The sequence below is a fragment of the Ruegeria sp. AN11 genome, from assembly GCF_056536005.1.
In genome coordinates, this window is record NZ_JBQFJD010000001.1 from 1,240,367 (window position 1) to 1,294,091 (window position 53,725).

The following is a 53,725-nucleotide window of genomic DNA, read 5'->3' on the forward strand; positions in this document are numbered from 1 at the left end:
CTGAACTGTCGAAAACCCGGTTTACGACGTTACCACCAGAAGGGCGATTGCGGTTATTCTTGGCCCGCGAGCGGGATTTTGAAGATCTCATCTTATTTTACGTCAGCCTTGTCATTCGCTGTCGATCAACCCGTACCTTACGCTGCTCAGAGGCTTGTCCCGTACCGTGTCATCGACTTTTTTGGGCTTGGCGTCAGGGGTGCGCTGCAAAAGCGCCAGCCTCGCTGACTACTCTGAGTAAGCATGTCCTGCCCGCGCAGACAAGGGGTTTATCGGATATTTCGCAGCTTTTTTACTTTCGCAGGCGCATTTCAGCCTCAGTTTTCGGGCCTAACCGGGCATTCTTGCGACAATTACCCGATCCCGCCCGTCCAGATCGGAAATGACACGAATTTCCGCCAGTCCGGCGGCATCAAACAACGCGGACACATAGTTGGCCTGCGTCGGTCCGATTTCGACCAGAAGACGTCCGCCCCGCGACAGAAAATCCGGGGCCGATGACGCGATCCGGCGATACGCATCTAGCCCGTCGCCCTCATCTGTCAACGCTAGTCGCGGTTCATGTTCGCGTACTTCGGGGGAAAGTTCCTCCATTTCGGAAAGCGAGATATAGGGCGGGTTCGAAACGATCAGGTCAAACATGCCATCAACTGCCCCAAACCAGTCGGAATGCCAGACATTGATGCGGGCCTGCACCTGATGTTGCACCGCATTGGCGCTGGCCTGCAAACAGGCGGCTTCGCTGAGGTCGACACCAACCCCGGTTGCGCTGCGCCGCTCGGCCAGCAGTGTGATCAGAATACACCCGGACCCGACCCCCAGATCCAACACCCGGTCAAAAGGTTCGCTCAGGGCCGCTTCGATCAATACTTCCGTTTCGGGGCGCGGGTCCAGAACATCACGGCTGACGCGAAACCGACGGCCGTAAAACTCGCGCTCGCCCAACAGGTGCGAGACCGGAATCCGTATGGCCCGAAGCGAGATCAGCTGGTCGTAGCGCTCGGCGATATCCGGCGACAGCTCCTCGGGCGCGATCAGAGTGACCCGGCTGGCTTCGATCCGGGCCGCATGAGCAAGCAACAGCCGCGCGTCCCGCGCCGGATCTTCAACTCCTGCCGCGCGCAGCCGGGCAGTTGCCGCCACCATCGCCTGCGCCGCAGTCTGCGCCCCGGTCATTGCGCCATCTCGGCCAGAAGCCGCGCCTGATCATCTGCGGTCAGCGCATCGATCACCTCGTCCAGATCGCCCTGCATCACCTGATCCAGCTTATACAGAGTCAGATTGATACGGTGATCCGTCATGCGACCTTGGGGGAAATTATAGGTCCTGATCCGCTCGGACCGGTCGCCCGAGCCGATCTGACTGGCCCGATCCGCCGAACGCTCGCTGTCGATTCGCTGCCGCTCCAGATCGTAAAGCCGCGTTTTCAGTACCTGCATCGCAATCTCGCGGTTGCGGTGCTGGGATTTCTCGGAACTGGTTACCACGATGCCGCTGGGCAGGTGCGTGATCCGTACGGCCGAATCGGTGGTGTTCACGTGCTGACCACCAGCCCCCGAAGACCGCATCGTGTCGATGCGGATGTCACCCGCGTCAATCTGGATATCCACGTCCTCAGCCTCGGGCAAAACTGCCACCGTCGCCGCCGAGGTGTGAATTCGTCCGCCGCTTTCGGTTTCAGGAACCCGCTGAACCCGATGCACACCGGATTCGTATTTCATGCGCGCAAAGACGTTGTCACCCTTGATATGCGCCACCACTTCCTTGATCCCGCCCAGATCGGAGGACTGCTCCTCAATGATCTCGAACTGCCAACCCCGCGTTTCGGCATAGCGCTGATACATGCGCAGCAGGTCTCCGGCGAACAAAGCGGCCTCATCCCCGCCTGTACCGGGGCGGATTTCCAACATCGCCGGGCGCGCATCCGCTGCGTCCCGCGGCAACAACGCCAGTTGTAACGCGTGCTCTGCGTCGGGAATACGTGCCTGCAACGCCGGGATTTCCTCCTCGGCCAGTTCCTTCATGTCGGGGTCGGCCAGCATCACCTTTGCCTCGGCCAGATCGGCCACGAGCTGTCTCCAGGCCATGATCTGATCAACCACCGGCTTGAGGTCAGAATATTCCTTGGCCAATGCCGCAATATCACCGCCCGACGCGCCATCTGCCATGGCCGCTTCGAGGTACTGGAATCGCTGAGTTATCTGTTCAAGGCGTTCTTCTGGGATCATGCGCGGGGTGTCTATCATCCGGGGGCTTTGGTCAAGGGCAAGCCTTGTGCTAAGCTGTTATTCATGAAACGGATCGTGCTTGTTCTTGCCCTCTGCGCGGCACCTGCCATGGCCGATGTGGTCGGCCCCGGCGGCAAGGTTCAGGATTGTTATTGCACCGATAAATCCGGCACCCGCGTCGAACTGGGAGAGATGATCTGCCTGCAAGTCGATGGCCGCATGTTCATGGCCCAATGCCAGATGTCACTGAACGTCCCCATGTGGCGCGAGGTGCAGGAGGGGTGCCTGTCCTCAGGGCTGCAACAAAGCCAACCACCGGTCGACACGAACCTGGTTTACCCCAAAATCTGAACGCCCGAACCGCAATCTGCCGTGAATGCGCAGGATGTCTCCGTCTTGCTGTGCCGTTGTGTAATCGGGAAACCCTAATGTCGGTGTTCGGGTGACATATGTCACCATTCCATCACCAACCGACCCGGCCAAAACCGTTGTCCGTGGAGCGGCCCTTGCAATGGTATCGAAACGCGCCAACCCGTCCGGACCGGTTTCAACCACACGCAACACGCCGCCTTTCATGTCCCGGTCCGTGTTACCAACCGGGGCGACATGCCATGTCACGGGATCGGACGGAGCCAGCCGAATGAAAGCCGCCAGTCCAACCAACAGCGCAACACAAAGCCACAGCACCATCTTTGTCATCCCGATCCCAACCCTTTGACAAACCCTAGCCGGATCGCGATGCGGGGCAATATGCGCCCCCGGTTATCGTGACGTCACACCGGGCAGGATGCAGATCAATTCAAACAACAGGTTCGCCGCTGTCAGCGCCGTGTTGCCGGACGGATCGTAGGGCGGCGAAACCTCGACCAGATCGCAGCCCACGACATTCATGCCGCCAAGCGCATGGATCAGTTGAAGCGCCTGCGGTGTGGTTAGCCCCGCAATCTCGGGTGTCCCGGTGCCGGGCGCATAGGCCGGGTCCAGACTGTCAATGTCGTAGGTGATGTAAACCGGATGATCCCCTACAGACTTGCGGATAAGCGAGCCGATCTCGGTCAGGTTCTGCTGCCACAGTTCCCAGGCCGGATATTGGCGGAAACCCCATCCCTTCGCTTCAGTGAAATCGCTGGCGGCGTAACCGGACCCGCGAATTCCGATCTGAAAGGTCTTGTCGGGAACGATCAGCCCCTCTTCGTAGGCGCGGCGGAAGACGGTGCCATGGGTCTCACGCTCGCCAAACATTTCGTCATTCACGTCCGCATGGGCATCCACATGCACCAGGGCGACCGAACCGTGCTTTGCCGCAATCGCGCGCAGGATCGGCAGGGTGATCGAATGATCGCCCCCCATCGCCACCGGGGTCACGTTCTGCGCCAGAATGCCGTCATAGCTGTCCTTGATGATCGTCAGACTGTCAGCCAGCGAAAACGTATTGATCGCCAGATCGCCGATATCGGCAATCTGCAAACTGTCAAACGGCGCGGCGAATGTCGCCATGTTATAGGGCCGGATCATCGCGCTTTCACTTCGGATCTGTTTCGGCCCGAACCGCGTGCCCGACCGCCACGAGGTGCCGATATCCATTGGAATACCCAAAACCGCCACATCCAGCCCCTCAAGCGAGGCCGCCTGCGGCAGGCGCATGAACGTGTTCGGCCCGGAAAACCGGGCCAGATCATTGCCGCTGATCGGTTGGTTGAAATCTGCCATGCCTGTTGTCCCTTCTGCCCGGTCATACAATCAAGCAAATACCGGAAGTATGACTAACCAAATGTTAAACCGGAGCCAGCTTGTTCCAGCCCAGCAGGCAAATGATCTGCGTCGCCACATGCGCCCCGGCAATCGCAGTGGCGCCGGAGGTGTCGAACGGAGGCGAAACCTCGACCACATCGCCGCCCTTGATGTTGATCCCGGCGATGTCGCGCAGAATGATCTGCGTCTGGATCGAGGTCAGCCCGCCCCAGACAGGCGTCCCGGTACCGGGGGCAAAGGCAGGGTCCAGCCCATCAATGTCAAAGCTCAGGTAAACGGGACTGTCGCCCAGAATACCCTTGATCTTCTGCGCCACGGCGGCAGGGCCGGACTCATACACTTCGCGCGCGTCGATGATGTTGACGCCCAGCGTATCCTCGTTGTGTGTGCGAATCCCCACCTGAACCGAGCGCTTCGGGTCCACGATCCCGGATTTCACCGCCTTGTAGAACATCGTGCCGTGGTCCACGCGGGACATGTCGTCATCGGCCCAGGTGTCAGTGTGCGCATCGAATTGCAGCAGCGATATCGGCCCGTATTTCTCGGCATAGGCCTTCAGGATAGGGAAGCTGATGTAATGGTCCCCGCCCAGCGTGACCGAGGCGACATTCGCCTCCAGAATGGTGCGGATATGATCGGTCAGCGTGTCGGGAAAGGCCGGGATGTTGGCGTAGTCATAGGCCATGTCGCCATAGTCGACGATGGCCAGTTCGCTGAGCGCATCAAAGGGCCAGCCATAAGGCGCATCGGGCGATTGCAGTGCGCTGGCCTCGCGGATCGCACGCGGGCCCAGACGAGTGCCGGGGCGGTTGGTGACGGCCTGATCAAAGGGTACGCCTGTCACGGCGATATCAACTCCGCTCAGGTCCTTGGTATACAGCCGCCGCAGGAACGAGGTCGCGCCCCCGAACGTGTTCTCGTAGGACAACCCCTTGAGGTCGGGATTGGTGAACGCCTCATCCACCTGGTTTTTTGCGTCTTCCAGTGCCATGTCTTCTCCCTGTCAGCCCAGCGGCTGCGCCTTTTCCACGATCCGGGCAAAGAATGAGGCCCCGACCGGTGCGATGTCGTCGTTGAAGTTGTATTTCGGGTGATGCAATCCTGCACCTTCACCCTGTCCCAGAAACAGATATGCGCCGGGACGTGCCTGCAGCATATAGGAAAAATCCTCGGCCCCCATCTCGCGCCCGCTATTGGCCGTGACCCGGTCATCGCCGGAAACCTCGCGGGCGACTTCAGCCGCAAATACCGCCTTGGCGTCATCGTTAACCGTGGCCGGGTAACTGACGTCATAGTCCAGCCGCGCTTCGACACCGTAGGATACCGCCTGCCCCTGCACGATCTGCTCCATCCGCTCCATCACCATCTTCTGCACATTGGGATCAAAGGTGCGCACGGTGCCGTTTATATAGGCCGTGTCGGGAATCACGTTGTTCACGGTTCCGGTATGAATCTGCGTGACCGAAACCACCAGATCATCCAACGCGTAGTTATTGCGGCTGACGATGGTCTGGATCGCCTGCGCGATACCGCAGGCCGCCATCACCGGATCGCGGGTTTCATGCGGCATCGCGCCATGGCCGCCCCTGCCCTGTATATGCACCTCGAACGTGTCGACCGCCGCCATGATCGGGCCGGGCGTTGTGTGGAACGCCCCTTCGGCAATGCCCGGCGCGTTGTGCAGCGCATAGACCTGCGAGATGTCAAACCGGTCCATGATGCCTTCTTCCACCATCACGCCGGCCCCGCCGCCTTCTTCCTCGGCGGGTTGAAAGATCAGCGCAACCCGCCCCCGGAAATTTCGTGTCTCGGCCAGATACCGCGCGGCCCCCAGCAACATGGTCGTGTGCCCATCATGGCCGCAGGCATGCATCTTGCCCGGATTCGTCGAGGCATAGGCGACACCCGTCTCCTCCGTGATCGGCAGCGCATCCATGTCCGCACGCAGGCCAATGGTCGGCCCTTCACCCTGCCCGTTGATGATGGCGACCATGCCGGTTTTGGCGATCCCTTCGTGCAGTTCATCCACGCCGAACTCGCGCAGACGGTCCGCAACAAAAGCGGCAGTTTCATGGCATTCGAACTCCAGTTCCGGGATTTTATGCAGGTGCTGGCGCCATGCGGCCATATCGGCAGAGAAATCGGCAATTCGGTTGACGACGGGCATCGGGGGTGGACTCCTGATCCAAGCTGCGGGATGGATGCATCTGACACCGGAACAAGGGGCTTCGCAATGGCTGAAAATCCGCTGATCACCGACTCTGACGCTGGGATCGAGCGCTTGCTGGAAATCATGCGCCGCCTGCGCGACCCCGAATCGGGCTGTCCGTGGGATATCGAACAGGATTTCGCGACCATCGCCCCCTACACGATCGAAGAAGCCTACGAGGTCGCTGACGCCATCGAACGTGAGGCGTATGACGAGCTGAAGGGCGAGTTGGGCGATCTGCTGTTCCAATCGGTCTTTCACGCGCAGATGGCCGAAGAAGCCGGACATTTCACCTTTCAGGACGTGGTGCGCACCATGTCGGACAAGATGGTCGACCGCCACCCGCATGTGTTCGGCGACGAGTCCCGCGATAAATCCGCCGAACAACAGACAGCGGACTGGGAAACTATCAAGGCGGCAGAGCGTGCAGGCAAGAAACAGAAAGGCGCGTTGGACGGGGTTGCGGCCAACCTGCCTGCCCTGCTGCGTGCCCATAAACTGCAAAAACGCGCCGCCCGGGTCGGATTTGATTGGCCCGATGCCAGCCACGTGTTGGCCAAGATCACGGAAGAGGCCGCTGAACTGGAAGAGGCGCGCGACAGCATGGATGCCGACGCGCTCGAGGACGAATTCGGTGATCTGCTGTTCGTGATCGTCAACCTTGGCCGCCACTTAGGCATCGAACCCGAGGCCGCCCTGCGCCGCACAAACGCCAAGTTCACCCGCCGCTTCGAAAAGGTCGAAGCCCGGCTGGCCGAACGCGGTAAGACGCCCACCCAAAGTGATCTGGCCGAGATGGATGCGCTGTGGGACGAGGTGAAAATCGAGGAACACCGCGCCAATGGCAAACTCCCGCCGGTAAGCGCAACAAACGGGGCCTGAAACAACTGGACAAGACACGCTCAGCTTGTCAGTGTCCGACCTTCACCACCCCCGGAGGCAGAGCATGACCGCCCGCAAGATCATAATCGACACCGATCCCGGACAGGACGATGCCGTCGCCATCCTGTTGGCGTTGGCCAGCCCCGAAGAGGTCGAGGTTCTGGGCATCACCGCCGTCGCCGGAAACGTGCCGCTGGAACTGACGGCCAAGAATGCGCGTATCGTCTGCGAACTGGCTGGTCACACCGAAGTGCCCGTTTATGCCGGATGCGACCGCCCGCTGAACCGCCCTCTGATCACTGCGGAACATGTGCACGGTAAAACCGGCTTGGACGGCCCGGTTCTGCCCGACCCGCAGATGCCGCTGGCGCAAGGCCACGCGGTCGATTTTATCATCGATACCCTGCGTACACAGGCACCGGGTACCGTGACGCTTTGCCCGCTGGGTCCGCTGACCAATATCGCAACGGCGTTTCAGAAGGCCCCCGACATTGTCGACCGCGTTCAGGAAATTGTCCTGATGGGCGGGGCTTATTTTGAGGTCGGAAACATCACCCCAACAGCAGAATTCAACATTCACGTCGATCCGGAAGCTGCTGATATCGTGTTCAAATCCAGAAGGCCTATCGTCGTCATGCCGCTGGATGTCACTCACAAGGCACTTGTCACCAGACCCCGAAATGACGCCTTCCGTGCGCTCGGCAACAAGGTCGGCATCGCCGTGGCCGAAATGACTGATTTCTTCGAGCGGTTCGACATGAACAAATACGGCAGCGAAGGCGCTCCGCTGCACGATCCCTGCGTCACCGCCTATCTGATCCGTCCCGACCTGTTCAGCGGGCGTCACATCAATATCGAGATTGAAACCCATTCGGAACTGACCATGGGCATGACCGTCGCAGATTGGTGGGGCGTGACCGACCGCGCACCAAACGCCACATTCCTGGGCGATGTGGACGCTGATGGTTTCTTTGCGCTGCTTACAGAAAGGCTGGCCCGGCTATGACCGCAGCACTCCGCCTCGCCCGACCGGACGACCTGGACCGCCTGATGACGCTGGTTTCCGCATTCCATGCCGAGACCGGAATTGAACAGGATGCCGACCAGCGGCGCGAAGCTCTGCGTCCTCTGCTGGAAGGAATCCCGCATGGGTGCATCTACCTGATTGGCCCCGGACGGGCGCCGCTGGGCTATATCATCCTGACTTTCGGGTGGTCGGTCGAGTTCGGCGGCATGGACGGCTTTGTCGATGAAATCTACATCCGCCCGGCCGTGCGTGGCCGCGGTATCGCTTCCGAAGTGCTGCACGATCTGCCCAAAGCCCTTGCCGAGGCCGGAGTGACGGCCCTGCATCTGGAAGTCGATCGCACCAATGACGCTGCGCAAAAACTCTACCTGCGCAGCGGCTTCAAGGCCCGCGACCGCTATATGCTGATGAGCAGAACGCTCTAGCGGCTTTCCCCGCGGAAGATCACATCGGGGTTATACATTTCCTGAACCGGGTCATCCTGAGACACCTGCATCCCTGTGATCGGGTAGGTATCGGGTCCTGCGCAGGCCGCAAGGAAGGATACGGACAGGGCCGAAACCATCAGAAGGAATTTTGATACAGACATCGTGAGCTCCTTTCTGCAATGCAATCAGGATAACTCATGTTGAGACACCGCCGTTAGGAACAAGTTCACACATAACGATATAATACTCGGCCATTTTCCGCCGATATGTCTGTTTTCGCGGTCTTTTGACCAGCATATTCACTGCTAGAGCATTGATAACCATAGACGATCCAGCGATCGGACTTTTCGAGCGTTTTCCTAATTTCGTCTCGGATTTTTTGAATATTTTCTGTCCTCGCATCCCGAAATTTACACTTTCGCGACAAAACGCGCCCCTTTGCCACAACCTGAAAGCGATACGGAGAACTGAGATTTTCACCACATGCTCCAGTAACAGACAGCAAGGCGGCAGCTTGAAAACGCCCCCCATCAAAAGCCCTATCGTTTGTAACACATAGAATGAGCAACCGATCTGGCACCTGTTTGACGCCGCTCTGGTTCTCCCAAGCCCTGGATGGGCGAACATAGACCCGATTGCTGATCAGCTCGGTTCTACCACACTGCTGCGCCCCACAACTCGGCCAAAACCCGTCAAACAATCATATTTCCCAAGCTGCTTGCCGAATGGCATGAACCGGGCGACTACGGGAACTCTTGTCCGAGGCACCTATCCCCAATTCACTGAAATGCCGTACCCCGCCCCCGCCTAATCGGCGAGGGAGGAACATGTTTTTTTGACACGCGGGCCAAAGCATCTGACTCCGCAATGATCTTCAGTCAGGATTCTTATTATTTTTGCCGAAGGGCTCCGACTCAGCGCAGGATCGATGCTCCGGCATATTCCGCGACCTCACCCAGTGACTCCTCGATCCGGATCAGTTGGTTGTACTTGGCCAGCCGGTCGGACCGCGCGAGCGAGCCGGTTTTGATCTGACCACAGTTGGTTGCAACCGCCAGATCAGCGATGGTTGCGTCCTCGGTCTCGCCCGAGCGGTGCGACATCACATTGGTGTAGCGTGCGCGATGCGCCATATCGACAGCGCGCAGGGTCTCGGTCAGCGATCCGATCTGGTTTACCTTGACCAGCATCGAGTTGGCACAACCGCGCTCGATCCCTTCGGCCAGACGCGCCGGGTTAGTTACAAACAGATCATCACCCACCAACTGCACCTTGTCGCCGATCATGTCGGTCAGAGCTTTCCAGCCGTCCCAGTCATCCTCGGACATGCCGTCTTCGATCGAGATGATCGGGTAATCCTTGACCAGCGCCGCCAGATACTCGGCATTTTCCTCGGACGTCAGCGAGATATTCTCGCCCGACAGGACGTATTTGCCGTCCCTGTAGTATTCAGTTGCCGCACAATCCAGCGCCAGGTGGATTTCCTCGCCCGGCTTGTAGCCTGCCTTTTCGATGGACTGCAGGATGAAATCCAGAGCCTCGCGGGTGGACGCAATATTGGGGGCAAAGCCGCCCTCATCGCCGACACCGGTGGCCAGACCAGCGGCTGACAACTCGCGTTTCAGCGTGTGGAACACCTCGGACCCCATGCGCACGGCTTCGCGGATATTCGCGGCCGAGGTGGGCATGATCATGAATTCCTGAATGTCTATCGGGTTGTCTGCATGTTCACCGCCGTTGATGATGTTCATCATCGGTACAGGCAGAACACGGGCCGAAGTGCCGCCCACATAGCGATACAATGGCTGCGTGGTGAAATCCGCTGCGGCCTTGGCAGTCGCCAGCGAGACACCCAGGATTGCGTTTGCGCCCAGACGGCCCTTGTTTTCGGTCCCGTCCAGTTCGATCATCGCCTGATCGATCGCCACCTGCTCGGTCGCGTCATAGCCCACCAGTTCTTCCGCGATCTCACCGTTCACGGCGGCGACGGCTTCCAGAACGCCCTTGCCCATATAGCGCGACTTGTCGCCATCGCGCTTTTCCACCGCTTCATAGGCGCCGGTTGATGCGCCAGAGGGCACAGCGGCGCGGCCCATGGTGCCGTCTTCCAGGATCACGTCCACTTCGACCGTCGGGTTGCCCCGGCTGTCCAGAATTTCACGTGCATGGATGTCGATGATGGTGCTCATAAGGCCCGTCCCTGTGGCTGCGTTCAGTTGCACGCCTCATACCATCACCGGGTGAAAAGTAAACCGGTCATGTTATCGCTAACACGCTAATCAGGTGGCCTTTAGGGCTAACAGCATCCTGTTTGCGCCAACCTGCGACGATCCGTCAGGCCGCAACCGCCATGGCACGCGCCAGACGGCGCTCGCGAACAAAGGTGTAAAGGCCGGAACCCATGATCAGCATGGCACCGGCCAGTGTCATCTGGTCGGGACGTTCGCCGAACATCAGCATCCCTGCGGCAATCGAGAAGACCAGGCGGGTGTACCGGAATGGCGTCAGGGCCGACGCCTCACCGATCCGCATCGCGGTTACGATGCCATAATATCCCAGAACGCCAAACCCGATCGCGCCAAGATAAGGACCGATCTGCGCCGTTTGCAGCGGAATGACCGGTTGAGCCGAAAACACCATCAGAACCGCACCGGCAAACGCCACCGCGATGTAGGCCTGCAGCGCCACAACAGATGACGCGACGCGAACATCAAGTTTCCGCGTGATCAGATCCCGCGCCGCAATGGCAATCACGGTTGCCACGACAAACAGGGACTCGGGCTGGAAACCTTCAAGTCCGGGACGAATGATCATCAGAACACCGATGAAGCCAACGCCAATCGCGCTCCACCGCCGCCAGCCTACCTGTTCCCCAAGAAACAGCGCCGCCCCCATTGTCACCGCAAGCGGCATCGCCTGGAACACGGCTGCAACTGTGGACAGGTCGACAAGCGACAGGGCGGTAACAAAGGTCAGTGCCCCCACCGCTTCGGTCGCGGCACGGGCCAGAGGCAACGGCTGCCACGCCACCGGATCAAGGATGCGTTTGCGTGTGGCCAACGACATCAGCACGAAGACAAGGCTGCAAAACAGCCCCAGAACAATCATGATCTGGCCGGTCGAAACACTGGTCGACAGATGCTTGATGAACATGTCTTCAAGCGAAAAGGCCGCCATCGAGCCAATGATCAGCAATATGCCGTTTACGTTGTTCATGCGCGTGTCCGTTTGGGTGGGCTGAAAAAATCTGAGCCTGTGAGTCACCAAAACCGGAACATTCGCGACGTCGCAAGCCGGATTACGACAGGTTTAATGAATTGATTTGAAGCGACCAATCGCTTTTCGTGATGGGTCAGTCCTGTTCCAGCGGAACACCATACAGTTCCAGCCGGTGCCCTTTCAGCTTGTAGCCCAGCTTGGCGGCAATCTTTTCCTGCAGTGCCTCGATCTCGGGATCAACGAACTCGATCACCTCGCCCGACTGCATGTCGATCAGATGATCGTGGTGATCGCGCTCGGCGTCCTCATACCGCGCGCGTCCGTCGCCGAATTCCAGCCGCTCCAGTATTCCCGCCTCTTCGAACAATTTGACGGTCCGGTAGACTGTGGCAATGGAAATGCCGGAATCAACGGCCGAGGCGCGCGTGTACAGTTCTTCGACATCCGGATGGTCTTCGCTTTCCTCCAGCACCTGGGCAATTGTGCGGCGCTGCCCCGTCATGCGCAGCCCTTTGGCTTCGCATCGGGTGATGATCGTATCCGGCATGATGACCCCCAGAAGTGTTCGGGTTTCTGTCTTAGTACGTCTGCACGGCGCGCGCCACAGGTGATTTTCCAGTGCGCCCTAGACTGCAGACCGCAGGTCAGCCCAGACCGGCAGATGATCCGACGCAATATGCGCCGGCCGCGCGTTATGTACACCGTGCAGCATTGCCTCAAGGCCGCCGCCCAGCGCGATTCGGTCCAGCGCGCCCAGGGGTTGCGCCGCCGGAAAGCTTGCGACCGGAGGCAGAAACCGCATGCCCGGAACCAGGTGATCCAGCACGGGCTGACGCGACCATTCGTTGAAATCCCCCGCCCAGACAGTCGGCATACTGTTCTGCCCCGCATCGCTGCGCCTGAGTTGCGTCAACTGCTGGCGGCGTGATGCGGGCAGCAGGCCCAGATGCATCCCCATAACCCGAAGCGGACCGATCTGAGTATCGAATTCCACCTGAACGGCCCCGCGCGGCTCCAGCCCCGGCAACTCGTGATGGGATGCGCTGCGCACCTGTATGGCGTCACCCCGCCAGATTACCGCGTTCCCGTGCCAGCCCAGGCTGCCCGCGCCGCCCAGGTCGACAATGTTCCAGCCAGCTTCGTCCAGCATGAAATGCGGCAGCGCCGCAGGCCGGGGTGGCAGACGTTTGTCGGCCTCCTGCAAAACCACGATATCCGCTTTCATTCCCTCCAGAACCTGAAGGATACGCTGCGGTTGACGCCGAAGGTCCAGCCCGACGCATTTCTGAATGTTGTAACTGGCAAGTCGAAGGGTCGGCGAACGGGTCATGGGCTTCCGGTTGTCGTAGACTTCTAAGATTGCGTCGCCCGTTCCCGTGTGCAACCCCGGAATGCTTGTTTTTCGGTGCAATATCCGCGCAGTTCAAATCATTGGCGAAATGCACGCTATTGACTATTTGTGCAGCGGATTGATGTTACTTCGGGGTAAAACGGGATGGCAATGCCGGACACAGACAAGAAGAAACGCCTCGAAGGTCGGTCGCTGCTTGTGGCCATGTGGGGCAACCTGTTCATGGCCGGGGCCGGTATTCTGGCCGGTATCCTGTCAAACTCCAATGCCATCATGATGGATGGCCTGTTTTCATTGATCGGTTTCGGCTCTGCCGTTCTGGGCCGCCGGATCAGCCAGCGCGTCGGCGCAGGACCCGACAAGCTGCGTCCCTTCGGATATGCGGCGGACGAGGCCATCTTCTCCACCTTCCGTGCCCTGTCACTGCTGGGGCTTGTCCTGTTCGCCATCACAAACGCAATCAAGAACATCTACAGCTACCTCAGCGGCATTGATCCCGAGCCGCTGAATTTCGCGCCCATGTTCGTGTATTTCGCAATGATCGGGGCCACCTGTCTTTTCCTTTGGGCCTTTCATCACTTCACCTGGCGCAAGACCGGAAAGAACAGTTCGATCCTGCGTCTGGAGGCCCGCGCTTCGCTTTTTGATGGTATGATCACCGCCGCCGCCGGACTGGGTCTGGGTGCCATCTACCTGTTCCGCGATGGCCCCCTTGCGCCCATCGCTCCGATCGGGGACTCGATCATCGTTCTGGTGCTCTGTCTGCTGGCTGTCGGTACCTATTTTCGCGAGTTCCGGGGCGGTTTGGGAGAACTGGCGAATGTCACCGCAAACCCGGAACATCTGGCGACCGCGCGCCGGGCCCTGCGCGAAGCCATCGCCGAAGACGGCGGAACCTTGCGGGACATGTCTGTGACAAAACAGGGGCGCAGCTTTTTGGTGACGGTCTACTATGATCCGGGCCGCCCCGTCACTGCAAACGAAATCGACACCCTGAACCTGCGTATGATCAGCGATGCACGAACCGCACTACCTGAATCGGATGTGTTGCTTTTGGTCACCCAGTACCAACGGCGCTGGCCGGACACGATCAACCCGTATCAGGCGAAACCCTAGCCTCTGCGCTCACGTGCCACAGAAGGTCGCCCGGACCACCTCACTTTCGGTCGGGGGCCGCATCGAGCCGGCCGCATCGGGCTGATCCACGTATGGGTTCGCCAGTACCTTATTCAGACGGTGAAACGGCGCGTAGTCTCCTTTCACGGCGGACTGAATCATCTGTTCGACACGGTGATTACGCGGGATGAAAGCCGGATTGGCCATTGCCATAACGCTTTTCGGGTCTGCCTCGCGTGCCAGACGCGCATGCCATCCTTCGGCCCAGGCGTCAAACGCCTCGCGCTCGGTGAACTGGTCCCGTGCAGCATCGCTGCCCAGCGCGCGGAAGGTATTAGTGAAATCGGCGCCGTTCTGGGCCATCCGTGTCAGCAGGTCGGAAATCATTTCAAGGTCGCCGTCCTCTGCCGTCGCAAGACCGATCTTGGCCCGGAACCGGCGCAACCAGTTCGCCTGCAGCAGCTCGGGCATGGCGTGCACGATCTCCGTCGCCTCCTCGACGGCGGCTTCCTTGTCCTCTATCTGCTGGATCAGCGATGTGGCCAGTTGCGCCACATTCCAGACGGCAATCTCGGGCTGGTTGGAATAGGCATACCGCCCCATCCGGTCAATCGAACTGTAGACCGTGTTCGGATGATAGCTGTCCATGAAGGCACACGGCCCGTAATCGATGGTCTCTCCGGCAACCGAGCAATTGTCGGTGTTCATCACCCCGTGAATAAACCCCACACTCATCCAGCCCGCGATCAGTTGCGCCTGCGCGTCGACAACCGCACGCAGCAGGCCCATCGGACCCTCTGCGTCGGGATAATGGCGCGCAATCGCATAGTCCGTCAGTCGTTTCAAACTGTCCAACTGCCCGCGCGCGGCAAAGACCTGAAACGTGCCGACCCGCAGATGGCTTTGCGCGATCCGGGTCAGAACCGCGCCGGGCAACGGGCCTTCCCGCAGAACGACCTCACCCGTTTCCACTGCCGCCAGCGCCCGGGTCGTCGGGATGCCCAGCGCGTGCATGGCTTCGGACACCACGTATTCGCGCAGCACCGGCCCCAGCCAGGCGCGTCCGTCCCCTTGCCGCGAAAACGGGGTCGGTCCTGATCCTTTCAACTGAATGTCCCGGCGCACCCCATCCGTGCCGACCGTCTCACCCAAAAGCACGGCGCGGCCATCGCCCAGTTGCGGATTGTAATGCCCGAACTGATGCCCGGCATAAAGCTGCGCCAACGGTTCGGCCCCTGCAGGCACGGCGTTTCCGGCAAAGGTCTCGGCCATTTCCTGCACATCACCCGCAGAAATTCGCAGAACTTTGGCCAGATCGGCATTGAACGCGATCATCTGCGGTGCTCGAACAGGAACCGGCGCCTGCCGCGCAAAAAACGTATCCGGCAGTCGGGCGTAGGAATTGTCGAAGGGGATCGTCAGGGTCATGCGCCAAACATATGGCCTGTGCCTGCGATTGCCATAGCGGATTGCGCCATCCCGTGCATAATTGACCCGAACATCCGAGGATCAAATGACCGCACAAGAGATCATCAATCACCTGCAAATGCAGCGCCACCCTGAAGGCGGCTGGTTCCGGGAAACCTGGCGCGCCAGCAATTCAGGCCGCGCCACTGGAACCTGCATCTATTTCCTTCTGCAGCAAGACGAAAGCAGCCACTGGCACCGTGTCGATGCCACCGAAATCTGGCTTTACCACGCCGGCGCGCCGTTGGTCCTTTCGCTGAGCGCAACCAGCCACGGCCCGGCCACCGATCACCTGCTCACCCCCGATCTGTCTGAGGGTGAGCCGCAACTGATCGTGCCGGAAAACCACTGGCAATCCGCCCGCAGCACCGGCGCCTATACATTGGTCAGTTGCACGGTCTCGCCGGGGTTTCAGTTCGAAGGCTTCGAACTGGCCGAACCCGGCTTCGACATCCTGCGCGGCTGACCTCATGGATCACCGCGCACTCGTCTCTTCCATCCCGGCAGACACAAAGGACCGTCTGCAAAGGCACTCGGACATCTTCGGGTTGAAACATCTTCTGATCTATCTTGGGGTTCTGACTGCAACCAGTGCCGGCATCGCTGCACAAATCCCGTTCTGGCCCGTTCTGCTCTTGCCGCAGGGCATTCTTCTTGTCTTCCTGTTCACGCTCAGCCACGAATGCACCCACAAAACCCCGTTCCGGACCGGATGGCTCAACGACGCGGTCGGCCACGTGGTCTCGGTTCCCATCGCGCTGCCCTTCACATGGTTTCGCTTTTTCCACCTGGCCCACCACAAATGGACCAATCACCCGCAGAATGACCCCGAGCTCGACGGCAAGCCCCGCCCGGACAACTGGCGCAGCCTTGCGGTCTACCTCAGCGGCTGGCCATACTGGTCCGGCATGGCACAGGTGATGTTCCGAAACGCTTTCGGCAGGATCGACGCGCCCTACCTGCCCGCCCGCCAGCATCGCGCAATCCGGGCCGAGGCGCGCTGTCTCCTGTCCCTCTACACCCTCGCGGTCCTCAGCCTGTTGTTTTCCCCAACCCTCTTCTGGCTATGGATCCTTCCGGTTCTGATCGGCCAGCCGTTCCTGCGTCTCTACCTGTTGGCCGAACACGGCCTCTGCCCGCCCGTCGCCAACATGCTGGAAAACTCACGCACCACCTTCACCAACAGGCTGATCCGCTTTCTCGCCTGGAACATGCCCTACCACGCGGAACACCACGCGTTTCCGAACGTCCCGTTCCATCAGTTGCCCGAACTGCACCGCTGGACACAGGCGCATCTGAAATCCACGTCAAACGGCTATGCCGAATTCACCTCGGACTACGCCCAAAGCCTTAGCCGTTAGGATCCGTTCTTCATCTGGCCCCAAATATCCCGGGGTGAGGCCGCAAGGCCGAGGGGCAGCGCCCCTTACCCGCCAACCGCGACCCCACGGGACGGCGAGGATACAATCCCGCCCCCCACCAACGCCTTGACCCCGGTTGTTCCCGGGCACGAGGTCGGCAGCCCCCGCGCGACGCGCACCGCGAGATAGGCAAACGCCTGCGCCTCCAGCATGTCGCCATCCAATCCAACGGCCTCGACCGGTTCGACCGGACAGTCCAGTGACACACTCAGCATCTTCATCAGCACCGGATTGCGCCGTCCGCCGCCCGTAACCAGCACCCGTTCGGGCGGTTTCGGGCAATGTTCCATCCCCTGCGCCACACCGGCCGCGCACATTCCGGTCAGGGTTGCGACTGCATCCGCATCGCCGAGCTCTCTGACCAGTTCAATCATCTCGGCAAAATCGTTGCGATCCAGTGATTTCGGCGGCATCCGGGCAAAGAACGGCTCTGCCAGAAACAGCTCAAGCGCGCCTGTCTCCACCGTACCGCCCCGCGCCACGGCCCCGTCCCGATCCATTGGCAGACCCAAGCGCGCCTGCATCAGATCGTCAACCGGCGCGTTGGCCGGACCGGTGTCAAAAGCCAGCAATGCACCCGGCGTCTCTGGCCCGGCACAGGCCGGATCCACATAGGTCAGGTTGCCGACCCCGCCAAGGTTCAGGAAACACAGTGGCCGGGTCGCGCCAATCCATTTGGCGCAGGCAAAGTGAAAGAACGGTGCCAGCGGCGCCCCCTCGCCCCCCATCGCCACGTCGTCGCTGCGGAAATCCCAGACCACCGGCAAGCCCAGCGCCTGCGACAGGCCAACTCCATCGCCAACCTGCAACGTCCCTTGTGTTTTCGGCGCATGGGCCAGGGTCTGTCCGTGAAACCCGATGACGTCCACCTCTTCGAACTCTGACAGAAGCTCGGCATGGGCGCGGGTCACCAACTCTTCCGCCGCGTCGACCTCGGGGCCGTGCCAGCGTCCCAGTGCCTTGCGCAACAGCGTGCGTTCCTCATCCGAATACGCGCGGTACAGGCTTTCCCCAAACCCGAGAATCTCGCGCCCGTCCGTTACCACCACGGCGGCATCCACCCCGTCCAGGGAAGTTCCGGACATGGCGCCCAAAGCTCTGACGGACCCGTTTTTCTTGATGGCCTGCCCCACCCTTGTCTCTCCTGCAACTTCATTCTGCGCCTGAAATCCCGGCGTCAGGCTCAACCTGCCCATGTATAGCCGCACAAAGCAAGTCGCATGGAATTCGCCGATCACAAGGCAACCGAAATCGTTGCCTCAAATCTATATCCAGCCCGGCACCGCACTCCGACACTCGGGGGATTTGCGAAAAAGTGACCGAGTATGGCAAGTTACAACCGTATCGAAACCTGAACACCCGAGTCATTACCCGATGCAGCGACCGGACACCCCCGAGGGCACCAATCCGATTGAAGCCCGCAACTACCAGCTGATTTTCTGGTCAGGCGCGCTGGCGACGATCGGCGGGCAACTGGTCAACCCCCGGCTGGTTCTGCCATTCCTCTATCTTGCGCTTGGAGCCCCCACCTTCGTTGCAGGCCTGCTGCTGCCGTTTGTCACCGGCGCAAGGCTGATCGCTGAAATCTTCGTCTCGCCCTTCATCAACCGCGTGACCCGCGCGAAAGTGGCGGTCTATATCCCAAACATCCTGACCGGGGCCATCCTGGCCGTCGTGGCGTTGTTTGCCACCAACCTGCCACAGATCATGGTGGTCGCATTGTTCCTGATTACCGCGATCATCATGGGCCTGTGTCAGGGGATCACCAGCCTCGGCACCAGCCAGATCTACGGCGTCTCGGTTCCCAAGGCCAAGCGCAACCGGATGGTCTTTGCCCAGGCCACGATCTCGGGCGTTCTGGCAATCGTGATCGTCTGGATCACCAAGGATCTTCTGGCCTCAGAAGAACCCCTGCAACGCCATATCGTCGTCATGTGGTGCGGTGTTGTCGCGATGTTTGCCGCCGGTATCAGCTTTGCCGGTGTCCGCCTGCTTGAGGAAGAACACGCTGCCAAACCCGCACCGGCACAAAAGCCCAAGCCCCTTGCCGAGCTTGCCACCGGCTTCAAAACCGGCATGGCCCTGGGCTGGTATCGCAAATTTCTGACCGCCCGTATGATCTTCATCTCGGTGGAACTGGCCATGCCGTTCTACACCATCCACGCGGCGACCTACCATGTGGGCACCAAACACTCGCTCAGCTACTTCGTCATGGCCGCCAGCGCAGGTGTCGTGATCGGCTCGGTCGTCTGGGGCTGGCTCAGCGGGCGCATGTCGGTCAAGCCGGTCATGTGGCTAGGGTGCCTGATTTCGATGATATCCGCCATTCTGGCGCTGGCGTTCACGATGCTGGGCTACGCACAGAACGTCTGGCTCTACGCGCTGGTGATCCTGCTGCTGTCCGTCGGAGGTAATGGCGTGATCTACGGTCGCTACCTCTATCTGATCGAGTTGACCGAGGAAAAGGAACGTCCCTACCTTGTTGCACTGGGGGACGTGATTGCCGGATTGGTCGGCATCGTGTTCGCCGCCATTCTTGGCGCCGTGGCGCATCTGCATGACCCGGTCACGCCCATTTTCGTGCTGGCGGTGCTGAACCTGATCGCAATGATATACGCGTTCAGCCTGCCACCGGTCGACCAGTCACCTGAACCGAAAGACCCTTAGGCATCGATCTCAGCGAAAAAGGTGCCTTTCCCTTACTCATCCCGCCGCCTATACAGTGCCCCGCAACATCAACCCCGAGGGCACGATATGAACTACCACCCCAAATCGGATTTCATCGCCACGATGATCGAGCGCGGCTTTCTCGCCGACTGCACCGATTATCAGGGCCTTGACGACGCGCTGATCAGCGGGGTGCAAACTGCCTATATCGGATATGACGCCACAGCGCAGTCGCTGCACGTGGGCCATTTGATGAACATCATGGTTCTGCGCTGGCTGCAAAAGACCGGCCACAAGCCGATTACCCTGATGGGTGGCGGCACGACCAAGGTGGGCGATCCCTCGTTCCGCTCGGACGAGCGCCCTCTGCTGGGCCCCGAACAGATCGACGCCAATATCGCGGGCATGAGGCAGGTTTTCGCCAAATACCTGTCCTATGACGACAGCGAAACCGGCGCGCTGATGCTGAACAATGCCGAATGGCTGGACAGTCTGAACTACCTCGATTTCCTGCGCGATATCGGGCGGCATTTCTCAGTCAACCGGATGCTGAGCTTTGAATCGGTGAAATCACGGCTGGATCGTGAACAATCGCTGTCCTTCCTCGAATTCAACTACATGATCCTGCAGGCCTACGACTTCCTTGAACTGAACCGCCGCTATGGCTGCGTTCTGCAGATGGGCGGCTCGGACCAGTGGGGTAACATCGTCAACGGCATCGACCTGACCCGCCGGGTTCTGGATCAGGAGATTTACGGCCTGACCACGCCGCTGCTGACGACCAGCGATGGCCGCAAGATGGGCAAGTCGCAGGGCGGCGCGGTCTGGCTGAACGGCGACATGCTGAGCGCTTACGAATTCTGGCAGTTCTGGCGCAACACCACCGACGCAGATGTGGGCCGCTTCCTTAAAATCTTCACGGAACTCCCTGTCGAGGAATGCGACCGCATGGGCGCGCTGGCCGGGTCCGAGATCAACGAGGCCAAAATCCGTCTCGCCAACGAAGTCACCACGCTGCTGCATGGGGCCGACGCCGCCGCGACGGCAGAAGCCACCGCCCGCGAGGTTTTCGAAAAAGGCGGTGTCGGAGGTGATCTGCCCACCCTGACCCTCAGCGTGGATGAACTGGGCGACGGCATGTCCATCGTGCAGATCATCGTGAAATCCGGCCTGGCAAAATCGGGCAAGGAAGCCAAACGCCTGATCGCCGAAAACGGCGCCAAACTGGACGACGCACCGTTGACGGATGCGGGCCTGATGATCGACGCAGGCGCGCTGTCTTCACCGATCAAGCTGAGCGCCGGAAAAAAGCGTCATGCGCTGGTGCAGCTGGGCTGAAGACAAATACAATTCTTCGAAGCGGCCATCTGACCGGTGGCCGTTTTCGTTTGACCGCCAAGCTTAACCATGGGCGGAGCGCCAGCTAAGTGGACAAGGTCGCAAGTCTGGAAAAGAAACTCTGGATTTGCAGGAGGAAAAACATGCTGACAAAAGGCCTTAAATCCCAGTGCAAAGGACACGCCCGAGCCAGAATTTGCGAAAATCCGCAGTTTCGGCGATAGTTTCGGTTCAGCCAAAACCAAGGGAGGAGCCTCCGGTGTTTCAAAGTCTCCAATTCACGCTCGCTATTTTGTGCGTTGCCTTTGCAAGTTCCGCAAACGCTCAAATTTATGGTCATGAATTCGAAGGTGCCCAAGCACCGATCCGTGAGGGGGAACAACCCGCTATTCCTTTGGACACTGAAGATCCAACTTACAATGCATGGCGCACTCCTTTGCCAAGTTTTGAAGGAGAGCGTGAAGGACGAGAACCCGGGGTTGTCGACCCTCAGCGTTTCCCTGGTCAAGGCTATATGCAACTCCCAACTTTCTTGCACCAACCGTTAGCATTCACGCCCGGCGATCTAGCCGCTGCTGAAGTTGACGTCGCCATCATGGGTGCCTTTACTGACATGGGGACCGGCGCACGCGGGGCGTCGCGCGGTCCGAATGCAGTTCGTAACTCCTCGTTGTATCTCGGCCGTGGGGCGCGGCAGCCGCATATGCACGTCATGGTTGATCCGCTGCAGGAAATGACAGTTGTTGACTACGGAAACGCCCCGAACGACATCATGAGCACCGAGCGCACAATTCATGCGGTCCGTTCTTTTGTTGGTCAGGCAGCGGCAGTGCAACACGCTGACGGCAGCCATGTGATACCTTTTATTGTTGGTGGTGATCATTCACTGATGTACCCAAACGTCGCTGCGATGACGGACGTTTATGGAAAAGGCAATGTGGGCGTCGTTCATTTCGATGCACACTACGATGCCGGAAAGTATGGCTTTGGACACCTGATCAACCATGGCATGCCTGTTTTCAGGTTGATCGAAGAAGACTTGGTCGAGGGCAAAAACTTCATTCAAGTCGCATTGCGCGGATACTACCCGGATGAAAAAGCGTTTGAGTGGATGCGCACCAACCAATTCCGCTATCATACCATGGCCGAGATCGAACATCGCGGCTGGGACGCGGTTATGGAAGACGTCATTGTCGAAGCAAATGACGGGCCGGAGTTTATCTATATCTCTTTCGACATCGACACTTTTGACCCGGCATTTGTCCCCGGCACGGGAACGCCCGAACCTGGCGGCCTGATGCCGCGCGAGATCTTTCCGATAATTCGTCGTCTCTGCGCCGAGTCGAATGTGATTGGGTTCGAAATTGTCGAACTGGCTCCGTTGATGGACCCAACCTACGTTTCGGCTTTGAATGCCAATCGAACGATCAGGGAATGCCTGACCGGCATTGCGATGCGTAAACAGGGTCTGACCGAACCGGATTACAAAAGCCCGCTCACTGTTTCACACGGTCAGAATGACAATTAGGCTTCCGGTATGTTCAGTCTTCTTTGTTTCTCTGACCGGTTTGGCAGCACAGTCCGAGCCGCAGAAGATTTCATGGTCTGATCTTCGCGAAGGCCGCCTTGTCGAGTGCGCTCAGTTTTTGGATGAATACCTGTCAAACCCAAGTTGCCTGCCCAGAGACTTAAGCGATCGCATGCTATCGATGCAGATTGCCGAATGCGTGCCGGGGAACTCTGACCTGGAAGGCGGCCTTGTTCTCATTGCCGGGTACGCTCATCCCGTTGAGTTTGAATTCAAGGACGTGAAAGACTTCCTGTTGGTGCCACTGTTGTCTCAGACGTGCCGGCATCCAACCGCACCACTTCCTGATCAGGTAATTTCTGTTGAGTATCCGGAAGGCGTCGACATATCTGCGGACCCGGTTTGGGTGACAGGTGAAATCTTCATCCGACAGTCTCAGAGCGAACTCGCGCCTTCAGTCTACAAGATCAAAGCTTCGGACGTTGTCACAGCAACCATTCCTGACGTCTCAGCCGCCGAGTGAAACCACCCGTCAGGCGATACACTACCCAATTGGGACGGAAACGGACCTTCCTGCACACACGACTGGACAGGCATAGCCTCTTCCCATTAAATGAACGCACGTTCAAATCACCGCAGAGGAACCCGCCATGCAATTGTCCACCACAGCCGCGATCGTCACCGGCGGCGCATCCGGATTGGGCGAAGCCACTGCCCGCTATTTTGCCGAAAACGGTGCTCAGGTCACGATTCTGGACCGGGACGCCGACCGGGGAACGCAGGTGGCAGAGGATATCAATGGGCACTTTGCGAATACGGATGTAACTGACGAGGCCTCGGTCTCTGCTGCCATCGCATTGGCCACGGACAAGATGGGCAAGATCACGGCCGCCGTGAACTGCGCCGGTATCGCTTATGGCATCAAGACGGTCGGCAAGGATGGCCCCCACCCGCTGGACGCGTTCCAGCGAACCATCGACATCAATCTGGTCGGCACCTTCAACGTGTCACGTCTCGCCGCAACCGAGATGGCGCGGAACGAACCCGAACCCGACGGCGCACGCGGGGTGATCATCAACACGGCGTCGATCGCGGCTTTCGACGGTCAGAAAGGTCAGGCCGCCTATGCTGCCTCCAAAGGTGGTGTGGTGGGCATGACCCTGCCCATGGCCCGTGATCTGGCCTCGACCGGCATACGCGTCATGACCATCGCGCCCGGTATCTTCATGACCCCGATGCTGGCCGGGTTGCCGGAAGAGGTGCAGCAGCAGCTTGCCGCCGACGTGCCCAATCCGCCCCGTCTGGGTGATCCGCGTGAATACGGGCGGCTGGCTGGATTCATCGTCGAGATGGGTTACCTGAACGGCGAAGTCATCCGCATCGACGGCGCGCTGCGCATGCGCTGATGCACCGAATACGGCCGCAGGAATTTGGTACAAATCAAACACACCCGGGATGGCGGGACGTACAAAACAGTACTAAGTGCCCTCGGCCTTTTCTTCCAGCATCAGCCATTCTTCCTCGGCGGCGGACAGTTTCTCCTGCCGCTCGACCAGCGCATCGGTGGCTTTCTGAAACTTGACCGGCTCGCGGGTAAACAGCTCCGGGTCGGACATCAGGTCTTCCAGCTTGGCAATCTCAGCCTCAAGGCGCGTGATCTCGGCCGGAAGCTTTTCCAACCGGTGCTTTTCCGAGAAGGACAGTCCCGATTTCGGCTTCGTTTCCTGCTTGACCTTTGCCTTTGAAGGTTTTGATTTTTCTTCTTTCTTATCGATCACGTCGCCGCGTTGCGCGATGTAATCCGACCAGCCGCCAGCATAGACCGTGGCGCGCCCATTACCCTCCATCGCGATGGTAGTGGTGGCCACGCGATCAAGAAAGTCCCGGTCATGGCTGACCAGCAAAACCGTGCCATCATAGTCGTCCAGCAGTTCCTGCAACAGGTCCAGCGTCTCGACATCCAGATCGTTGGTCGGTTCGTCCAGCACCAGCAGATTCGATGATTTTGCCATCAGCTTCGCCAACAGCAATCGTGCTTTTTCCCCACCAGACAAAGACTTAACGGCTGCTCTCGCCTGCCGCTCGTCGAACAGAAATTCCTTGAGATAGCCAACCACATGCTTGGGCTGGCCGCCGACCATAACCTGATCAGCCTTGCCCGACACCCGCATGTCCGGATCACCGGTCAGGCTGTCCCACAAGGTCATTTCGGGATCAAGCTGCGCCCGTGTCTGATCGAAAACCGCGATCTCCAGATTGGTCCCCAGGTTGACCGCGCCCTCATCCGGCGCCTCTTGTCCCAGAAGCATCTTCAACAGCGTCGTCTTGCCCACACCATTGGGCCCGACAAAGGCCACACGGTCACCGCGCTGAACCAGCAGATCGAAATTTCGCACGATCTGCGTATCCCCAAAGCTCTTGGCCAGCCCTTCGGCCACAATCACCTTTCGGCCGGATTTCGGGCCGGATTCCAATGACATGGCGGCAGCGCCCTGACGTTTGATCTGCGCTGCTTTCTCCGCCCGCAGCGCCTGCAAGGCACGCACACGACTCTGGTTGCGCTTGCGTCTGGCGCTAATGCCCTCAACTGCCCATTTCGCCTCGGACTTGATCAGCCGGTTCAGCTTGTGGCGTTGCTGGTCTTCCTCCTCCCAGACCTTGTCCCGCCACACCTCGAACGCGTCAAACCCCTGTTCCTGCCGCCGCACCGACCCGCGATCAATCCACAAAGTCGCCCGCGTCAGCGCGCGCAAAAAGGCACGGTCATGCGAGATCAGGACAAAAGCCGCCCGCGCTGACCCCAGCTCGCGTTCAAGCCACCCAATCGCTTCGATATCTAAATGGTTGGTCGGCTCGTCCAGCAACATAAGATTCGGGGCCTCGGCCATCAGCTTGGCCAGCGCCGCCCGCCGCCGCTCGCCGCCCGAGGCGGTCTCAACCGCGCGTGACGGGTCGAACTTCAACCCCTCACCGGCGCGTTCCACCTTGTACAGTTCGCCCGGCTCCAATCCGCTGGACGCGTAATCGCCCAGCGTTGCGAACCCTTCCATCGTCGGGTCCTGCTCCATGTACCCAACCGATTTTCCGGGCGGCACAACGATTTCGCCGTGATCAGGCTCGACCAGACCCGCCATCACTTTCATCAATGTGGATTTGCCTGATCCGTTGCGCCCGACAAGGGCCACCCGATCACCGGGCTGGACCACAAGATCAAGCCCGGAAAACACCGGATCACCCCCGAACGTCAGGGAAATACCGGACATCTGCAACAAAGGAATTCTCGCCATGCCCGCCAGCTAAACCGGCTGACGGGACGCGTCAACGCCCCCGCTTCACCTTTTCCAAAATACTCAAATCACCCGGCCACGGTTCGCAGCAAACGTTTGCGGCTCGGGGGTATCGCTCCGATCTCAAGCCCGGTAAACACATGCAACGTGTTCATGTGCCGATCCACCACCGCATGATCGCTGACCCAGCCCCCCATCATCAGATAGGTCCGCAACAGAGGCGGCATCCGCAGCATCGCCTTCTTCACATCCGGCCTGCGCCGCAGGCGCGCGGCAAAGCGGAAAACATCCGGTGCCTTGACCCGGGGCAACCAGCGCTTCGGTGCCAGATGGCGATGTTTGAGCATGGCGAATGCGTCCAGGTACTCAGCCGTCTCGGTGCCCGCGAAAGAGGAACAGCCAAACAGCATCCGGACCTCGTTCTCGTCCACATAAGTGGTCATGGCCCCCCATGCGACGCGCAGTATGTCGTGATCGAAACAGTCGGGATGTATGCAGAACCGCCCCATCTCAACCATCCGCCCGCTGAAACCTTCAAGCGCCGAAAGGTCATAGAATTGCGAGGAATAGCTGCGCCCAATTTCAGCGCCGCTGTTCATTGTCAGCATGCGGAAGCAGCAAACCAATTGCCCGCAGTTTCGCACGTCTTCAACCAGTATATGCGCGCAGATCGGATCGAAATCGTCCTGATCGGTCTGCCCCGTTCCAAAAGCCAGTGTCCGTAGTCGCTGCGCCGCCGCAACGTCCTGCGGTGACTGCGCAAGACGGGCGCGATACCGCCCCCTACCGAGCAAAAGTGCCATGGTCGCATCCTCCGCGGTTGCTGACCCGAAATCGACTTGCCGTATCGATACCATGCAATGTGTGACTGTCGTGTGACCATCGCAAGTTTGGCGGAACTTTAGTTTGTTGCCCCCGGGATGTTGGCCGGGTTGAAGTTGCCAATGTTACCGATCAGCTGGCGAATAAGCCCTTGGTCCTCGATGTTGGATTCGGTAACGCGGCGCTCCAGCGGCACTACGATTCCATCCTCCAGGCCAAAACGTTCAATGTTTCGCACAACACCCCGCTGGTCGAAACTGATGGCCAGCAACTCTCGCGATACCACTTCGGGCTTCTTGGGGCCGTAAAACCGGACACGCGACGCCACATAGTAGTACCCCGAATCCCGAACTACACCGGTCGAGGTGGGCGCGCCGACCGCTTCGGCCACGCTGTCGCGGGTGTCTACGCCAACTTTGATTTCTGCCAGCTCTTCGGCCGGTGGAATATAGCCGTGGTTTTTGTAGGTCGCCGTACAGGCACCCAGGGTTGCCAGGCACGCAGCAAAGACAAGCGTCTTTGACGCCGGATTGAACCTGTTCACGATCTTCAACATCTGCACCCTCTTGCCTTGGCCTCTTGCGGCTTCTATCCGATTACAGAAACCGGTGCCTCGGTTCAACACAGGAAAGGGCCATGAAGTGAGCAACCATACATCTCTGCGGGTGGCCGACCTGCCGCAAAATACGCCGACGCCGTTTGATTTGCGCCCCGGGACCCAATCATTAGCGGCAATCAAGGACGAACTTGGGCTGCTGGGGCTGCGCAAACTCAGCTTCAAGGGAGACGTGCGCGCGCAGGGAAAGCGAGACTGGGTGGTCAGCGGCAAGCTCGGCGCGACGGTCGTTCAGCCCTGTGTCGTCTCGCTGGATCCGGTGACAACCCGGATCGATATCCCGGTCACACGAGTATTTCTGGCCGACTGGAGCGACCCGGACGAAGAAGAGTTCGAAATTCCCGAAGGGGACGAAACCGAACCGCTGGGCGCTGAAATCGATCCGCAAGCGATCATGATCGAGGCGCTGTCGCTGGCCCTGCCCCAATACCCGCGCAAGGACGGCGCTGAACTGGGGCAAGCTGACTATACTGAGCCGGGCAAACAGGCGATGACGGATAAGGACGTCAAGCCGTTCGCCGGACTGGCCGGTTTGCGCGATGCGATGAAAAAAGACGAGTGACACGAGAGTGATTTCCTGTCATAGCAGGCGCTCAGAAAAATCGCTTGAACATGACGAGAATCGCAGTATTTTCGCGCGCTCATCGGAATTTGGGTTGGACATTGCGGGGCTCGTCCCCTAAACGCGCGTCAAACCACGAGAAAACGAAGAATGAAACCCCGGCCACAGCGAATCTGTCGGCCCATAGTAGACAAAGGTTGAGACCATGGCCGTCCAACAGAACAAAGTTTCCAAGTCGCGTCGCAACAACCGCCGCGCACACGACGCTCTGGTTGCTGCAAACCCGAACGAATGCCCGAACTGCGGTGAGCTGAAGCGCCCGCACCACGTTTGTGCATCCTGCGGCCACTATGATGATCGCGAAGTCGTCGCACAAGCCGACGAAATCGATCTGGACGAAGACGCGGCCTAAGCCTGACAGGACGCAGGCCCAGGCATGACGGATCAGCCCACGCAAAACGACCGGATCATCATCTCGGTTGATGCTATGGGTGGTGATGCAGGGCCCGCTGCCGTTGTCGCGGGTATTGCCAAATCGGCAAGTAAGAACCCGGACATCGGATTTATCCTGCATGGGCCGGAAGAAGAGCTGCGCAGACTGGTTGCCAAACGGCGTGTCCTTGAAGGGCGCGTCGTTTTTCGTGATCGCCCGGACGTGGTCACGATGGAGGACAAGCCCAGCCAAGTGGTGCGCAACGGCAAGCAGACCTCGATGTGGTCGACGCTGGAAGCGGTCCGCGAGGGCGATGCCCATGGCGCGGTGTCCTGCGGCAATACCGGCGCGCTGATGGCGTTGTCGATGATGCGCCTGCGCAAATTGCCCGGCGTGAACCGCCCTGCCATCGCCATTCTGTGGCCTTCGCGCAACCCACAGGGTTTCAACGTGATGCTGGATGTCGGGGCGGATGTCCGCGCCGACGCAAAGGATCTGCTGCAATATGCACTGATGGGCGCATCCTACGCGCGCAATGGCATGGCGCTTGGTCGCCCCCGCATCGGCCTGCTAAACGTGGGGACCGAAGAACATAAAGGCCGCGCCGAACTGAAAGAAGCCCACACCATGATCACGGAATTCGCAGAGCAGGCGAATTTCGAATTTGTGGGATTCGTCGAAGGCAGTGATATCCCCGGTGACAAGGCGGATGTCATTGTAACCGATGGCTTTACCGGCAATGTCGCCATCAAGACCGGAGAAGGCACAGCCAGCCTGATTGGCGATCTGCTGCGCGAGGCGTTCAAGTATTCGCCCCTGTCCCGGCTGGCCTCGGTTCTTGCGATCACCTCGTTGCAACGCCTGAAGAAACGCATTGATCCCCGTCGCGTGAATGGCGGCGTGTTTCTGGGCCTGAACGGGACGGTCGTGAAATCGCATGGCGGAGCGGATGCCACGGGTGTCTCGGCAGCCGTCAAACTGGCGTTCACCCTGGCCGAGTCGGGTTTCGCTGAAAAATTGGCGGCACGGGTTGCATCCACAGCCGAGCTTGCACAAGATGCCGCGCATACTCCGCCCCAGGCGGAAGAATAACAAAAAAGGCAGTACCTACAAAATGGCAGGCCGTTCAGTTGTAGTTGGTATCGGGCATTATTTGCCGGAACGCGTGGTCCCGAACTCTGAATTCGAAAAAACGCTGGATACAACGGATGAGTGGATTCGCACCCGTTCCGGAATCGAACGCCGTCACTTTGCCGCCGATGATGAGACGACATCCGATCTGGCCATCAAGGCAGCAACTGCTGCGCTGGATGATGCCGGTCTGACCGCCGATGATATCGATGCCATTGTTCTGGCGACCTCGACCGCCGATCTGACCTTCCCGTCCGCTGCTACAATGGTGCAGGCCGGACTGGGCATGACCCGTGGTTTTGCTTTCGATGTGCAGGCTGTTTGCGCCGGGTTTGTTTTTGCGCTCGGCAATGCGAACGCGTTGATCCTGGCCGGTCAGGCAAAGCGGGTTATGGTGATCGGCGCCGAGACGTTTTCGCGAATCATGGACTGGACCGACCGGTCGACCTGTGTGCTGTTCGGAGATGGCGCCGGTGCGCTGATACTTGAGGCACAGGAAGGTGAAGGCACGGCGCAGGACCGTGGAATTCTGGCGACCGACCTGAACTCGGACGGGCGCTACAAGGATCTGCTCTATGTCGATGGTGGTGTATCCACCCAATCGACCGGCCATTTGCGGATGCAAGGCAATCAGGTGTTCCGCCATGCCGTCGAAAAGCTGGCCGGAACAGCGAACACCGCGCTTGAGCGAGCCGGGCTTGGCAGTGCCGACGTGGACTGGATCGTCCCGCATCAGGCCAATATCCGCATCATTCAGGGCACGGCCAAGAAGATGGGATTGCCCATGGAAAATGTCGTTGTCACAGTTCAGGATCATGGAAATACATCTGCAGCCTCGATTCCCCTGGCCCTGTCGGTCGGCAAGAAGCGTGGCCAAATCAAACCCGGCGACCTGATCGTTACCGAAGCAATTGGCGGCGGTCTCGCCTGGGGTGCTGTAGTCCTGCGCTGGTAACAGGCGCAATTCGGCTTACATGTCCGCTTGCAATTCATTGATATTGACAGCGAATTTGCCCTACCCCTATGCTTTGTTATCAACAGGGGAAATGGCATGGGCGACAAAACACTGACCCGAATGGATCTGAGCGAGGCCGTCTTTCGTGAAGTTGGCCTTTCACGCAATGAAAGCGCGCAGCTGGTCGAAAGCGTGCTGAACCACATGTCCGACGCACTGGTGCGTGGCGAACAGGTGAAGATTTCATCTTTCGGTACCTTCAGCGTTCGCGACAAAACCGCCCGTATCGGCCGCAACCCCAAAACCGGTGAAGAGGTTCCCATTCAGCCGCGCCGCGTGCTGACTTTCCGTCCGTCGCATCTGATGAAAGATCGCGTCGCCGCAGGGAATCGCAAGTAAGTTCAGGACGCCACGATTATGAGCAAGTCCCCCGACGCGTTTCGCACCATCAGTGAAGTTGCGGACTGGTTGGGCGTTCAGGCTCATGTTTTGCGGTTCTGGGAAAGCCGCTTCACGCAGGTCAAACCTGTCAAACGTGCTGGTGGCCGCCGGTATTACCGCCCCAATGACATGCGGCTGCTGGGTGGCATCAAGAAGCTTCTGCACGAAGATGGGACCACCATCAAAGGTGTTCAGCGTATCCTGCGCGAACAGGGTGTCGCGCATGTGGCCTCGCTGTCTCAGCCGCTCGAGGATGCGGCCGAGGCGGATGTGGTCACTCAGGACGGCACCGTCGTTCCGTTCACGGCTCCCCCCGTCCCGCCATCCGGTCAGATTGATCTTGATCTGGGCGACGGCGATTCCGTTACCCCGGAAGTTTCGGCCCGGCCCGAAGCGGCGGAAGCCCCGGCAACAAACGGCTCGGAAGCCGCTAGGCAGGCCGAACCAGAATATCTGGATGAGGCACCTTTGCTGGGCGGTATCGCATCGCAAGCCTGGAACAGGACCGAGTTTGACGAGGACCTGCTGAAGCAAATCGCCCCCGTCGCAAATGAACTGCGCGCACTGTTGAACAGAATAGAAAACCGATCGGCAGGATAAGAAAAAAGGCGATGATTTCCTCTTGCCCCTGCCGGGAAAGTCTTTATGAACACCTCAACGTCGGGCTATGGCGCAGCCTGGTAGCGCGTCCGTCTGGGGGACGGAAGGTCGCAGGTTCGAGTCCTGCTAGCCCGACCAAATCACACCGACGTTTATGGCAGACAGGCCAGATCCCGCTCTGGCATCAGGGGGGATCCGAATGACAGGCGTATGCCCGAACCAGCAGATCGAGGCGATGATTGCGCGCGGTGAGATTACCGCCAACCCCGATGTCCTTCCAGCGCAAATCCAACCTGCCAGCCTGGATTTGCGTCTTGGAACAGTGGCTTACCGGGTGCGCGCTTCGTTCCTGGCGGGTGAAGGACGCACAGTCGCGGATCGTCTGGCCGAGTTCGAGATGCATCGGATCGACATTACCGACGGTGCCGTTCTGGAAAAGGGATGCGTTTATCTGGTGCCACTGATGGAGTCGCTGGCCCTGCCTGCCGACACCAGCGCCGTGGCCAACGCCAAAAGTTCGACCGGGCGGTTGGACCTGCTGACCCGAACCATCACCGACGAAGGCACGGAGTTCGACCGGGTTCTGAAGGGGTATTCCGGCCCGCTTTATGCTGAGATTTGCCCCCGCTCGTTCTCGGTTCTCGTTCGTCCGGGGATGCGCCTGAACCAGATCCGCTTCCGTCAGGGTCAGGCCGTGCTGAGCGACGCGGAATTGACTGCGCTGCACGCTGAATCGCCGCTGGTCGATGGCCCTGCGGTGATTCAGGACGGGCTGGGTTTTTCGGTCGATCTGCAATTGCCGGACACTGATCTGGTTGGGTATCGGGCCAAACCCCATACCGGCGTGATTGACCTGGATCGCATCGGTGAATATGACCCGCAGGATTACTGGGAAGAAGTGCGGACCCGAAATGGCTGCATCATCCTTGATCCGGGCGCATTCTACATCCTCGTCAGTCGCGAGGCGGTTCATATCCCACCTATGTACGCCGCTGAAATGGCCCCATACTTGGCGATGGTCGGAGAGTTTCGCGTGCACTATGCCGGCTTCTTCGACCCTGGTTTCGGCCACGCCGCCGCCGGTGGCGAAGGATCGCGCGGCGTTCTTGAAGTGCGTTGCCACGAAGCGCCCTTCGTTCTGGAACACGGGCAGGTCGTCGGGCGTCTGGTGTACGAAAAAATGTCCGAGATGCCGACGCAGCTATACGGCGCCGGGATCGCCTCGAACTATCAAGGACAGGGGTTGAAACTGTCCAAGCATTTCAAAGCAGTCGGTTAACGGTCAGAACTTCATGAACCGGCGCATCTGCCGGGTCATGCGCTGAGCCTGTTTCATGCCCTGCGCCTGCCGATTGGCGCTTTCCTGCATGTGACGGTCGGCCTCCGGGTCGCGGGGCGCATCATTTGTCTGCCCGGGCTTGCGGGTCATCCGGTCGGCCATATCAAAGCTCATGTCCACGCCCCGCGTGACAAGCCGGCGCATGACCTGACGCACGATCATGTCGATGATCCGATTAGCATTCATTGCTTAACTCCGTTTTCTGCCCTTAACCTAGTCGATCCATGCGGCAACAAATGGGCGTCCTGCCTACTCGCCCTCGAACAGCCCGGTCTGCTCGTCGTCCGCCTCTTCTTCGCGCCCTTCACCCAGCGGGATCGTGCCCGGAGGGGGCCTGTTCTCGAGCAGACCGGCGGCGCGCAATTCCTTGAGGCCCGGCAGATCGCGGGCATTCTCAAGCCCGAAATGATCCAGAAACTCCGGTGTCACAACAAATGTCACCGGTCGACCCGGTGTCATGCGGCGACGGCCCAGCCTGATCCATTCCATTTCCAGCAACTGGTCGATGGTTCCGCGTGATACCGAAACGCCGCGAATTTCCTCGATCTCGGCTCGGGTACAGGGTTGGTGATAGGCCACAATGGCCAGCGTCTCAATCGCGGCACGGCTGAGTTTGCGGGTCTCGACCGTTTCCTTCTGCATCAGAAAACCCAGATCGGGGGCGGTACGGATCGCCCAGGCTTCGCCCACACGCACCACGCGCACGCCCCGCCCCTCATAACGTTTCTGCAACAATTCAACAGCTTGCGCGGCGTTGCTGCCGTGAGGCATGCGCGCCTCAAGATCGGCGATGGTCACCGGTTCGGCGCTGGCGAAAAGCACGGCTTCGACCATACGTTCCTGTTCCGCCAGGGGCGGCGCTTCGAACAGGGTGCCGGTGCCTTCGTCTTCGGGGGCGTCAGTCACGAGTGTCAGTCCTCTTGCGCAGATGGATCGGAGCAAAGGTTTCGCTCTGCTTGATCTCCATATGTCCTTCTTTCACCAGTTCCAGCGAGGCTGCAAACGTTGCCGCCGTGGCAGAGCGCCGCCGCATCGGGTCGGCATTCCAGCCCTCGGGCAGATAGGTCTCCATATCTGTCCAGGTGCCAGCGAACGCGATCAGGGGACGCATCCGCTCAAGCGCCTGCTCCATGGTGAATACGGCGTCGCGGTCCATCACAAACGGGCGGAACTCGTCGCGGGTCCGGATACGCGCATAGCCCTGCATCAGGTCCAGCAGCGTCGCTGAGTACGTCACGGTGCGGATGCGGGTGACATCCTCGCCCTGCCCGCGTTTGAAAAAGTCGCGCCCAAGCTGGTCGCGCGCCATCAGACGCGCGGCCGCGTCGCGCATGGCCTGCAGACGCTCCAACTGGAACGCCAGATGGGCGGCCAGTTCCTCGCCCGAGGGGCCTTCATCATCCGGGTCAGGGGGCAACAACAGTCGGGATTTCAAAAACGCCAGCCAGGCGGCCATGACCAGATAATCGGCAGCCAGTTCGATCCGCAGCGCACGGGCTTTTTCGACAAAGGCCAGATATTGCTGCGCCAGCGCCAGAACCGAGATTTTGCGCAGATCGACCTTTTGCGTCCGCGACAAGGTCAGCAGCACGTCCAACGGGCCCTCGAACCCGTCGACGTCAACGATCAGCGCCTCGGCTGCCAGCCGGTCCGCGACCGAGACCGGGTCTTCGCTGAAAAGGTTATCGTTCATACACCTGCCCGCCCATTAGGGCAGATAGTTCCGCCTCGGCCGCGGGGATGTCAAGTTCCCGAGGCACCTTGCGCATCGCCAGCGCCCGTTCAGCGCGAGTTTGCGCCTGCCCGGTCATCTCTCCGGCGGCTTCAAGCACACTGGCGCGGGCTTCGAAAGACCCGTTGCAGTGCAGAACCACATCGCACCCTGCGGCCAGTGCCTGACCGGCAATTTCTTCGGGCGCGCCGCTGAGCGCCTTCATCGAGATATCGTCGGTCATGATCAGGCCATCAAAACCGATCTTGTTGCGGATCAGCCCAATCATCGTCGGCGAAATCGTTGCCGGTTGTGGATCGATCCGGTCGTAGACCAGATGCGCGGTCATCCCCATTGGCAGGTCGTTCAGCGCGCGAAACGGTGCAAAATCGGCCTGTGCTAGTTCGGCCTGTTCCAGATCCACATGCGGCAGGTCATGGTGGCTGTCCAATGTCGACAGACCATGCCCCGGCATATGCTTGACAACCGGCAGGACACCACCATCCAGATGCCCCTGCGCCACGGCTTTGCCAATTTTCGAAACCGATGCAGGATCAGTGCCGTAGCAGCGGTTCTTCAGAAACGGGTGCGTTTCGTCGCGGGCCAGGTCAACCATCGGGGCGCAATTGCTGTCGATCCCCAACTCGAACAGCTCATTCGCAATCAGACGATAGCGTAGGTACATGGCGCGTTCGGCCTGATCGCCAGCGCGGCTGGCGTGGTCCAGTGGGGACATCCATTCCCTGGCCAAAGGCGAGCGCAAGCGCTGAACCCGGCCGCCTTCCTGATCGATTGTGATGGGGCAGTTGCGGCCCACCGCCTCGCGGAAATCATCGCACAGGGCACGGATCTGATCTGCGGTGTCGATGTTGCGGCCAAACAGAATAAACCCAAAGGGGTTCATCTGACGGAACAGGCTCTTTTCATCAGGCGTCAGACGCAGGCCTTCGGCATCGGTGATCGCGGCACCAAATGTCACCGTACTGCAACCGGGATGCAGTCAGCCCCCTGTGCCTGGAGCGCCGCGCAGAACTGACGCGAGTCGCTCAGATCGTCGAACCCCAGAACGCGCAGGCGATAGAATGTCCGACCGCCACTTGAGGTTTTCTGGATAACTCTTTGCTTTCCATCCATATACTCATCAAAGCGCCCGCTCATCCGGCCCCATTCCGCCTGCGCGACTTCAACGCTTTCGTAGGCCCCCAGCTGGGCCATCCGGGTACCCTTCGGCAGCGCATTCGGATCAACATCCAACCCGACCGCCGCTTTGACGGCGGCATTGACTGCGGCTTCGGTCTGGCTGTCCGCAAGCACACCGCGATGCACCGCGCGCGCTGGTCTCACCACCGGACGCAGAGATCTGCGAACGCCGGGCAGAACCGCCAGTTCTGGATCCGGCAATTGTGCGGCCAGATCGGCCGGATCAATGGCGGGCTCGTCATCTAGCGTGGATAGCGAGGCCAATTGCACGCCTTCCTCTTCCACCTGACCGGGACTGGCAGCTTCCTGGGCCAGCTCGGCAACCAGCGCGTCAACTGCGCCCTGCCGCAACCGCGCGGCCTCTTGATCCGAGATCGGCTCTTCGATGTGGTGTACGGCCTTTGTCGGCTTCAAGGTGCCCATCGGAGCATCCTCGTCCGCCAATGAAACCGGACGCGGTGCAAGGATCAGGCGATCAGCCGGCGCGGCGGCCGAGCCTTGCGCGGCAACTGCGTTCACAGCAAGCCCCTGGTGATCGGCGGGTGTTCCACCCGGGTTTTCCGGCTGGATACGCATCGGTCCTTCGACAGCGCGCACCACCGGGACCCCGCTGACATCGCGCATGATCAGTTTGTAACCCCAGACAGCGACACCGGCGACCAGCGCCAGAGAGGCGACCGCACCAAGCACATTTACGATCCGGCCCAGTCCAACCGCACTGTGCGGGGCATCATAGTCCTGCATGTCGTCGGAAAAATCATAGCCATCTTCGGGATGCGCCTGATTCGTGTAATGCATGTGCCCGGGGCCTGACTGCCCCGAGTAATCGTAACTCGTCATTTCCGCCTCACCGCCCGAATGCGCCTTAATACGTGGCGCGCGGGTCATTTCTTGTCTGCCTCGATCCGGCGGTTCGGGCGGTGTTGGTTACCGCATCTCCTGCGCCGGAGTGACGCCAAGAATACCCAAGCCCGCTGAAATCACAACAGAAACGGCCCGGGCCAAAGCGATTTTCGACTGGCTTGTGGCAACATCGCCATCCTGGATAAAGCGCAGTTGGGTTTCGTCATTGCCTTTGTTCCACAGCGCGTGGAAGTCGCCCGCAAGCTCGTACAGGTAGAAGGCAACCCGGTGCGGCTCGTTGGTACGCGCGGCGATTTCCACCAGACGCGGCCATTCGGCCAGTTTTTTGGCGACCGTCAGTTCAGAGGCATGGTCGTTCTTGCCCAAATCCGCCCCGGCAAGGGTCGCGTCATCCGTGGCAATCGCCGCCTCGGCTGCGCGGCGCAGCACGCTCATGACCCGGGCATGGGCGTATTGGACGTAGAACACGGGGTTCTCGCGGCTCTGTTCCAGCACCTTGTCGAAATCGAAATCCAACGGCGCGTCGTTCTTGCGGGTCAGCATCACAAAGCGGGTCACGTCTGGCCCAACCTGATCGACCACATCGCGCAGTGTGACAAAGTTCCCTGCCCGTTTTGACATCTTGAACGGCTCGCCATTCTTCCACAGTTTCACCAACTGGGTCAGCTTGATATCCAGCGGCACTTTGCCGTCGGACAGCGCCGACACAGCCGCCTTCATCCGCTTGACATAGCCACCGTGGTCGGCACCGAACACGTCGATCAGCGCATCAAAGCCGCGGCTCACCTTGTCATAGTGATAGGCGATATCCGGGGCGAAATAGGTCCAGCTGCCGTCCGATTTCTTGACCGGGCGATCGACGTCGTCGCCATGCTCGGTCGACTTGAACAGGGTCTGCTCGCGCGGTTCCCAATCCTCGGGCTTTTTGCCCTTGGGTGGTTCCAGCACACCTTCGTAGATCAGGCCCTTGTCAGTCAGCGATTGCAGCGCCGCCTCGATCCGGCCTGTACCGTAGAGCGACTTCTCCGAGAAGAACACGTCCATTTCGACGCCCAGCGCCTTCAGATCGGCCCGGATCAGATCCATCATCTCATCGGTTGCGAACTCGCGCAGCTCTTCCAGCCATTCGCTTTCCGGCTTGTCGATCAGGCTGTCGCCGTATTTGTCTTTCAGCGCCTCACCAATCGGGATCAGGTAATCCCCGGGATACAGCCCTTCAGCGATCTCGGGGCTCAGTCCGTTGGCTTCTCGATACCGCTCGTAGGCAGACCGCGCCAGCACATCGACCTGCGCGCCGCCGTCGTTGATGTAATACTCACGCGTCACATCATGACCCGAGTAGGCCAGCAAGCTTGCCAGAGCGTCACCGAATACCGCGCCCCGCGTATGGCCCACGTGCAGCGGACCGGTGGGGTTTGCGGACACGTATTCCACGTTCACTTTCTGCCCGTGACCCATGGTCGAACGGCCATAGTCTGTGCCCTTTTCCAGCACGGCAGCCAGAACGCCCTGCCAGACAGCGGGAGCCAGCCGCAGGTTCAGGAAGCCCGGCCCGGCGACCTCGGCACTTGTGATCCGGTCATCCGCCGCCAGTTTCCCGGCCAGCACATCGGCAATGTCGCGCGGCTTCATCTTGGCCGGCTTCGCCAACACCATCGCTGCATTCGTCGCCATGTCGCCATGCGCGGCGTCACGCGGCGGTTCGACCGCCACGTTGTCAAAGCTCAGCCCTTCTGGCAAAGCGCCTTCGGACTGCATCTGTGCCAGCGCGTCCAGAACGAGGCCGCGGATCTCGGAAAACAGGTTCATTTCGGATGTCCTTTTGCTTGCCCGGCGGTTTACCACGCAAAGCGGCAAGGTCAATGGAAGCGATCAGTTTAGGCTTGGTTTAGACGTGAACCGGGCTAATGTCGGCAAAAACCACCAACAGGAGTACCAATTATGCGCCTTGCCCTGCCCCTTGCCCTGCTGCTGACAACATCCCTGCCGGTTTGGGCGGATATGCCTTCGCCCCAAGGCCACGTGTTGCTGACCCTGGGCGGTGCGGTATCCCAGACAAACCTGCCCGCGCGCAGCGAAAATGACGGCGGATTGCTGGGATACCTCGAGGTCCAGCACGATGGCGGCGCAGGCTTTGATGCCGCAATGCTGGATGCGCTGGAACAGACCGAGATTTCAATCACCTATGGCCGCGAAGGAAACAAGCGAGAGATTGCCTTTTCAGGGCCGCTTCTGTCGGACGTGATGAAGATGGCGGGTGCGGAAGGCAGAACAGCAAGGCCCATGGCCATGGACGGCTATCAAGCCGAAATTGCGTGGGACAGCATCGCCGCCCACAAGCCCATTGTTGCAACCCGCGCAGATGGCGCACCAATGGGGATCGGCGGATATGGCCCCACTATGATCGTATTCCCGCCCACCGATGACGCCGACCTAGCCCAGACACAATCCGGGCAACAGGTCTGGGCGCTGGCCTATATCGGGGTCGAGTAGTCAGTCCTTCGTAGCTGAAACACCGGTCAGCCTTGCGTGATCCTGCAAGGCGAACCGGTCCGTCATACCGGCGATATAGTCCGAGACTATGCGCGCCAACGCGGTTTCACCTTGGGCGGCTTCGATGTCCTCGTGCCAGCGCGCGGGCATCTGTTTCGGATCGCTCAAGTAGATGGGGAACAGGTCTTCGACAACTTTGCCGACCTCGGCCCGCACTTTCATGACGCTGGGCGCGCGATACATGCGCGAAAACAAGAAGGCCCGGATTTCCCGGAGCCGCGCCCACAAGTCGTCCGAGAACCGCACAACCGGATAGCCAAGGTTGCGAGTATCCTCGACCGATTGCGCGCCGGAAGCCGCAATCAGTTTGGTTGATGTGTCGATGACATCAGCGACCATAACACCAAAGACCCGCCGAAGCGCTTCATGCCGACGACGGTACGCGTCCAGACCCGGGTATTTTTGATCCACTTCCGAGTAGCAATCGCCGACGATAGGAAGTTGCAGGATTTCATCGTCCGAAAACAAACCTGCGCGCAAGCCATCCAGCAGGTCGTGGTTGTTATAGGCAATGTCATCCGACAGCGCTGCAACCTGCGCCTCGGCACTTGCATGTGTGTGCAGTTCAAGATCGAAACCCTGATTGCATTCCGCCAGTGCCCACGGCAGGTCACCGACAACCGGGCCGTTGTGCTTTGCGATGCCTTCCAGACATTCCCAGGTCAGGTTGCAACCATCAAACTCGGCATAATGGCGCTCCAGCCTCGTGACGATCCGAATGGCTTGGGCGTTATGATCAAAGCCGCCATAGGGTTTCATCAAAGCGTGCAATGCGTCCTCGCCGGTGTGCCCGAACGGTGTATGCCCCAGGTCATGGGCCAGCGCGACGGCCTCGGTCAGTTCGGGGTTCAGCCGCAACGCGCCAGCAATCGTGCGCGCGACCTGAGCGACTTCGATGGAATGGGTCAGGCGCGTGCGATAGCTGTCACCCTCATGCTCAACAAACACCTGCGTCTTGTGCTTGAGGCGTCGAAACGCGCTGGCATGAATGATCCTGTCCCGGTCGCGCTGAAAGCATGACCGGAAACTGCTTTCCTCCTCGGGAACAAGCCGCCCCCTTGCGCGGCCCGGATCCGAGGCAAAACACGCTCGCTCCAATAGTCTTGTCCTTGTCGCCTGTCCTTGCAATTTCTATATTGTAAGGTAATGCGGAAATAAACCTTTGGAGCCCGGCATGAATCTGCCTCCGACAGTTACAGAACGCGCTTTTGATCGACTGGCCGAAATTGGCGCGGCAGATCAGGGTCAGGCCCTGCGCGTTGCAGTGGAAGGCGGCGGATGTTCCGGTTTTCAATACGAAATCGCGCTGGATATCCCGACGGAGGATGACCTTGTTCTCGAAGGAAAAGGCCAGAAGGTCATTGTGGACTCGGTCTCGTTGCCGTTTCTTGAAAATGCGGTGATCGATTTCTCGCAGGAACTGATCGGGGCGCGGTTTGTGATTGATAATCCCAATGCCACGTCCTCCTGTGGCTGCGGCACATCTTTCTCAATGTAGCGACTCAAATGGGGGCTCTACCCCCACCCCGGGAAAGACCCACCCCCCCAAGGTGTTTGCAGACAAAAGAAGCATGGTCACTGCTCTGCTTCTGTCTAAAGAACCTCGAACGGCGAGGCCGAGCCTCGCAAATCCGCCCATGATCTTGCCGCAGGGCCTTTTCTGGGCGATAGGTTGCTCAAAGCCACGGAGGACCGCGCATGAAAATCGCCACATTCAACATCAATGGCATCAAGGCGCGGGCCGAAGCGCTGCCCCGGTGGCTGGACGATGCGCAACCGGATGTGGTGCTTCTTCAGGAAATCAAATCGGTAGACGAGAATTTCCCGCGGGAAATGTTCGAAGAGCGGGGATACAACGTCGAGACCCACGGCCAGAAAAGTTTCAACGGCGTGGCCATCCTGTCCAAGTTGCCGCTCGAGGACGTGACCCGCGGATTGCCGGGCCATGATGCGGATGAACAGGCACGCTGGATCGAGGCGACTGTCGTCGGCAAGAAGGCTGTGCGCATTTGCGGTTTGTATCTGCCGAACGGCAATCCCGTTCCGGGACCGAAATACGATTACAAACTGGCGTGGATGGACCGGCTTTATGAGCGGGCCAAAGATCTGCTGGCCAGTGAAGAGCCCGCCTTGATGGCCGGTGACTACAACATCATCCCTCAGGCCGAAGATGCCAAACGTCCGGACGCCTGGCGCGAGGACGCCCTGTTTCGCCCGGACAGCCGTGCGGCGTTTCGCAAGATCCTGAACCTTGGTTTTACCGAGGCCTTTCGGGCACGCACGCAGGGGCCGGGCCACTATTCATTCTGGGATTATCAGGCCGGGGCCTGGAACAAGAATGACGGTATTCGCATTGATCATTTTCTGCTGACCCCGCAAGCGGCCGACCTGATGCGCGATTGCCGGATCGATGCCGAGGTTCGCGGACAGGAAAAACCATCCGACCACGTTCCGGTCTGGGTCGATTTCGATCTGTAAGTCGTCACGCCGTGGCGTCGTAGCTGTAGATCCACTCATACCGCCGCCCCAGTCGCGGCCCCATCGCGGTCAGTGCCATCTGTGCTGCTACGCGCATCGGTCCGCGCAGGTGAAAGTTGCGCGCATTGGCCGTTGCCGTTTCGACTACCTGTCTGGCGCGCGCAGCGCGCGCGGTTTCATAATTGCTAAGCGCATCCGCCAGACTGTCGGCCTGAAACGAACGCGCCAGTATCAGTGCATCTTCCAGTGCGAGACAGGCGCCCTGCGCCATGAACGGAAGCGTCGGATGGGCGGCATCCCCCAGCAAGGCAATGCGTCCATTCTGCCATTTCCGTGCAACCGGCCGAAGGTGAAGCGCCCAGACAAAAGTCTCTTGCACTTCGCCCAGAATCTCACGCACTTTTCCGCCAAAATCCGAGAACCGTTGGCGCAATTCCTCCGGATCACCCGCAAGGCGCCAGTCTTCCTGTTGCCAGTCTGATCGTTCCTCGATCGCGACAATGTTCATAAGGCTCTTATCCCGCAGGGGATAAGTCACGACATGCTGCCCCGGCCCCATCGTCAAATGCGCCTTGGGTGCGCTCAGCTCGACACTCCAGGGGATTGTCGCGCGCCAGGCAACCTGATGGGAAAAACCTGGTATCTCTTCTCCGTTCAGATAGGGACGAATGGCGCTGCGGCCGCCATCTGCCGCGATCAGACAATCGACCGTCAGCAGATCACCGTTTGCCATCCGGATCTCGACACTATCGTCGTCTTCCCGGATGTCCTGAACTTGGCTGTTCAAACGGATTTCCACGCCAGCCGCCTGGGCGGAGTTCAGCAGCAATTCAATCAGGTCCGCCCGGTGATAGTAATAAGTGGGACCTGCCGAAGGTTCCCGTATTCGGCTGATGAAGCGGCCGGTTTTGTAATCACGCAAAACCGTTCCATAGGACCGCTGGCCAGATTCGATGGCGCCACTCACCGCACCCAATGCTTTCAGCACCACCATGCCGTTGGCACTGATCTGCAACCCGGCCCCGACCTCGCTGATGTCGCTGGCCTGTTCAAGGACCACCACATCAGCTCCGGTCTGACGCAATGCGGTGGCAGCGGCAAGGCCGCCGATTCCCGCACCCACAACCGCGATTTTCAAACCCTGAGTATTCATGAATCAGACTTACCGCACAAAAAACGCCGGAGCCAATGGCCCCGGCGTTTTTGAATTGCAATATTCCGGCGGTTAATCGTCGCGGTGGACTTTTTCGCGGCGCTCGTGACGCTCTTGCGCCTCAAGCGTCATGGTCGCAATCGGACGCGCATCCAGTCGCTTAAGCGAGATCGGATCGCCCGTCATCTCGCAATACCCGTACTCGCCTTCGTCAATCCGGCGCAGTGCCGAGTCGATCTTAGCCACCAGCTTGCGCTGACGATCACGGGTACGCAGTTCCAGCGCGCGGTCGGTTTCCTCGCTTGCGCGGTCGGCGACATCAGGGATGTTACGCGTGTTGCCCTGCAACCCTTCGATGGTATCGCGGCTGCCTGCTAAAAGTTCATTCTTCCAATCGGTCAGCTTGCGTCGAAAATATTCAAGCTGGCGGTCGTTCATGAACGGTTCATCTTCGGCCGGTCGATAATCTTCCGGCAGAAAAACTTCCTGTTTCATTTGTGCTCCCTCGGTACGGCCAGAAACGTCGGTCGCGGTCGTTTCACCTGACATTTGGCACCCCCTCTGCGCAGCATTTATCCGACGGCGCAGGGAATGTCACTACACAAAACCCGGACTGCTGCGCCGTCATCATGTCAGTATCTAATAATGATACTTTGCAAGGGAAAACCTTGTTTTTCTGTGGAGTTTTCCGGGCCTTTTCCGGGCAGTTTGTTAACAGCGCAACTTTAGGATGAGGGCGAATCAATTCCCAGGCCTTCCCGGGCTGCAATTTTGCCTGCACGGACGCAGCGGCGCGGGTTGTCAAACCCGCCCGCCCTCTGTACCCCAAGGGGCGCAAATTCCGCCCATGACGGGCACGATACGACACGGGGGCCCAATGACCACACGTTTCCAAGGTACAGCCGAATATGTTGCCACAGACGACCTCAATATCGCCGTCAATGCCGCTGTGACCCTTGAACGCCCGTTGCTGGTCAAAGGTGAACCCGGTACTGGCAAGACCGAACTGGCCAAGCAGGTGGCCGGTGCCCTGGGTCTGAGAATGATCGAATGGAACATAAAGTCGACCACGCGCGCGCAACAGGGTCTGTATGAATACGATGCCGTCAGCCGCCTGCGCGACAGCCAGCTGGGCGAAGAGCGCGTGCACGACGTGTCGAACTACATCCGCAAGGGCAAGCTGTGGCAGGCATTCGAGACGGACGAAAAGGTCGTTCTGCTGATCGATGAGATCGACAAGGCCGATATCGAGTTTCCAAACGACCTGCTGCAGGAGCTCGACAAGATGGAGTTCCATGTCTACGAGACCGGAGAGACCATCCGCGCCAAAAACCGGCCGATCGTAATCATTACCTCGAACAACGAAAAAGAACTGCCCGACGCATTCCTGCGCCGCTGCTTCTTCCACTACATCCGCTTTCCGGATGAGGCCACGATGCGCCGGATCGTCGACGTGCACCACCCAGGCATCAAGGACGCGCTGCTGACCACGGCCCTGACCCAGTTCTACGAAATCCGCGAAACTCAGGGGTTGAAGAAAAAACCTTCGACCTCGGAAGTGCTGGACTGGCTCAAGCTACTTCTGGCCGAGGATCTGACAGCCGAAGACCTGAAGCGTGATGGTGTCAACGCTCTGCCCAAGCTGCATGGCGCACTGCTTAAGAACGAGCAGGACGTGCATTTGTTCGAACGCCTTGCTTTCATGGCGCGCAGCAAGCGGTAATTCCGCCGATATGGCTGAACATCGGGTGATCGCGGGTTGCCTTGGGTCCGACCGGATGTCAGCATAACTCCGGCCAGCCCCGGCGCATCGCGCCCCGAGACCGACATGAATTGACAGGATCTGCAACAGATGCCCGACGCTCCAACAGTTCGCCCCTTGCGTAACGAGGACCGGGATCAGTGGTCCGACATGTGGCGCGACTACCTGGCGTTCTACGAAACATCGGTTCCGGACGACGTCTATGACACGACCTTTTCCCGTCTTCTGGGAGATGACCCAAGTGATTTTTCCTGTTTCGTTGCCGAACTGGACGGGCAACTGATCGGGCTGACTCATTTCCTGTTTCACCGCCACGCCTGGAAGGTTGAACAGGTTTGCTATCTGCAGGATCTGTTCACACGCCCCGAAGCGCGCGGCACGGGTGTCGGGCGGGCACTAATCCAGGCGGTCTATGACGAGGCGGATCGCCAAGGTGCGCCGTCAGTCTACTGGTTGACCCAGGGTTTCAATCATACTGCCCGAAAACTCTACGACCGCATTGGAAAGCAGACTCCGTTTATCAGGTATCAGCGTCCATGATGCGATGGGTTGCTCTTTGTCTGGCGGCCGCATTGGCGGGCTGTGCGTCTGTCAAAACGACGGAACCCCCGACCCGGGTGCAAGCGGTGGAAAGCGTGCTGCCCCCGGCAAAGATGTTCACAAGATCTTATCCGATGCCGCCCGCGCGCTCGAACGGAAACATCGCTGCTGATTTTATGTCGCTGCATTTCGCACTGGAATCCGGCGCGGTTCTGCCCATGTTCACGCGCTTTGAAGGTCCGGTCACTGTCCGGTTGACCGGCACTCCGACCGCCAGCATGCAACGCGATCTGACCAGGTTGCTGACCCGCCTGCAACGTGAAGCCGGGATCGACATCCGTCAGATCAGGGACGGTCAGGCCAACATTACCATCGAGGCGGTCGGTCAGAAACAAATCCACAGCATCTTGCCCAATGCCGCCTGTTTTGTGGTGCCAAACGCATCCAGTTTTGAAGAATACCGCCGCGACCGGCGTAAACGCAAAAGCAACTGGACCGAATTGCGCAAGCGCGAACGTCTGGGGATTTTCATCCCATACGACGTTAGCCCACAGGAAATGCGCGACTGCCTTCACGAGGAACTGGCGCAAGCGCTGGGGCCGCTGAATGACCTGTATCACCTGCCGGATTCGGTTTTCAACGACGACAATATCCACACCGTCCTGACCGGCTTTGACATGCTGATCCTGCGCACCGCCTACGCGCCCGAACTGCGCAACGGCATGACCCCTGAACAGGTCGCGGCCGCCCTGCCCGGAGTTCTGAGCCGCCTGAACCCACGCGGTGACAGATTGCCGAAGCAACCCGTTTCGGAAACGCCGCGCGAGTGGATTGTTGCGATACAGAAGGCGCTTGGGCCGGGTCAGGGCTCGTCCAGACAGGTCCGGGCAGCCGAGAACGCAGCGCGGATCGGAAAAGCGCGCGGCTGGACAGATCATCGCCGCGCTTACCCACACTATCTGTTGGGCCGCATGGCCCAGTTCGATGACCCGTTGGAAGCGAAACGTCAGTACGACATTGCCATGCAATATCTGATGCAGACCCCCGGCACTGAAGTCCATAGAGCGCATGTCACCACACAGACTGCTGCCTATTCGCTGGCACAAGGCAGAGGGCCGGAGGTTCTGCCTCAACTGGACAACGCGATTGATGTCATGACAAAGGCCGAAAACGCCTCGATCCTAGCCACGCTGCTGCTGTTGAAATCCGAGGCTCTCAATCAGGCCGGTCGCCCGGAACAGGCACGCGCCGTCAGGCTGGACAGTCTTGGGTGGGCAAGATACGGCTTCGGCTCGGATCTGGTAATGCGTTCTGTGACTCAGGAAGTCGCCGCGACGAACGCCAACACTGAAAACAACGGATGACAGGCGAATGGTAGTGGTTCTGGGCATGGCGGTTCTGGGCGCAATTCTGGGGGCGCTGACCGCGCGAAAACGCAATGGGTCCGGGGCGGACATTGCACAATACGCCGCCGGATACGGCATCGCGTTCGCATTGGCAGGTTTGGTGATGTCCCTGATCCTGGTTCGTCTGGTAGCCTGATCCGATGTTTCTGCCCTTCTTCGAAAACCTTCGCAAAGCAGGCATTCCGGTGTCTCTGCGCGAGTATCTGACGTTTCTGGAAGGGATGAAAAAAGGGCTTGCCACCTATGATGTCGAGGCCTTCTATTACCTCGCCCGCGTGTCGATGGTGAAGGACGAACGCAACATCGACAAATTCGACCGGGCCTTTGCCGCCAGCTTCGAAGGACTGAACGAAATCAGTTTCGATCAGGTGCTGGAGGCGGTCGATATCCCCGCCGAATGGCTTGCCAAGATGGCTGAAAAGCACCTTAGTGACGAGGAAAAGGCCGAAATCGAGGCTCTGGGCGGGTTTGAAAAGCTGATGGAGACGCTGCGCGAGCGTCTGAAGGAGCAGCAAGGCCGCCACCAAGGCGGCAACAAGTGGATCGGCACCGCCGGAACCTCGCCGTTCGGCGCCTATGGCTACAACCCCGAAGGCGTACGGATCGGTCAGAAGGAAAGCCGCCATCAGCGCGCGGTCAAGGTCTGGGATAAGCGTGAATTCAAAAACTTAGACGACACAGTTGAACTGGGCACGCGCAACATCAAAGTGGCACTGAAACGCCTGCGTCGCTGGGCCCGTGAAGGGGCTGCCGAAGAACTGGATCTGGACGGAACCATCCGGGCCACGGCAGAACACGGCTATCTGGATGTCAAAACTCGGCCTGAACGTCACAACGCCGTAAAAGTGCTGCTGTTTCTGGACGTGGGCGGTTCGATGGACCCGCATATCAAGGTGGTCGAGGAGCTGTTCTCGGCCGCCCGGACCGAGTTCAAGCATCTTGAATACTACTATTTCCACAACTGCCTCTATGAAGGCGTCTGGCGCGACAATCGCCGCCGTTGGGATCAACAGACACCGACCCACGAAGTGTTGCGCACCTATGGTCCGGACTACAAGTGTATCTTTGTCGGCGACGCTTCGATGAGCCCTTACGAGATCGCCTATCCCGGTGGCGCGAACGAGCATTGGAACAAAGAGGCCGGTCAGGTCTGGCTGCAACGCGCGCGCGAGCAGTGGACATCGAACCTGTGGATCAATCCGGTCCCCGAGAAATACTGGGAATACACTCACTCGATCGGAATGATCCGGGAGATTTTCGAGGATCGCATGGTGCCGATGACACTGGCTGGACTGGAGCAAGGGATGCGCGAACTGACGCGGTAACGTCAGGGGAGCCGGGCGCAAGGCGCACCATGTTATGATGTACCATTCTCACCATGTCGGAGAGGTACACGAAAATGATCATTCGCATCTTTCAGGTTGTAGCACGCCCTGGCAAAGAGGAAGAGTTTGGACGCCCTGAAAGCCTTTGTCGGGGAAGATTACGCCAGCCCGCATATCGACGCCGCCGAGGCTGAACTGGTCGAAAGCAGATTGATAAAGCACTACAATCTGGTCGAAACCTGAGTTCAAATGCCCAGATCAAAACAAGCGTTCAATCCGAGAATTCAGGTTGCCCTGACCGGCCTGCACGCCCATATCTGAACTATGCTTCGTCTGACCCCGATCCTGCTGGCCATAGCCTATGCCGTCGTGATGTATCGCATCTCGGTCTGGCGCACGCATCGGGAACTGGATGCCAAATCGACCGAGCTGGCAGACCCGGCACTGAAGCGGATGACCGACCGGCTGGCTGCCGCTTTGAATGTGGATCGGGTGCCGGTCTATATTTACGAGATTGATCCGGTTAACGGGCTGGCCTCGCCGGATGGCCGCATCTTCATCACACGCGGCTTTTACCGGAAATTCGCAAACGGAGAGGTTTCCGCCGAAGAAATGGCCAGTGTCATCGCTCATGAGCTGGGCCATGTTGCGCTTGGACATGCACGGCGGCGGATGATCGACTTTTCCGGGCAGAACGCTTTGCGCGCAGCGCTGATGATGCTGCTGAACCGGTTCATTCCCTTCATCGGTGCCTGGATTGCCAATATGCTGACGCATCTGCTGGCATCGCGACTGTCGCGTGGCGATGAGTATGAGGCGGATGAGTATGCCGCTGCGCTTCTGACCAAGGCAGGGATCGGAATTGGCCCGCAGAAATCACTGTTTCACAAGCTGGAAGGCCTGACCCAGCAGCGCGCCGGTGTCGTTCCGGCCTGGTTGATGAGCCATCCGAAGACAGATGAGCGGATTGCGGCGCTGGAAGTCCTTGAACAGCGTTGGGGATCAAACGCATAGGGTCGGAACTTGGGGGCGCCGCCCCTTTCGCTCTCCGAGGGACTTTCAAACAGAAGTCGTATGCAGCGCTTTGCCCAGACGCGGCAGGCGGGCTTTTTTCATGAGCGCGCGCAAGGTCCATTGATCGCCGGACAGACGGTTGGCTTCGGCCAGAACGCGCGCGGCGTTTTGGGCCATTCCGTTGGGGTCGGTAGTCCAGAAACCATACAGAAATGTATCGGGGTCGACGCGGTCAAGTCCCTCTTCGGCCAGAAGGTTCCCTGGAAAATCCTTGGCGTTTACCGTGACAATCACATCAGCGGAACTGGCGATTGCTGTTGCCAGCACGTGGATGTCCGCAGCATCAGGCAACCACAGACGGTTTTCGATACCCGGAGCCGCTGACTTTGCTGCGCCCGGCCATTGCGTCTGTGTCAAAGCGATTTCGGCGCGGGCCTGCATTTCACCGTCGGGGCCCAGCTTGCGCGCGGCACGGGCCCATTCCTCGAGGATACGGTCCGACCAGACAGGTGCGAAATGGCCCAGACGGGCCGCGCCCAGCAGCATCTCTCGCATCACCGTGGGGTAGATGACGCAGGTGTCCAGAACCGCCTTCACAACCGGAAGAACACCGCTTTGAGGTAGCCGCTTTCGGCCAGTTGCGGCAGCTGCGGGTGGTCGGAACCGGCGAAACCTGTGTGGATCAGTTGCGCCCGCCGCCCGGCCCGCCCGATCCCGCGGGCGGATGCGTCCCTGAAGCGGCCCAGATCCGCCGCGTGAGAACAGGAGCACAAGCCCAGATACCCGTCGGGTTTGACCAGCGGGGCGGCCAGACGCGCAATACGTTCATAGGCCCGCAAACCGGCATCAAGCGCTTGTTTCGAAGGTACAAATGCCGGGGGGTCGCAGACCACAACGTCAAAGCGGGCTCCTTCATCGCCCAACTGGGTCAAAACATCGAACGCATCACCCTGCCGCGTGCTGAAGCGGTCGGAAAAGCCCGAGGCCGCAGCCCCCTTGGTCGCCAGATCCAGCGCTGCCGCAGATCCATCCACGGATAGCGCACCAGCAGCGCCGCCCGCCAACATCGCCAGACCGAAGCCGCCCACATGGCTGAACACGTCCAGTACCTGAGCACCGGGGTGCACCAGTCTGGCGGCAAAGGCGTGATTTGGGCGCTGATCGTAGAACAGACCGGTTTTCTGGCCGCCCGTCAGATCGGCCATGTAGGTCGCGCCATTCATCGGAACGGGCAACGGAGCATCCGGGGCCGTACCGCGCAGGGTCATGTTCACATCATCCAGCCCTTCCAGCCCGCGCGTACGACCAGAGGCATTCTTGAGCACCGTGGAAACCCCGGTCACCTTGACCAGCGCATCGGTCAGCCTGTCCAGATGAGCTTCGGCCCAAGCGGCGTTGGGCTGGATCACGCAGGCGTCACCAAAACGATCGATGATGACACCGGGGAATCCGTCAGCCTCGGCATGCACGAGGCGGTAATAGGGTGCGTCGTACAAACGCTCGCGCATCTCCAGCGCCCGTGTCAGGCGAGTTTCGAACCACGCTGCATCAAGCCGTGCGTTCAGATCGCGATCGAGAACGCGGCACATGATTTTTGAATCCGGGTTGACCGCCACTAGCGCTATCGGCGCCCGTTTGTCATCTTCCAGAACGGCAAGCGAACCAGCCGGGATTTTTCGCGTGCGGCGGTCGGTGACGATGTCATTGGCATAAACCCAGGGAAAACCATGGCGCAGACCGCGCGCATTGGCCTTGGGTTTCAGACGGATGGAAGGGCGATCTGTTTCAGCAGGCTGGGTCATGACGCCCTCTTAGTGGCGAACGCGGGCCTGCGAAACCCCTTGTTTACCTGTCGCGCCCGCGCCAGCCGCCGCGCCGCTTCGGAGCCTGAGCGGTTTGAAGCCCCTCACGCAGTACCTTCGTCATAGGATGTTCAGCATTTTCAGTTGCATAAGCCGCGTGCAACTCGGTCAGGGCCTGCGTCTGATCACGATCCGCAGGCAAGCTGAGCGCCCAGTCCAGAAAGATACTGCGGCATTCGGGCAAAGTGATGCCGTCTATGCGATAGGCTTCGAGTATCAGACCCTTGTGATCGTTTGGATCAGAGTTTCGGCCCATCGTCTTCCCCTTGCATCACCATCCCGATCAGCCGGGCGGCCGTATCGTAGCTTTCCTGCAGCGCGTTCTGCAACTGGCTGACCTGGTCAAATCCGGTGGCCCGGCAAAGGAAGGCGGTGCCGCCTTCGCCGATCTGATCTGCCTCGATCACTTTGCCCGACAGCAGTCGCGCAGCGCATTGTACCGACCAGCATAGGTCGTAACAGTCCTTCAGGGATTGTGCCTGCGCGACATCCAGCAACCCGGCAGCGACCGCGCCATCCAGCCCGGAATGCACGTCGCGTTGGGGAATGCCGGCCAGCAACGCTCCGGTTTCGGCCATCAGTTCGATATCCATCATCCGCCCCGGGCCGTTCTTGGCATCCCAGATACCAGCCGGCGATTTTGCGGCGGCAAGCCGTTCCCGCATTTCGGCGACCTCCCGCAAGATCTTGTCCCGATCGCGCGGCTGCGCCATGAAATCTGCGCGGAAGGTTTCGATCGCATCGCCAAGGTCCGGGTCACCGCCCACGACGCGGGCACGGGTCAGCGCCAGATGTTCCCACACCCAGGCCTCATTTTTCTGGTAATTGGTAAAACTGGCCCAGCTTGTAGCCACCGGACCCTGATTGCCGGAGGGGCGCAGGCGCATGTCGACCTCGTAAAGCCGTCCTTGCGACATCGGTGCAGACAAGGCGGTGATCAGGGCCTGTGTAAATCGGGCAAAATACGGACGCGTGCCCAACGGACGCGGCCCGTCCGACATATCCTGATCCAGCGGATCATAGATGACAATCATGTCCAGATCGGATTGCGAGTTGATCTGCCCCGCCCCTAGCGAGCCCATGCCCAGAACCACGGCCCCGCGCCCCGGCGCCGGACCATGTTTGCGGGCAAACTGTTCGGCCACGCAGGGCAGGATTGCGGCGATCACGGCATGAGCCAGTTCGGCGTATTGCCGCCCGGCCTCTACACCGTCAATCAATCCGCGCAGGTGGTGTACACCGATGCGGAAATGCCATTCCTTGCACCAGCGCCGTGCCAGATCCAGCCGGGATTCATAATCGTCCTCACCAGACAACGCCTGCGTCAACTCAGCCTCAAGCGCGGCCTGCCCGGGCCAATCGGCAAAGAAACTGCCGCCAATAACGGCATCAAAAACCGAAGCGTTGCGCGACAGATGCGTGGCCAGTGCGTGCGAAGTACCGACAATATCGATCAGCAGGTCGATCAGTTGCGGGTTGGCTTCGAACAGGGAAAACAACTGAACCCCGGCGGGCAATCCGGCCAGAAACCCATCAAGCGCCTGCAACGCCTCGTCGGGCTGGGCTGTCTTGGCCAGACGCGAGAGCAATTCGGGCTTCAGGCGTTCGAATATCCGTGCGCCGCGCTGCGAGCGCAAAGCGGGGTAAGTCGGCCAGCGGGCTAAAACGTTCTTGTCAAATTCTACGCTTTCTACCGAGGTCGGCCGTTGGCCATGCCCCGGGGCGAAAAACCCTTCGGTCAGTTCATGTACTTCGGTCAGCCTGCGGGTCAGGTCCGATTGCAACGCGACGCTGCTGATCCCCATCAGGCAGGCGACGCGTTCAATTCCGTCTTCGGATTTCGGAACCTTGTGGGTCTGGGCGTCGTGAATCATCTGGATGCGGTGCTCAACCTCGCGATGAGCACGGTAATGATCGCTGAGCTTTTCTGAAACGTCCTGCGGCACCCACCCCTTGTTCGCCAGCGCCGCCAACCCCGGAACCGTTGCGCGCAGCCGCAGATCCGGGTCGCGGCCACCCGCAATCAACTGGCGTGTCTGGGTGAAGAACTCGATTTCCCGAATGCCACCCTGCCCCAGTTTCATGTCATGGCCGGGAATGGTCAGCGTGCCGCCGGTCCCCTTGTTTTCCCGAATGCGCAAGCGCATGTCGTGGGCGTCCTGAATCGCTGCAAAGTCCAGATGGCGGCGCCAGACAAATGGGCGCAGCGCGTCAAGAAACCTGTCTCCGGCGGCAATATCGCCCGCGCAGGGGCGCGCCTTGATATAGGCGGCGCGTTCCCATGTGCGACCCAGGCTTTCATAGTACCGTTCAGCCGCTTCCATCGCCAAGCAGACCGGTGTTACGGCCGGGTCGGGACGCAGGCGCAGATCGGTGCGGAAGACATAGCCATCAGCGGTTTTCTCGCTCAGCGTGGCGCAGAAATTGCGGGTCGCGCGCACCATGCTTTGCCGCGCGTCATAGAAATCATCCGGTTCGAAACGTGTCTCGTCGAACAAGACGATCAGATCGATGTCCGAACTGTAATTCAGTTCGTGCGCACCCATCTTGCCCATAGCCAGGATGACCATTCCCGCAGCGTTTACAACATCTTCCTCGGTCATTCCCGGCAGTTTACCGCGTCTGATCAGAGCCGCGATTTCCGCCTTGGCGGCGACATCCGCTGCCAGCGCACCAAAATCGGTCAGCGCTGCGGTCACTTTTTCCAGAGGCCAGGCCCCGGACAGATCAGCAAGCGCGGTCAGCAAGGCCACGCGCCGCTTGGCCTGCCGCAGCCCCGGTTTCAACTGATCCGGCGGCAAAGCACGGGCGGTATCCATCACATCTGCCAGCGCCTGATCAGGGTGGTGCAATGCGCCCGACAGCCATTCGGCCTCTCGTTCAACAAGGCTTTTCAGATAAGGACTGGAACCGGCTGTTCCGGCGATCAGATCACCTTGTTCGCTGGTCAGATCGGGCACCAACGCCCGCGTCTCGGCCCCCAAAACGGGATCATAGGCAAGCGGTGCGCGAATAATGGCAAGTGCATCTGTCATGCG

General features: G+C 59.6%; 59 protein-coding genes and 1 tRNA gene (1 of these 60 only partly in view). 29 read left to right on the plus strand and 31 right to left on the minus strand.

Features of this window, described 5'->3' with window-relative positions; all coding sequences use genetic code 11:
• The 3 genes from ACR3EQ_RS06085 to prfA all read right to left on the minus strand — a co-directional run.
• Window positions 1–91, minus strand: the start of a protein-coding gene (locus ACR3EQ_RS06085; RefSeq protein ID WP_170610596.1) for a DUF4167 domain-containing protein. Its footprint begins 497 nt before the window's first position; 91 of the gene's 588 nt are visible here — the first part of the coding sequence; its start codon is at window positions 89–91; the stop codon falls past the left edge of the window.
• A 239-nt stretch (window positions 92–330) separates the two neighbouring features.
• On the minus strand, window positions 331–1,176 hold the full coding sequence (gene prmC, locus ACR3EQ_RS06090; RefSeq protein WP_480490088.1) for a peptide chain release factor N(5)-glutamine methyltransferase: 846 nt from the start codon (window positions 1,174–1,176) through the stop codon (window positions 331–333).
• A complete protein-coding gene (gene prfA / locus ACR3EQ_RS06095) occupies window positions 1,173–2,228 on the minus strand; it encodes a peptide chain release factor 1 (RefSeq protein WP_480490090.1) in 1,056 nt (351 codons plus the stop codon). The genes prmC and prfA overlap by 4 nt, the downstream gene beginning before the upstream one ends.
• A gap of 63 nt (window positions 2,229–2,291) precedes the next feature.
• Here prfA and ACR3EQ_RS06100 point away from each other — a divergent pair, with 63 nt between their 5' ends.
• On the plus strand, window positions 2,292–2,579 hold the full coding sequence (locus ACR3EQ_RS06100; protein ID WP_170610587.1) for a hypothetical protein: 288 nt from the start codon (window positions 2,292–2,294) through the stop codon (window positions 2,577–2,579).
• Here ACR3EQ_RS06100 and ACR3EQ_RS06105 read toward each other — a convergent pair.
• The 4 genes from ACR3EQ_RS06105 to ACR3EQ_RS06120 all read right to left on the minus strand — a co-directional run bounded on the left by ACR3EQ_RS06105 (window position 2,520) and on the right by ACR3EQ_RS06120 (window position 6,147).
• A complete protein-coding gene (locus ACR3EQ_RS06105; protein WP_170610584.1) occupies window positions 2,520–2,927 on the minus strand; it encodes a DUF1499 domain-containing protein in 408 nt (135 codons plus the stop codon). The two genes, ACR3EQ_RS06100 and ACR3EQ_RS06105, sit on opposite strands and share 60 nt — an antisense overlap.
• Window positions 2,928–2,990: 63 nt before the next feature.
• Window positions 2,991–3,938, minus strand: coding sequence for an agmatinase (gene speB / locus ACR3EQ_RS06110; protein WP_170610581.1), 948 nt, complete (start codon window positions 3,936–3,938; stop codon window positions 2,991–2,993).
• 64 nt (window positions 3,939–4,002) lie between these two features.
• Window positions 4,003–4,971, minus strand: a complete 969-nt coding sequence (gene speB / locus ACR3EQ_RS06115; protein ID WP_170610578.1) for an agmatinase — start codon at window positions 4,969–4,971, stop codon at window positions 4,003–4,005.
• Between the two features lie 12 nt (window positions 4,972–4,983).
• The gene (locus ACR3EQ_RS06120) at window positions 4,984–6,147 is read right to left on the minus strand and encodes a M20 aminoacylase family protein (RefSeq protein ID WP_170610575.1); all 1,164 of its coding nucleotides are present in this window, start codon (window positions 6,145–6,147) and stop codon (window positions 4,984–4,986) included.
• Window positions 6,148–6,213: 66 nt separating this feature from the next.
• Between ACR3EQ_RS06120 and mazG the strand changes: the two genes are divergently transcribed.
• The 3 genes from mazG (at window position 6,214) to ACR3EQ_RS06135 (ending at window position 8,523) form a co-directional block, all read left to right on the plus strand.
• The gene (mazG, locus tag ACR3EQ_RS06125) at window positions 6,214–7,071 is read left to right on the plus strand and encodes a nucleoside triphosphate pyrophosphohydrolase (protein WP_170610572.1); all 858 of its coding nucleotides are present in this window, start codon (window positions 6,214–6,216) and stop codon (window positions 7,069–7,071) included.
• A gap of 64 nt (window positions 7,072–7,135) precedes the next feature.
• Entirely contained in the window at window positions 7,136–8,077 is a 942-nt protein-coding gene (locus ACR3EQ_RS06130; protein ID WP_480490092.1) for a nucleoside hydrolase, read from the plus strand.
• Entirely contained in the window at window positions 8,074–8,523 is a 450-nt protein-coding gene (locus ACR3EQ_RS06135; protein ID WP_170610566.1) for a GNAT family N-acetyltransferase, read from the plus strand. Before ACR3EQ_RS06130 ends, ACR3EQ_RS06135 begins: the two co-directional genes overlap by 4 nt.
• Here ACR3EQ_RS06135 and ACR3EQ_RS06140 read toward each other — a convergent pair.
• The 6 genes from ACR3EQ_RS06140 to ACR3EQ_RS06165 all read right to left on the minus strand — a co-directional run bounded on the left by ACR3EQ_RS06140 (window position 8,520) and on the right by ACR3EQ_RS06165 (window position 13,075).
• Window positions 8,520–8,687: a hypothetical protein gene (locus ACR3EQ_RS06140; RefSeq protein WP_170610563.1), complete on the minus strand. Its 168-nt coding sequence runs from the start codon at window positions 8,685–8,687 to the stop codon at window positions 8,520–8,522. The genes ACR3EQ_RS06135 and ACR3EQ_RS06140 overlap by 4 nt on opposite strands.
• Before the next feature lie 65 nt (window positions 8,688–8,752).
• On the minus strand, window positions 8,753–9,226 hold the full coding sequence (locus tag ACR3EQ_RS06145) for a hypothetical protein (RefSeq protein ID WP_170805560.1): 474 nt from the start codon (window positions 9,224–9,226) through the stop codon (window positions 8,753–8,755).
• Between the two features lie 214 nt (window positions 9,227–9,440).
• Window positions 9,441–10,715: a phosphopyruvate hydratase gene (gene eno, locus ACR3EQ_RS06150; protein ID WP_170610557.1), complete on the minus strand. Its 1,275-nt coding sequence runs from the start codon at window positions 10,713–10,715 to the stop codon at window positions 9,441–9,443.
• A gap of 145 nt (window positions 10,716–10,860) precedes the next feature.
• Entirely contained in the window at window positions 10,861–11,742 is an 882-nt protein-coding gene (locus ACR3EQ_RS06155; protein WP_170610554.1) for a DMT family transporter, read from the minus strand.
• A gap of 136 nt (window positions 11,743–11,878) precedes the next feature.
• Window positions 11,879–12,292 (minus strand): Fur family transcriptional regulator, encoded by a 414-nt coding sequence (locus ACR3EQ_RS06160; RefSeq protein WP_170610551.1) that lies wholly within the window; start codon window positions 12,290–12,292, stop codon window positions 11,879–11,881.
• 78 nt (window positions 12,293–12,370) lie between these two features.
• The gene (locus ACR3EQ_RS06165; protein WP_170610549.1) at window positions 12,371–13,075 is read right to left on the minus strand and encodes an endonuclease/exonuclease/phosphatase family protein; all 705 of its coding nucleotides are present in this window, start codon (window positions 13,073–13,075) and stop codon (window positions 12,371–12,373) included.
• Between the two features lie 171 nt (window positions 13,076–13,246).
• On the opposite strand from ACR3EQ_RS06165, the gene ACR3EQ_RS06170 reads away from it, so the two are divergent.
• Complete coding sequence (locus ACR3EQ_RS06170) at window positions 13,247–14,212, plus strand: cation transporter (protein ID WP_170610546.1); 966 nt, start codon at window positions 13,247–13,249, stop codon at window positions 14,210–14,212.
• Window positions 14,213–14,221: 9 nt separating this feature from the next.
• On the opposite strand, the gene ACR3EQ_RS06175 is transcribed toward ACR3EQ_RS06170, so the two are convergent.
• On the minus strand, window positions 14,222–15,640 hold the full coding sequence (locus ACR3EQ_RS06175; protein WP_480490094.1) for a protein adenylyltransferase SelO: 1,419 nt from the start codon (window positions 15,638–15,640) through the stop codon (window positions 14,222–14,224).
• An 85-nt stretch (window positions 15,641–15,725) separates the two neighbouring features.
• Here ACR3EQ_RS06175 and ACR3EQ_RS06180 point away from each other — a divergent pair, with 85 nt between their 5' ends.
• Together ACR3EQ_RS06180 and ACR3EQ_RS06185 are read left to right on the plus strand one after the other, a co-directional pair.
• Window positions 15,726–16,145, plus strand: coding sequence for a cupin domain-containing protein (locus ACR3EQ_RS06180; RefSeq protein WP_170610541.1), 420 nt, complete (start codon window positions 15,726–15,728; stop codon window positions 16,143–16,145).
• A gap of 4 nt (window positions 16,146–16,149) precedes the next feature.
• The gene (locus tag ACR3EQ_RS06185; RefSeq protein WP_480490096.1) at window positions 16,150–17,040 is read left to right on the plus strand and encodes a fatty acid desaturase; all 891 of its coding nucleotides are present in this window, start codon (window positions 16,150–16,152) and stop codon (window positions 17,038–17,040) included.
• A 65-nt stretch (window positions 17,041–17,105) separates the two neighbouring features.
• On the opposite strand, the gene ACR3EQ_RS06190 is transcribed toward ACR3EQ_RS06185, so the two are convergent.
• On the minus strand, window positions 17,106–18,233 hold the full coding sequence (locus ACR3EQ_RS06190) for an anhydro-N-acetylmuramic acid kinase (protein ID WP_480440526.1): 1,128 nt from the start codon (window positions 18,231–18,233) through the stop codon (window positions 17,106–17,108).
• Window positions 18,234–18,474: 241 nt separating this feature from the next.
• Between ACR3EQ_RS06190 and ACR3EQ_RS06195 the strand changes: the two genes are divergently transcribed.
• From ACR3EQ_RS06195 to ACR3EQ_RS06215, 5 genes are all read left to right on the plus strand, one after another.
• Window positions 18,475–19,767 carry an MFS transporter gene (locus ACR3EQ_RS06195; RefSeq protein WP_170610532.1) on the plus strand — a complete coding sequence of 431 codons (1,293 nt, stop codon included), beginning with the start codon at window positions 18,475–18,477 and terminating at the stop codon, window positions 19,765–19,767.
• 87 nt (window positions 19,768–19,854) lie between these two features.
• A complete protein-coding gene (gene tyrS / locus ACR3EQ_RS06200) occupies window positions 19,855–21,105 on the plus strand; it encodes a tyrosine--tRNA ligase (RefSeq protein ID WP_170610530.1) in 1,251 nt (416 codons plus the stop codon).
• 259 nt (window positions 21,106–21,364) lie between these two features.
• A complete protein-coding gene (locus ACR3EQ_RS06205; protein WP_480490097.1) occupies window positions 21,365–22,633 on the plus strand; it encodes an agmatinase family protein in 1,269 nt (422 codons plus the stop codon).
• 181 nt (window positions 22,634–22,814) lie between these two features.
• Window positions 22,815–23,156: a DUF3299 domain-containing protein gene (locus ACR3EQ_RS06210; protein ID WP_480490099.1), complete on the plus strand. Its 342-nt coding sequence runs from the start codon at window positions 22,815–22,817 to the stop codon at window positions 23,154–23,156.
• 127 nt (window positions 23,157–23,283) lie between these two features.
• Window positions 23,284–24,039 carry a 3-hydroxyacyl-CoA dehydrogenase gene (locus ACR3EQ_RS06215; RefSeq protein WP_480490101.1) on the plus strand — a complete coding sequence of 252 codons (756 nt, stop codon included), beginning with the start codon at window positions 23,284–23,286 and terminating at the stop codon, window positions 24,037–24,039.
• 72 nt (window positions 24,040–24,111) lie between these two features.
• Here the strand turns inward: ACR3EQ_RS06215 and ACR3EQ_RS06220 are convergent, their stop codons facing one another.
• The 3 genes from ACR3EQ_RS06220 to ACR3EQ_RS06230 all read right to left on the minus strand — a co-directional run bounded on the left by ACR3EQ_RS06220 (window position 24,112) and on the right by ACR3EQ_RS06230 (window position 27,298).
• Window positions 24,112–25,920, minus strand: coding sequence for an ABC-F family ATP-binding cassette domain-containing protein (locus ACR3EQ_RS06220; protein ID WP_480490103.1), 1,809 nt, complete (start codon window positions 25,918–25,920; stop codon window positions 24,112–24,114).
• Between the two features lie 68 nt (window positions 25,921–25,988).
• Window positions 25,989–26,723 carry a GNAT family N-acetyltransferase gene (locus ACR3EQ_RS06225; RefSeq protein WP_480490105.1) on the minus strand — a complete coding sequence of 245 codons (735 nt, stop codon included), beginning with the start codon at window positions 26,721–26,723 and terminating at the stop codon, window positions 25,989–25,991.
• 98 nt (window positions 26,724–26,821) lie between these two features.
• Window positions 26,822–27,298 carry an outer membrane protein assembly factor BamE gene (locus ACR3EQ_RS06230; protein ID WP_170610518.1) on the minus strand — a complete coding sequence of 159 codons (477 nt, stop codon included), beginning with the start codon at window positions 27,296–27,298 and terminating at the stop codon, window positions 26,822–26,824.
• Window positions 27,299–27,383: 85 nt separating this feature from the next.
• On the opposite strand from ACR3EQ_RS06230, the gene ACR3EQ_RS06235 reads away from it, so the two are divergent.
• The 8 genes from ACR3EQ_RS06235 (at window position 27,384) to ACR3EQ_RS06270 (ending at window position 32,759) form a co-directional block, all read left to right on the plus strand.
• The gene (locus ACR3EQ_RS06235; RefSeq protein WP_480490107.1) at window positions 27,384–27,920 is read left to right on the plus strand and encodes a YceD family protein; all 537 of its coding nucleotides are present in this window, start codon (window positions 27,384–27,386) and stop codon (window positions 27,918–27,920) included.
• A gap of 205 nt (window positions 27,921–28,125) precedes the next feature.
• On the plus strand, window positions 28,126–28,332 hold the full coding sequence (gene rpmF, locus ACR3EQ_RS06240; RefSeq protein ID WP_008756996.1) for a 50S ribosomal protein L32: 207 nt from the start codon (window positions 28,126–28,128) through the stop codon (window positions 28,330–28,332).
• Between the two features lie 24 nt (window positions 28,333–28,356).
• Window positions 28,357–29,445 carry a phosphate acyltransferase PlsX gene (gene plsX, locus ACR3EQ_RS06245; protein WP_480490109.1) on the plus strand — a complete coding sequence of 363 codons (1,089 nt, stop codon included), beginning with the start codon at window positions 28,357–28,359 and terminating at the stop codon, window positions 29,443–29,445.
• A 22-nt stretch (window positions 29,446–29,467) separates the two neighbouring features.
• Window positions 29,468–30,439: a beta-ketoacyl-ACP synthase III gene (locus tag ACR3EQ_RS06250; protein ID WP_170610510.1), complete on the plus strand. Its 972-nt coding sequence runs from the start codon at window positions 29,468–29,470 to the stop codon at window positions 30,437–30,439.
• A 96-nt stretch (window positions 30,440–30,535) separates the two neighbouring features.
• Window positions 30,536–30,838, plus strand: coding sequence for an integration host factor subunit alpha (ihfA, locus tag ACR3EQ_RS06255; RefSeq protein ID WP_008755922.1), 303 nt, complete (start codon window positions 30,536–30,538; stop codon window positions 30,836–30,838).
• An 18-nt stretch (window positions 30,839–30,856) separates the two neighbouring features.
• A complete protein-coding gene (locus tag ACR3EQ_RS06260) occupies window positions 30,857–31,480 on the plus strand; it encodes a MerR family transcriptional regulator (RefSeq protein ID WP_170610507.1) in 624 nt (207 codons plus the stop codon).
• 61 nt (window positions 31,481–31,541) lie between these two features.
• Window positions 31,542–31,618, plus strand: a tRNA-Pro gene (locus ACR3EQ_RS06265).
• 61 nt (window positions 31,619–31,679) lie between these two features.
• On the plus strand, window positions 31,680–32,759 hold the full coding sequence (locus ACR3EQ_RS06270) for a 2'-deoxycytidine 5'-triphosphate deaminase (RefSeq protein WP_480490112.1): 1,080 nt from the start codon (window positions 31,680–31,682) through the stop codon (window positions 32,757–32,759).
• Window positions 32,760–32,762: 3 nt separating this feature from the next.
• On the opposite strand, the gene ACR3EQ_RS06275 is transcribed toward ACR3EQ_RS06270, so the two are convergent.
• The 6 genes from ACR3EQ_RS06275 to argS all read right to left on the minus strand — a co-directional run bounded on the left by ACR3EQ_RS06275 (window position 32,763) and on the right by argS (window position 38,403).
• A complete protein-coding gene (locus tag ACR3EQ_RS06275; protein WP_170610500.1) occupies window positions 32,763–33,005 on the minus strand; it encodes a hypothetical protein in 243 nt (80 codons plus the stop codon).
• 63 nt (window positions 33,006–33,068) lie between these two features.
• A complete protein-coding gene (gene scpB / locus ACR3EQ_RS06280) occupies window positions 33,069–33,725 on the minus strand; it encodes an SMC-Scp complex subunit ScpB (protein ID WP_480490113.1) in 657 nt (218 codons plus the stop codon).
• Window positions 33,718–34,512 (minus strand): segregation and condensation protein A, encoded by a 795-nt coding sequence (locus ACR3EQ_RS06285; protein ID WP_170610495.1) that lies wholly within the window; start codon window positions 34,510–34,512, stop codon window positions 33,718–33,720. Before ACR3EQ_RS06285 ends, scpB begins: the two co-directional genes overlap by 8 nt.
• Window positions 34,502–35,509, minus strand: coding sequence for a beta-N-acetylhexosaminidase (gene nagZ, locus ACR3EQ_RS06290; protein ID WP_170610492.1), 1,008 nt, complete (start codon window positions 35,507–35,509; stop codon window positions 34,502–34,504). The genes ACR3EQ_RS06285 and nagZ overlap by 11 nt, the downstream gene beginning before the upstream one ends.
• Entirely contained in the window at window positions 35,506–36,618 is a 1,113-nt protein-coding gene (locus ACR3EQ_RS06295; RefSeq protein WP_480490115.1) for an SPOR domain-containing protein, read from the minus strand. Before ACR3EQ_RS06295 ends, nagZ begins: the two co-directional genes overlap by 4 nt.
• A gap of 39 nt (window positions 36,619–36,657) precedes the next feature.
• Window positions 36,658–38,403, minus strand: a complete 1,746-nt coding sequence (gene argS, locus ACR3EQ_RS06300; RefSeq protein ID WP_480490117.1) for an arginine--tRNA ligase — start codon at window positions 38,401–38,403, stop codon at window positions 36,658–36,660.
• A gap of 132 nt (window positions 38,404–38,535) precedes the next feature.
• On the opposite strand from argS, the gene ACR3EQ_RS06305 reads away from it, so the two are divergent.
• Window positions 38,536–39,087, plus strand: coding sequence for a molybdopterin-binding protein (locus tag ACR3EQ_RS06305; RefSeq protein WP_170610485.1), 552 nt, complete (start codon window positions 38,536–38,538; stop codon window positions 39,085–39,087).
• Here ACR3EQ_RS06305 and ACR3EQ_RS06310 read toward each other — a convergent pair whose 3' ends face one another.
• Window positions 39,088–40,245: a deoxyguanosinetriphosphate triphosphohydrolase gene (locus tag ACR3EQ_RS06310; RefSeq protein ID WP_170610482.1), complete on the minus strand. Its 1,158-nt coding sequence runs from the start codon at window positions 40,243–40,245 to the stop codon at window positions 39,088–39,090.
• A gap of 76 nt (window positions 40,246–40,321) precedes the next feature.
• Here ACR3EQ_RS06310 and ACR3EQ_RS06315 point away from each other — a divergent pair, with 76 nt between their 5' ends.
• The gene (locus tag ACR3EQ_RS06315; protein WP_170610479.1) at window positions 40,322–40,645 is read left to right on the plus strand and encodes a HesB/IscA family protein; all 324 of its coding nucleotides are present in this window, start codon (window positions 40,322–40,324) and stop codon (window positions 40,643–40,645) included.
• 200 nt (window positions 40,646–40,845) lie between these two features.
• A complete protein-coding gene (gene xth / locus ACR3EQ_RS06320) occupies window positions 40,846–41,625 on the plus strand; it encodes an exodeoxyribonuclease III (RefSeq protein WP_170610476.1) in 780 nt (259 codons plus the stop codon).
• A 4-nt stretch (window positions 41,626–41,629) separates the two neighbouring features.
• Here the strand turns inward: xth and ACR3EQ_RS06325 are convergent, their stop codons facing one another.
• Both ACR3EQ_RS06325 and dksA read right to left on the minus strand, forming a co-directional pair.
• Window positions 41,630–42,778, minus strand: a complete 1,149-nt coding sequence (locus ACR3EQ_RS06325) for an FAD-dependent monooxygenase (RefSeq protein WP_170619151.1) — start codon at window positions 42,776–42,778, stop codon at window positions 41,630–41,632.
• Window positions 42,779–42,850: 72 nt separating this feature from the next.
• Window positions 42,851–43,273, minus strand: a complete 423-nt coding sequence (gene dksA / locus ACR3EQ_RS06330; RefSeq protein WP_170610471.1) for an RNA polymerase-binding protein DksA — start codon at window positions 43,271–43,273, stop codon at window positions 42,851–42,853.
• 382 nt (window positions 43,274–43,655) lie between these two features.
• On the opposite strand from dksA, the gene ACR3EQ_RS06335 reads away from it, so the two are divergent.
• The 6 genes from ACR3EQ_RS06335 to ACR3EQ_RS06360 all read left to right on the plus strand — a co-directional run bounded on the left by ACR3EQ_RS06335 (window position 43,656) and on the right by ACR3EQ_RS06360 (window position 48,825).
• Window positions 43,656–44,501, plus strand: coding sequence for an AAA family ATPase (locus ACR3EQ_RS06335; protein WP_170610468.1), 846 nt, complete (start codon window positions 43,656–43,658; stop codon window positions 44,499–44,501).
• A gap of 129 nt (window positions 44,502–44,630) precedes the next feature.
• Window positions 44,631–45,080, plus strand: a complete 450-nt coding sequence (locus tag ACR3EQ_RS06340) for a GNAT family N-acetyltransferase (protein WP_170610465.1) — start codon at window positions 44,631–44,633, stop codon at window positions 45,078–45,080.
• A complete protein-coding gene (locus tag ACR3EQ_RS06345; RefSeq protein ID WP_480440392.1) occupies window positions 45,077–46,444 on the plus strand; it encodes a DUF2927 domain-containing protein in 1,368 nt (455 codons plus the stop codon). Before ACR3EQ_RS06340 ends, ACR3EQ_RS06345 begins: the two co-directional genes overlap by 4 nt.
• A gap of 7 nt (window positions 46,445–46,451) precedes the next feature.
• Window positions 46,452–46,622 (plus strand): hypothetical protein, encoded by a 171-nt coding sequence (locus tag ACR3EQ_RS06350; protein ID WP_170610462.1) that lies wholly within the window; start codon window positions 46,452–46,454, stop codon window positions 46,620–46,622.
• Window positions 46,623–46,626: 4 nt separating this feature from the next.
• Complete coding sequence (locus ACR3EQ_RS06355; RefSeq protein WP_170610459.1) at window positions 46,627–47,811, plus strand: vWA domain-containing protein; 1,185 nt, start codon at window positions 46,627–46,629, stop codon at window positions 47,809–47,811.
• Between the two features lie 324 nt (window positions 47,812–48,135).
• Window positions 48,136–48,825, plus strand: coding sequence for a M48 family metallopeptidase (locus tag ACR3EQ_RS06360; RefSeq protein ID WP_170610457.1), 690 nt, complete (start codon window positions 48,136–48,138; stop codon window positions 48,823–48,825).
• Window positions 48,826–48,870: 45 nt separating this feature from the next.
• Here ACR3EQ_RS06360 and ACR3EQ_RS06365 read toward each other — a convergent pair whose 3' ends face one another.
• The 4 genes from ACR3EQ_RS06365 to ACR3EQ_RS06380 are packed head-to-tail and all read right to left on the minus strand — an operon-like array spanning window position 48,871 to window position 53,722.
• Window positions 48,871–49,422, minus strand: coding sequence for an RSP_2648 family PIN domain-containing protein (locus tag ACR3EQ_RS06365; protein WP_170610454.1), 552 nt, complete (start codon window positions 49,420–49,422; stop codon window positions 48,871–48,873).
• Window positions 49,419–50,627, minus strand: coding sequence for an RSP_2647 family RNA methyltransferase (locus tag ACR3EQ_RS06370; RefSeq protein WP_170610452.1), 1,209 nt, complete (start codon window positions 50,625–50,627; stop codon window positions 49,419–49,421). The genes ACR3EQ_RS06365 and ACR3EQ_RS06370 overlap by 4 nt, the downstream gene beginning before the upstream one ends.
• Before the next feature lie 43 nt (window positions 50,628–50,670).
• Window positions 50,671–50,943: a hypothetical protein gene (locus ACR3EQ_RS06375; protein ID WP_170610450.1), complete on the minus strand. Its 273-nt coding sequence runs from the start codon at window positions 50,941–50,943 to the stop codon at window positions 50,671–50,673.
• The gene (locus tag ACR3EQ_RS06380) at window positions 50,927–53,722 is read right to left on the minus strand and encodes a [protein-PII] uridylyltransferase family protein (protein ID WP_170610950.1); all 2,796 of its coding nucleotides are present in this window, start codon (window positions 53,720–53,722) and stop codon (window positions 50,927–50,929) included. Before ACR3EQ_RS06380 ends, ACR3EQ_RS06375 begins: the two co-directional genes overlap by 17 nt.
• Between the last annotated feature and the right edge of the window lie 3 nt (window positions 53,723–53,725).

What these genes read in the sequence shown, in the direction of transcription:
- ACR3EQ_RS06355 (WP_170610459.1), top strand. Translation starts at nt 46,627, where the DNA reads ATGTTTCTGCCCTTCTTCGAAAACCTTCGCAAAGCAGGCATTCCGGTG.
- xth (WP_170610476.1), top strand. Translation starts at nt 40,846, where the DNA reads ATGAAAATCGCCACATTCAACATCAATGGCATCAAGGCGCGGGCCGAA.
- ACR3EQ_RS06175 (WP_480490094.1), bottom strand. Translation starts at nt 15,640, where the DNA reads ATGACCCTGACGATCCCCTTCGACAATTCCTACGCCCGACTGCCGGAT.
- ACR3EQ_RS06100 (WP_170610587.1), top strand. Translation starts at nt 2,292, where the DNA reads ATGAAACGGATCGTGCTTGTTCTTGCCCTCTGCGCGGCACCTGCCATG.
- ihfA (WP_008755922.1), top strand. Translation starts at nt 30,536, where the DNA reads ATGGGCGACAAAACACTGACCCGAATGGATCTGAGCGAGGCCGTCTTT.
- ACR3EQ_RS06225 (WP_480490105.1), bottom strand. Translation starts at nt 26,723, where the DNA reads ATGGCACTTTTGCTCGGTAGGGGGCGGTATCGCGCCCGTCTTGCGCAG.
- mazG (WP_170610572.1), top strand. Translation starts at nt 6,214, where the DNA reads ATGGCTGAAAATCCGCTGATCACCGACTCTGACGCTGGGATCGAGCGC.
- prmC (WP_480490088.1), bottom strand. Translation starts at nt 1,176, where the DNA reads ATGACCGGGGCGCAGACTGCGGCGCAGGCGATGGTGGCGGCAACTGCC.
- ACR3EQ_RS06185 (WP_480490096.1), top strand. Translation starts at nt 16,150, where the DNA reads ATGGATCACCGCGCACTCGTCTCTTCCATCCCGGCAGACACAAAGGAC.
- eno (WP_170610557.1), bottom strand. Translation starts at nt 10,715, where the DNA reads ATGAGCACCATCATCGACATCCATGCACGTGAAATTCTGGACAGCCGG.
- ACR3EQ_RS06345 (WP_480440392.1), top strand. Translation starts at nt 45,077, where the DNA reads ATGATGCGATGGGTTGCTCTTTGTCTGGCGGCCGCATTGGCGGGCTGT.
- ACR3EQ_RS06380 (WP_170610950.1), bottom strand. Translation starts at nt 53,722, where the DNA reads ATGACAGATGCACTTGCCATTATTCGCGCACCGCTTGCCTATGATCCC.
- rpmF (WP_008756996.1), top strand. Translation starts at nt 28,126, where the DNA reads ATGGCCGTCCAACAGAACAAAGTTTCCAAGTCGCGTCGCAACAACCGC.
- ACR3EQ_RS06295 (WP_480490115.1), bottom strand. Translation starts at nt 36,618, where the DNA reads ATGACCCGCGCGCCACGTATTAAGGCGCATTCGGGCGGTGAGGCGGAA.
- ACR3EQ_RS06350 (WP_170610462.1), top strand. Translation starts at nt 46,452, where the DNA reads ATGGTAGTGGTTCTGGGCATGGCGGTTCTGGGCGCAATTCTGGGGGCG.
- ACR3EQ_RS06375 (WP_170610450.1), bottom strand. Translation starts at nt 50,943, where the DNA reads ATGGGCCGAAACTCTGATCCAAACGATCACAAGGGTCTGATACTCGAA.
- ACR3EQ_RS06180 (WP_170610541.1), top strand. Translation starts at nt 15,726, where the DNA reads ATGACCGCACAAGAGATCATCAATCACCTGCAAATGCAGCGCCACCCT.
- ACR3EQ_RS06140 (WP_170610563.1), bottom strand. Translation starts at nt 8,687, where the DNA reads ATGTCTGTATCAAAATTCCTTCTGATGGTTTCGGCCCTGTCCGTATCC.
- ACR3EQ_RS06135 (WP_170610566.1), top strand. Translation starts at nt 8,074, where the DNA reads ATGACCGCAGCACTCCGCCTCGCCCGACCGGACGACCTGGACCGCCTG.
- tyrS (WP_170610530.1), top strand. Translation starts at nt 19,855, where the DNA reads ATGAACTACCACCCCAAATCGGATTTCATCGCCACGATGATCGAGCGC.
- plsX (WP_480490109.1), top strand. Translation starts at nt 28,357, where the DNA reads ATGACGGATCAGCCCACGCAAAACGACCGGATCATCATCTCGGTTGAT.
- ACR3EQ_RS06360 (WP_170610457.1), top strand. Translation starts at nt 48,136, where the DNA reads ATGCTTCGTCTGACCCCGATCCTGCTGGCCATAGCCTATGCCGTCGTG.
- ACR3EQ_RS06170 (WP_170610546.1), top strand. Translation starts at nt 13,247, where the DNA reads ATGCCGGACACAGACAAGAAGAAACGCCTCGAAGGTCGGTCGCTGCTT.
- ACR3EQ_RS06210 (WP_480490099.1), top strand. Translation starts at nt 22,815, where the DNA reads ATGCAGATTGCCGAATGCGTGCCGGGGAACTCTGACCTGGAAGGCGGC.
- speB (WP_170610581.1), bottom strand. Translation starts at nt 3,938, where the DNA reads ATGGCAGATTTCAACCAACCGATCAGCGGCAATGATCTGGCCCGGTTT.
- ACR3EQ_RS06270 (WP_480490112.1), top strand. Translation starts at nt 31,680, where the DNA reads ATGACAGGCGTATGCCCGAACCAGCAGATCGAGGCGATGATTGCGCGC.
- ACR3EQ_RS06305 (WP_170610485.1), top strand. Translation starts at nt 38,536, where the DNA reads ATGCGCCTTGCCCTGCCCCTTGCCCTGCTGCTGACAACATCCCTGCCG.
- ACR3EQ_RS06315 (WP_170610479.1), top strand. Translation starts at nt 40,322, where the DNA reads ATGAATCTGCCTCCGACAGTTACAGAACGCGCTTTTGATCGACTGGCC.
- ACR3EQ_RS06335 (WP_170610468.1), top strand. Translation starts at nt 43,656, where the DNA reads ATGACCACACGTTTCCAAGGTACAGCCGAATATGTTGCCACAGACGAC.
- argS (WP_480490117.1), bottom strand. Translation starts at nt 38,403, where the DNA reads ATGAACCTGTTTTCCGAGATCCGCGGCCTCGTTCTGGACGCGCTGGCA.
- prfA (WP_480490090.1), bottom strand. Translation starts at nt 2,228, where the DNA reads ATGATCCCAGAAGAACGCCTTGAACAGATAACTCAGCGATTCCAGTAC.
- ACR3EQ_RS06195 (WP_170610532.1), top strand. Translation starts at nt 18,475, where the DNA reads ATGCAGCGACCGGACACCCCCGAGGGCACCAATCCGATTGAAGCCCGC.
- speB (WP_170610578.1), bottom strand. Translation starts at nt 4,971, where the DNA reads ATGGCACTGGAAGACGCAAAAAACCAGGTGGATGAGGCGTTCACCAAT.
- ACR3EQ_RS06120 (WP_170610575.1), bottom strand. Translation starts at nt 6,147, where the DNA reads ATGCCCGTCGTCAACCGAATTGCCGATTTCTCTGCCGATATGGCCGCA.
- ACR3EQ_RS06260 (WP_170610507.1), top strand. Translation starts at nt 30,857, where the DNA reads ATGAGCAAGTCCCCCGACGCGTTTCGCACCATCAGTGAAGTTGCGGAC.
- ACR3EQ_RS06220 (WP_480490103.1), bottom strand. Translation starts at nt 25,920, where the DNA reads ATGGCGAGAATTCCTTTGTTGCAGATGTCCGGTATTTCCCTGACGTTC.
- ACR3EQ_RS06160 (WP_170610551.1), bottom strand. Translation starts at nt 12,292, where the DNA reads ATGCCGGATACGATCATCACCCGATGCGAAGCCAAAGGGCTGCGCATG.
- ACR3EQ_RS06340 (WP_170610465.1), top strand. Translation starts at nt 44,631, where the DNA reads ATGCCCGACGCTCCAACAGTTCGCCCCTTGCGTAACGAGGACCGGGAT.
- ACR3EQ_RS06105 (WP_170610584.1), bottom strand. Translation starts at nt 2,927, where the DNA reads ATGACAAAGATGGTGCTGTGGCTTTGTGTTGCGCTGTTGGTTGGACTG.
- ACR3EQ_RS06130 (WP_480490092.1), top strand. Translation starts at nt 7,136, where the DNA reads ATGACCGCCCGCAAGATCATAATCGACACCGATCCCGGACAGGACGAT.
- ACR3EQ_RS06165 (WP_170610549.1), bottom strand. Translation starts at nt 13,075, where the DNA reads ATGACCCGTTCGCCGACCCTTCGACTTGCCAGTTACAACATTCAGAAA.
- ACR3EQ_RS06370 (WP_170610452.1), bottom strand. Translation starts at nt 50,627, where the DNA reads ATGACCCAGCCTGCTGAAACAGATCGCCCTTCCATCCGTCTGAAACCC.
- ACR3EQ_RS06275 (WP_170610500.1), bottom strand. Translation starts at nt 33,005, where the DNA reads ATGAATGCTAATCGGATCATCGACATGATCGTGCGTCAGGTCATGCGC.
- ACR3EQ_RS06155 (WP_170610554.1), bottom strand. Translation starts at nt 11,742, where the DNA reads ATGAACAACGTAAACGGCATATTGCTGATCATTGGCTCGATGGCGGCC.
- ACR3EQ_RS06215 (WP_480490101.1), top strand. Translation starts at nt 23,284, where the DNA reads ATGCAATTGTCCACCACAGCCGCGATCGTCACCGGCGGCGCATCCGGA.
- ACR3EQ_RS06285 (WP_170610495.1), bottom strand. Translation starts at nt 34,512, where the DNA reads ATGAACGATAACCTTTTCAGCGAAGACCCGGTCTCGGTCGCGGACCGG.
- ACR3EQ_RS06250 (WP_170610510.1), top strand. Translation starts at nt 29,468, where the DNA reads ATGGCAGGCCGTTCAGTTGTAGTTGGTATCGGGCATTATTTGCCGGAA.
- ACR3EQ_RS06230 (WP_170610518.1), bottom strand. Translation starts at nt 27,298, where the DNA reads ATGTTGAAGATCGTGAACAGGTTCAATCCGGCGTCAAAGACGCTTGTC.
- dksA (WP_170610471.1), bottom strand. Translation starts at nt 43,273, where the DNA reads ATGAAACAGGAAGTTTTTCTGCCGGAAGATTATCGACCGGCCGAAGAT.
- ACR3EQ_RS06325 (WP_170619151.1), bottom strand. Translation starts at nt 42,778, where the DNA reads ATGAATACTCAGGGTTTGAAAATCGCGGTTGTGGGTGCGGGAATCGGC.